This window comes from Duganella sp. GW821-FHT07F09, assembly GCF_059418705.1.
The window spans coordinates 1-57,671 of the sequence record NZ_JBWKQJ010000011.1 but is presented as its reverse complement, the minus strand read 5'-3'; the positions used below and the strand labels follow the sequence as shown (position 1 = coordinate 57,671).

The 57,671-nt window shown below is 64.1% G+C and carries 47 protein-coding genes (1 of these 47 running past the window's edge); 12 read left to right on the top strand and 35 right to left on the bottom strand.

The features are described 5' to 3' along the window. Positions 1 to 458, bottom strand: the start of a protein-coding gene (locus AC07P1_RS25940) for a hybrid sensor histidine kinase/response regulator (RefSeq protein ID WP_494698542.1). It extends 1,552 nt beyond the left edge of the window; only the first 458 of its 2,010 coding nucleotides appear in the window; its start codon is at positions 456 to 458; its stop codon lies off the left edge, out of view. Between the two features lie 261 nt (positions 459 to 719). On the opposite strand from AC07P1_RS25940, the gene AC07P1_RS25935 reads away from it, so the two are divergent. From AC07P1_RS25935 to AC07P1_RS25925, 3 genes are all read left to right on the top strand, one after another. After that, positions 720 to 3,719, top strand: a complete 3,000-nt coding sequence (locus AC07P1_RS25935) for a TonB-dependent receptor (RefSeq protein ID WP_494698541.1) — start codon at positions 720 to 722, stop codon at positions 3,717 to 3,719. Positions 3,720 to 3,990: 271 nt separating this feature from the next. Beyond that, positions 3,991 to 5,019: an alcohol dehydrogenase AdhP gene (gene adhP, locus AC07P1_RS25930; RefSeq protein WP_494698540.1), complete on the top strand. Its 1,029-nt coding sequence runs from the start codon at positions 3,991 to 3,993 to the stop codon at positions 5,017 to 5,019. Between the two features lie 113 nt (positions 5,020 to 5,132). After that, positions 5,133 to 5,900 (top strand): substrate-binding periplasmic protein, encoded by a 768-nt coding sequence (locus AC07P1_RS25925; RefSeq protein ID WP_494698539.1) that lies wholly within the window; start codon positions 5,133 to 5,135, stop codon positions 5,898 to 5,900. A 19-nt stretch (positions 5,901 to 5,919) separates the two neighbouring features. Here the strand turns inward: AC07P1_RS25925 and AC07P1_RS25920 are convergent, their stop codons facing one another. The 30 genes from AC07P1_RS25920 to AC07P1_RS25775 form a co-directional block, all read right to left on the bottom strand. Next, complete coding sequence (locus AC07P1_RS25920) at positions 5,920 to 7,053, bottom strand: zinc-binding metallopeptidase family protein (RefSeq protein ID WP_494698538.1); 1,134 nt, start codon at positions 7,051 to 7,053, stop codon at positions 5,920 to 5,922. 227 nt (positions 7,054 to 7,280) lie between these two features. After that, on the bottom strand, positions 7,281 to 8,252 hold the full coding sequence (locus tag AC07P1_RS25915) for a transglutaminase family protein (RefSeq protein ID WP_494698537.1): 972 nt from the start codon (positions 8,250 to 8,252) through the stop codon (positions 7,281 to 7,283). Next, positions 8,249 to 10,942: a circularly permuted type 2 ATP-grasp protein gene (locus tag AC07P1_RS25910; RefSeq protein ID WP_494698536.1), complete on the bottom strand. Its 2,694-nt coding sequence runs from the start codon at positions 10,940 to 10,942 to the stop codon at positions 8,249 to 8,251. The genes AC07P1_RS25915 and AC07P1_RS25910 overlap by 4 nt, the downstream gene beginning before the upstream one ends. Positions 10,943 to 10,986: 44 nt before the next feature. After that, complete coding sequence (locus tag AC07P1_RS25905) at positions 10,987 to 14,343, bottom strand: transglutaminase family protein (RefSeq protein WP_494698535.1); 3,357 nt, start codon at positions 14,341 to 14,343, stop codon at positions 10,987 to 10,989. Between the two features lie 259 nt (positions 14,344 to 14,602). Continuing rightward, a complete protein-coding gene (locus AC07P1_RS25900; protein WP_494698534.1) occupies positions 14,603 to 16,546 on the bottom strand; it encodes a hypothetical protein in 1,944 nt (647 codons plus the stop codon). Positions 16,547 to 16,708: 162 nt separating this feature from the next. Next, positions 16,709 to 18,334, bottom strand: coding sequence for an alkaline phosphatase D family protein (locus tag AC07P1_RS25895; protein WP_494698533.1), 1,626 nt, complete (start codon positions 18,332 to 18,334; stop codon positions 16,709 to 16,711). 76 nt (positions 18,335 to 18,410) lie between these two features. Then, a complete protein-coding gene (locus AC07P1_RS25890) occupies positions 18,411 to 19,184 on the bottom strand; it encodes an enoyl-CoA hydratase (RefSeq protein ID WP_494698532.1) in 774 nt (257 codons plus the stop codon). Positions 19,185 to 19,259: 75 nt separating this feature from the next. Next, positions 19,260 to 20,456: an acetyl-CoA C-acyltransferase gene (locus AC07P1_RS25885; protein WP_330922344.1), complete on the bottom strand. Its 1,197-nt coding sequence runs from the start codon at positions 20,454 to 20,456 to the stop codon at positions 19,260 to 19,262. A 30-nt stretch (positions 20,457 to 20,486) separates the two neighbouring features. Next, entirely contained in the window at positions 20,487 to 22,886 is a 2,400-nt protein-coding gene (locus tag AC07P1_RS25880) for a 3-hydroxyacyl-CoA dehydrogenase/enoyl-CoA hydratase family protein (RefSeq protein ID WP_494698531.1), read from the bottom strand. 16 nt (positions 22,887 to 22,902) lie between these two features. Beyond that, positions 22,903 to 24,693 (bottom strand): acyl-CoA dehydrogenase C-terminal domain-containing protein, encoded by a 1,791-nt coding sequence (locus AC07P1_RS25875; protein ID WP_494698530.1) that lies wholly within the window; start codon positions 24,691 to 24,693, stop codon positions 22,903 to 22,905. A 47-nt stretch (positions 24,694 to 24,740) separates the two neighbouring features. Further along, complete coding sequence (locus AC07P1_RS25870) at positions 24,741 to 25,343, bottom strand: TetR/AcrR family transcriptional regulator (protein WP_494698529.1); 603 nt, start codon at positions 25,341 to 25,343, stop codon at positions 24,741 to 24,743. A gap of 346 nt (positions 25,344 to 25,689) precedes the next feature. Next, positions 25,690 to 26,064 (bottom strand): RNA-binding S4 domain-containing protein, encoded by a 375-nt coding sequence (locus tag AC07P1_RS25865; protein ID WP_494698528.1) that lies wholly within the window; start codon positions 26,062 to 26,064, stop codon positions 25,690 to 25,692. Then, positions 26,061 to 27,224 (bottom strand): cardiolipin synthase ClsB, encoded by a 1,164-nt coding sequence (gene clsB / locus AC07P1_RS25860; protein ID WP_494698527.1) that lies wholly within the window; start codon positions 27,222 to 27,224, stop codon positions 26,061 to 26,063. Before clsB ends, AC07P1_RS25865 begins: the two co-directional genes overlap by 4 nt. Before the next feature lie 8 nt (positions 27,225 to 27,232). Beyond that, the gene (locus tag AC07P1_RS25855) at positions 27,233 to 28,060 is read right to left on the bottom strand and encodes an endonuclease/exonuclease/phosphatase family protein (RefSeq protein ID WP_494698526.1); all 828 of its coding nucleotides are present in this window, start codon (positions 28,058 to 28,060) and stop codon (positions 27,233 to 27,235) included. A 73-nt stretch (positions 28,061 to 28,133) separates the two neighbouring features. Then, positions 28,134 to 28,403, bottom strand: coding sequence for a DUF2442 domain-containing protein (locus AC07P1_RS25850; protein WP_363510427.1), 270 nt, complete (start codon positions 28,401 to 28,403; stop codon positions 28,134 to 28,136). Then, positions 28,396 to 28,641, bottom strand: coding sequence for a DUF4160 domain-containing protein (locus tag AC07P1_RS25845; RefSeq protein ID WP_494698525.1), 246 nt, complete (start codon positions 28,639 to 28,641; stop codon positions 28,396 to 28,398). Before AC07P1_RS25845 ends, AC07P1_RS25850 begins: the two co-directional genes overlap by 8 nt. Before the next feature lie 75 nt (positions 28,642 to 28,716). Then, positions 28,717 to 28,995, bottom strand: coding sequence for a DUF2442 domain-containing protein (locus tag AC07P1_RS25840; RefSeq protein ID WP_494698524.1), 279 nt, complete (start codon positions 28,993 to 28,995; stop codon positions 28,717 to 28,719). Then, positions 28,973 to 29,212 (bottom strand): DUF4160 domain-containing protein, encoded by a 240-nt coding sequence (locus tag AC07P1_RS25835; protein ID WP_494698523.1) that lies wholly within the window; start codon positions 29,210 to 29,212, stop codon positions 28,973 to 28,975. Before AC07P1_RS25835 ends, AC07P1_RS25840 begins: the two co-directional genes overlap by 23 nt. A 73-nt stretch (positions 29,213 to 29,285) precedes the next feature. Further along, the gene (nudB, locus tag AC07P1_RS25830; RefSeq protein ID WP_494698522.1) at positions 29,286 to 29,747 is read right to left on the bottom strand and encodes a dihydroneopterin triphosphate diphosphatase; all 462 of its coding nucleotides are present in this window, start codon (positions 29,745 to 29,747) and stop codon (positions 29,286 to 29,288) included. Positions 29,748 to 29,812: 65 nt separating this feature from the next. Continuing rightward, positions 29,813 to 31,612: an aspartate--tRNA ligase gene (gene aspS, locus AC07P1_RS25825; protein ID WP_494698722.1), complete on the bottom strand. Its 1,800-nt coding sequence runs from the start codon at positions 31,610 to 31,612 to the stop codon at positions 29,813 to 29,815. Positions 31,613 to 31,671: 59 nt separating this feature from the next. Continuing rightward, positions 31,672 to 32,292 carry a DUF502 domain-containing protein gene (locus AC07P1_RS25820; protein ID WP_494698521.1) on the bottom strand — a complete coding sequence of 207 codons (621 nt, stop codon included), beginning with the start codon at positions 32,290 to 32,292 and terminating at the stop codon, positions 31,672 to 31,674. A 69-nt stretch (positions 32,293 to 32,361) separates the two neighbouring features. Then, positions 32,362 to 32,667 carry an FmdB family zinc ribbon protein gene (locus AC07P1_RS25815; RefSeq protein WP_315215700.1) on the bottom strand — a complete coding sequence of 102 codons (306 nt, stop codon included), beginning with the start codon at positions 32,665 to 32,667 and terminating at the stop codon, positions 32,362 to 32,364. Between the two features lie 222 nt (positions 32,668 to 32,889). Then, on the bottom strand, positions 32,890 to 33,492 hold the full coding sequence (locus tag AC07P1_RS25810; protein WP_494698520.1) for a class I SAM-dependent methyltransferase: 603 nt from the start codon (positions 33,490 to 33,492) through the stop codon (positions 32,890 to 32,892). A 2-nt stretch (positions 33,493 to 33,494) separates the two neighbouring features. Continuing rightward, the gene (ubiB, locus tag AC07P1_RS25805; protein ID WP_494698519.1) at positions 33,495 to 35,063 is read right to left on the bottom strand and encodes a ubiquinone biosynthesis regulatory protein kinase UbiB; all 1,569 of its coding nucleotides are present in this window, start codon (positions 35,061 to 35,063) and stop codon (positions 33,495 to 33,497) included. After that, positions 35,060 to 35,683, bottom strand: a complete 624-nt coding sequence (locus AC07P1_RS25800) for a ubiquinone biosynthesis accessory factor UbiJ (protein ID WP_494698518.1) — start codon at positions 35,681 to 35,683, stop codon at positions 35,060 to 35,062. Before AC07P1_RS25800 ends, ubiB begins: the two co-directional genes overlap by 4 nt. 101 nt (positions 35,684 to 35,784) lie before the next feature. After that, complete coding sequence (locus AC07P1_RS25795) at positions 35,785 to 36,756, bottom strand: Tim44 domain-containing protein (protein ID WP_494698517.1); 972 nt, start codon at positions 36,754 to 36,756, stop codon at positions 35,785 to 35,787. 17 nt (positions 36,757 to 36,773) lie between these two features. Then, positions 36,774 to 37,508 (bottom strand): bifunctional demethylmenaquinone methyltransferase/2-methoxy-6-polyprenyl-1,4-benzoquinol methylase UbiE, encoded by a 735-nt coding sequence (gene ubiE, locus AC07P1_RS25790; protein WP_494698516.1) that lies wholly within the window; start codon positions 37,506 to 37,508, stop codon positions 36,774 to 36,776. Positions 37,509 to 37,582: 74 nt separating this feature from the next. Next, positions 37,583 to 38,875 carry an alpha/beta hydrolase family protein gene (locus AC07P1_RS25785; RefSeq protein ID WP_494698515.1) on the bottom strand — a complete coding sequence of 431 codons (1,293 nt, stop codon included), beginning with the start codon at positions 38,873 to 38,875 and terminating at the stop codon, positions 37,583 to 37,585. Between the two features lie 106 nt (positions 38,876 to 38,981). Further along, complete coding sequence (locus tag AC07P1_RS25780) at positions 38,982 to 40,301, bottom strand: LLM class flavin-dependent oxidoreductase (protein ID WP_494698514.1); 1,320 nt, start codon at positions 40,299 to 40,301, stop codon at positions 38,982 to 38,984. After that, on the bottom strand, positions 40,301 to 42,544 hold the full coding sequence (locus tag AC07P1_RS25775; protein ID WP_494698513.1) for a TonB-dependent receptor: 2,244 nt from the start codon (positions 42,542 to 42,544) through the stop codon (positions 40,301 to 40,303). The genes AC07P1_RS25780 and AC07P1_RS25775 overlap by 1 nt, the downstream gene beginning before the upstream one ends. 210 nt (positions 42,545 to 42,754) lie before the next feature. Between AC07P1_RS25775 and AC07P1_RS25770 the strand changes: the two genes are divergently transcribed. Beyond that, on the top strand, positions 42,755 to 43,810 hold the full coding sequence (locus tag AC07P1_RS25770; protein ID WP_494698512.1) for a LacI family DNA-binding transcriptional regulator: 1,056 nt from the start codon (positions 42,755 to 42,757) through the stop codon (positions 43,808 to 43,810). 8 nt (positions 43,811 to 43,818) lie between these two features. Next, entirely contained in the window at positions 43,819 to 44,748 is a 930-nt protein-coding gene (locus tag AC07P1_RS25765) for a sulfonate ABC transporter substrate-binding protein (protein ID WP_494698511.1), read from the top strand. A gap of 125 nt (positions 44,749 to 44,873) precedes the next feature. Here AC07P1_RS25765 and AC07P1_RS25760 read toward each other — a convergent pair whose 3' ends face one another. The 4 genes from AC07P1_RS25760 to AC07P1_RS25745 all read right to left on the bottom strand — a co-directional run bounded on the left by AC07P1_RS25760 (position 44,874) and on the right by AC07P1_RS25745 (position 50,478). Beyond that, positions 44,874 to 45,299: a gamma-butyrobetaine hydroxylase family protein gene (locus AC07P1_RS25760; protein WP_494698510.1), complete on the bottom strand. Its 426-nt coding sequence runs from the start codon at positions 45,297 to 45,299 to the stop codon at positions 44,874 to 44,876. 20 nt (positions 45,300 to 45,319) lie between these two features. Next, on the bottom strand, positions 45,320 to 45,751 hold the full coding sequence (locus AC07P1_RS25755) for an HIT family protein (RefSeq protein ID WP_494698509.1): 432 nt from the start codon (positions 45,749 to 45,751) through the stop codon (positions 45,320 to 45,322). Next, positions 45,748 to 49,761, bottom strand: coding sequence for a DUF3683 domain-containing protein (locus AC07P1_RS25750; protein ID WP_494698508.1), 4,014 nt, complete (start codon positions 49,759 to 49,761; stop codon positions 45,748 to 45,750). Before AC07P1_RS25750 ends, AC07P1_RS25755 begins: the two co-directional genes overlap by 4 nt. Positions 49,762 to 49,986: 225 nt before the next feature. After that, a complete protein-coding gene (locus AC07P1_RS25745; protein ID WP_494698507.1) occupies positions 49,987 to 50,478 on the bottom strand; it encodes a YqaA family protein in 492 nt (163 codons plus the stop codon). Positions 50,479 to 50,766: 288 nt separating this feature from the next. On the opposite strand from AC07P1_RS25745, the gene ilvA reads away from it, so the two are divergent. From ilvA to AC07P1_RS25710, 7 genes are all read left to right on the top strand, one after another. After that, positions 50,767 to 52,302: a threonine ammonia-lyase, biosynthetic gene (ilvA, locus tag AC07P1_RS25740; RefSeq protein WP_494698721.1), complete on the top strand. Its 1,536-nt coding sequence runs from the start codon at positions 50,767 to 50,769 to the stop codon at positions 52,300 to 52,302. A gap of 195 nt (positions 52,303 to 52,497) precedes the next feature. Continuing rightward, complete coding sequence (gene queF, locus AC07P1_RS25735; protein WP_494698506.1) at positions 52,498 to 53,331, top strand: NADPH-dependent 7-cyano-7-deazaguanine reductase QueF; 834 nt, start codon at positions 52,498 to 52,500, stop codon at positions 53,329 to 53,331. A 306-nt stretch (positions 53,332 to 53,637) separates the two neighbouring features. Beyond that, on the top strand, positions 53,638 to 54,120 hold the full coding sequence (locus AC07P1_RS25730) for a PTS sugar transporter subunit IIA (RefSeq protein ID WP_315223119.1): 483 nt from the start codon (positions 53,638 to 53,640) through the stop codon (positions 54,118 to 54,120). Between the two features lie 90 nt (positions 54,121 to 54,210). Continuing rightward, positions 54,211 to 55,146 (top strand): HPr(Ser) kinase/phosphatase, encoded by a 936-nt coding sequence (hprK, locus tag AC07P1_RS25725; RefSeq protein WP_315223117.1) that lies wholly within the window; start codon positions 54,211 to 54,213, stop codon positions 55,144 to 55,146. 4 nt (positions 55,147 to 55,150) lie between these two features. Then, positions 55,151 to 56,011, top strand: a complete 861-nt coding sequence (gene rapZ, locus AC07P1_RS25720; protein ID WP_494698505.1) for an RNase adapter RapZ — start codon at positions 55,151 to 55,153, stop codon at positions 56,009 to 56,011. A gap of 206 nt (positions 56,012 to 56,217) precedes the next feature. Next, entirely contained in the window at positions 56,218 to 57,453 is a 1,236-nt protein-coding gene (locus AC07P1_RS25715; RefSeq protein ID WP_494698504.1) for a protein-glutamate methylesterase/protein-glutamine glutaminase, read from the top strand. A gap of 35 nt (positions 57,454 to 57,488) precedes the next feature. Then, on the top strand, positions 57,489 to 57,671 hold a 183-nt coding region (locus tag AC07P1_RS25710), incomplete at its 3' end, for a hypothetical protein (RefSeq protein WP_494698503.1).

Sequence of the window (57,671 nt, the reverse complement as noted above, 5' to 3'; positions counted from 1 at the left end):
CCGAACACCGGCGTGTAGGTGTAGCTCCAGTAGACATCCTCGATGCGGCCGTTGCGCCAGATCGGCACCAGGTTGTCGGCGTACCAGCGCGGTTCGCCGCCGTTGCGCACCTCGTCGATCTGCGGCCCGATGATGGGCCAGATCTCGGCCCAGCATGCGCGCCCGCCCTGTCCGAGCGCGGCCGGATGCTTGCCCTCGCCGAAGCACGGCACGTAGGCGTCGTTGTAGACCTGGGTCAGCTCGTCGCCCCACCACAGGAACATCGGATGGACCGAATGCATGACGATGCCCACGCTGGTGCGCAGCGCGGCCGGCCAATCGGCGATGGCGCCCAGCGCCGTGTTTTGCCACGGAAAGTCACGCACCATGTCGCGCATCGGCGTGCCGCCGCCGATAAAGCGGTACGACCGTTCGCCGACGGTGGGAAAGGACAGGGTTGTAACGGAGTGGGCCGCCATGATGATTTTATGTGCCTAAAGCCGAAGTGTAACAAGAGTAGTGTACGGCGGCGCACAATAGGCGCGCCCCGCGCCGGAGCTGGCCCGGCGGCGCGCATTGTAGTTAGCAAGCAACGCCAACGTCCTCAACATCCCTTAATAAATCAACTCACTGATCGTTTCCCCGCCGCCGATTTTTCGCGCGGTGAAGTCGCATATGATCGATTTTCCCAAGCAGGGAGAGACATCCACACAGCAACAAAAAAAACCAAAAGGATACGCATGAAGAACCGGAACGCAAGTCCGCTCAAACCGTCCGTGCTCGCCGTCAGCGGCGTGCTGGCCGCGATGGCCAGCATGGCCACCCCCTCGCAGGCGCAAACCTCCCCCGCCGACTCGCCACCGGCTGCCGCGCAGTCGGCCGACTCAGTGGTGGTGGTCACCGGCTTCCGCGCCAGCCTCAACAGTGCGCTGAACACCAAGCGCGCCAGCGACGGCATCATCGACGTCATCAAGGCCGAGGACATCGCCAAGTTCCCCGACGCCAACCTGGCCGAATCGCTGCAGCGGGTGCCGGGCGTGTCGCTCACGCGCGGCGACGGCGGCGAGGGCAAGCAGATCACCGTGCGCGGCCTCAACGCCGGCTTCACGCGCGTGCGCATCAACGGCATCGAGGGCGTGACGGCCACCGGCGCCTCCGACATCAACGGCAGCACCAACCGCGGGCGCGGCTTCGACTTCTCCGTGTTCGCCTCCGAACTGTTCAACAGCCTGGAGGTGCGCAAGACCTCCGAGGCCAGCGTCGAGGAAGGCTCGCTCGGCGCCACCGTCGACCTGCGCACCGCGCGCCCGTTCGACTTCAAGGGCCGCACCTTCAGCCTGGGCGCGCAGGAGATGCACAATTCGCTGTCGAAAAAATACAGCCCGCGCGTGACCGCGCTGCTGTCGGACCGCTGGAAAACGCCGTACGGCCAGTTCGGCGCGCTGATCTCGGCCGCGTATTCGAAGCGCACCGTGCAGGAGGAAGGCTACGAGGCGGTCGAGCTGCTCAGCGCCAGCAACGACGGCGGCTTTTGCGCGCCGGCCGGCTACGCGCCGCAGAACCCCGCCAACAACGCCGTCAAGGGCATCGACGCGGCCAACTGCGGCTTCGGCGTGCCGCGCACGTCCAACCTGGCCGCCTACAACGACGTCATGTCGCGCACCGACAACTACGGCGGCACGGTCGCCAACCCGCTGGCCGGCTCGGGCGCGTTCGCGCCGCGCATTCCGCGCTACCGCCGTTCGATGACGCAGTACGAGCGCTCCGGCGTGACCGGCTCGCTGCAATGGCGCCCGAGCAGCAGCACCGAGCTCAACCTCGATCTGCTCGGCGGCAAGTTCAACAACAAGCGCTACGACAACTACATCTCGGCCATCTCGTTCGGCCGCAGCCTCGGGCAATCGAACGGCAAGCCGCAGACGTCGATCCTGGAAACCCACTTCAACGACGCCGGCAGCTGGGACTACGGCAAGTTCAACGCGGTCGACATCCGCAGCGAAGGATTGCTCGACGTCTACTCGACCCTGTTCCGCCAGCACGTGTTGTCGGGCCGCCACGATGTCACCGACCGCCTCAAGATCGACTTCCTGACCGGCCAGTCGCGCTCGGACCTGGACGAGCCGCAGCGCACGACGGTGCAGTTCGACTCTCCCAACGCCAACGGCTACTCCTTCGACTTCCGCAACAACCGCAACGTGCCGACGATGAACTTCGGCATCGATGTCACCAATCCGAACAGCTTCAGCTTCGCGCCGCAGGAGGCGGACGGCACCTTCCACGGCCAGTTCGTCGGCCGCTACCTGCACACCCGCAACACGCTCAAGACCAACCAGGTCAACGCCAGCTACGAGCTCAACGACAACCTGACCTTGCGCACCGGCTTCTCCAAGCGCGACAACACCTGGACCAACGTCGAGATCGGCTCCGGCGGCAACGGCCTGACCCTGCCGGCGGGCGTGGGCATGGGCGACATCACGCGCCAGATCGGCGGCTTCGGCAAGGGCCTGGGCGCCGGTGGCGTGCCGAACTCGTGGGCCGCCGTCGACCTCGACAAATTCCTCAAGGTCTACAACATCGAATGCCATTGCACCGAGGTGCCGGGTTCGAGCTACAACTATTTGAACCAGGCCAACCGCGGCGTCGACGAGTCGATCAAGGCGCTGTTCCTGGCGGCCGACTTCAAGTACGACCTGTTCTCGATTCCGCTGCGCGGCAATGTCGGCGTGCGCCACGCCCGCACCGACGTCGACAGCTTCGCCATGCTCAACGCCAACGGCGTGCTGGAGCCGGCGCGCTTTAAAAACAGCTACCGCGACACCCTGCCGGCGCTCAACGTCTCGGCCACCCTGCCGCACGACGTGATGCTGCGCTTCTCGGCCGGCAAAACGCTGGCGCGTCCGGAGTACACCGACCTGGCGCCGTCGACCACGCTCAGCACGCAGGTGCAGACGGTCACGATCGGCAATCCGCGCCTGGCGCCGATCCGCGCCAAGACCTACGACGTGCAGGCCGAGTGGTACTACGCCAAGAACGCGATGGTGTCGGTGGGCGCCTTCCACAAGGACATCGGCACCTTCATCCAGGGCGTGTCGGAGCGCGCGGTGTTCTCGTCGCTGGGCTTGCCGGAGTCGATCCTGCTGGGCGGCGGTTGCAGCATCACCGGCGGCACCCCGGCCTGCGCCACGCTGCCCAACACCACGGTGGTGGTCAACCGCCAGGTCAACACACCGGGCGGCCCGCTGACCGGATATGAGTTCAACCTGCAGGCGCCGTTCAGCTTCCTGCCCGGGATCTGGGCCAATTTCGGCCTGCTGGCCAACTACACGCACGTCGATTCGAAGATCACCTACATCACCCGGGTGGACAATCCGAACACGGCCGCCAACGAGCAGCTGACGCGGCGCGCCAACTTCACCGGCCTGTCGCCGAAGGCGCACAACCTGACGTTGTTCTATGAGGACAAGAAGTTCAGCGCGCGGGTGTCGGCGGCGCACCGCTCGTCGTATCTGCTCAGCGTGCTGGGCGACGTGCAGGGGCACGACTTCACCATTGTCGATGGCTCGACCAATATCGACTTCAGCATGTCGTACAACATCACGCCGCAGTTGCGCGTCAGTCTGGAGGGGCAGAACCTGAACGACACGCCGCTGCGCTATGGGCGCGACAGCCAGCGCAATGACACCTTGTTGTATGTGCATTCGGGACGCACGTTCGTGGTGGGGTTGAACTACAAGTATTAAGGAAAAAGAAGCAACTCCTTCGACAAGAAGTATTACAGCAACCAGCTCGACGTGTTCCAGAACCTGCTGTATGGCGCGCCGCGCAACGTCTCGGGGACGCTGCGCTACGTGTTCTAGGCGCGGCGAGGGGGCCATGCGCGCCGGCCGGCGGCCAGTTCGTGCGGTTCCAGAGTATTTTGATCTGCATCATGGTTTTTGCAAATAGTAAGGGGGAGACTGGCTTGTATCGGCGTCGACGCGTCGTTTCAATCCCCCACTAAGGAGCAGCACCATGCAAAAAACCATGAAGGCGGCGGTCGTCCGCGAGTTCGGCCAGCCGCTGGTCATCGAGGAGGTCGCCGTGCCGCAGGTCGGCCCCGGCCAGATACTGGTCAAGGTGGCCGCCACCGGCGTCTGCCACACCGACTTGCACGCGGCCCAGGGCGACTGGCCGGTCAAGCCGAAGCCGCCGTTCATCCCCGGCCACGAAGGGGTTGGGCATGTGGTCGCCGTCGGCGCCGGCGTGCGCCATGTCAGGGAGGGCGACCGGGTCGGCGTGCCGTGGCTGTACACGGCCTGCGGCCACTGCCCGCATTGCCTCGGCGGCTGGGAGACCCTGTGCGGCGAACAGCAAAACACCGGCTACTCGGTCAACGGCAGCTTCGCCGAATACGTGCTGGCCGATCCGAACTTCGTCGGCCACCTGCCGGCCAACGTCGGTTTCGTCGACATCTCGCCGGTGCTGTGCGCCGGCGTCACCGTCTATAAGGGATTGAAGGTCACCGACACCAAACCGGGTGATTGGGTCACGATCTCCGGCATCGGCGGACTGGGCCACATGGCGGTGCAGTACGCCAAGGCCATGGGGCTCAACGTGGTGGCGGTCGACATCGACGACGGCAAGCTCAAACTGGCCGAACAGCTGGGCGCGACGGTGACGGTCAATGCCCTGCGGACAGATCCGGCCGCCTTCATCCAGAAAGAACTGGGTGGCACGCAAGGGGTGCTGGTCACCGCCGTCTCGCCCAAGGCGTTCCAGCAGGCGCTGGGCATGGTGCGGCGCGGCGGCACCGTCTCGCTCAACGGACTGCCGCCGGGCGACTTCCCGCTGTCGATCTTCGACACCGTCCTCAACGGCATCACCGTGCGCGGCTCGATCGTCGGCACCCGGCTCGACTTGCAGGAAGCACTCGACTTCGCCGCGCGCGGCCAGGTCCGGGCCACCGTCAGCACGGACACGCTGGAGAACATCAACGACGTGTTCACCCGTATGCGGCGGGGCGACATCGAGGGCCGCGTCGTGCTCGACTTCGAGCGCTAGCCGCATTCTCCTCCGGGCAACAAATCTTTGCCGAGGCCGGCAATTTGTGGGAGCATAGGTTTCCACTATTGCGTCGCGGTGAGATCGGGGGCTGCTTGAAGCTGTCACGGCTGTTGAAATTTTGCACAGGTTTGTTGCTGAGCATGCCGGCGCTCGCCGCCGAGCCGCCCGTAATGCGCTTCGCCACCGAGGAATGGCCGCCGTTTTTTAGTCGCGCGCTGCCGGGCAACGGGCTGACCGGCACGCTGATCGGGGCGGTGGTCACGCGCATGGGTTACGCCGCGCGGATCGATTACTTCCCGTGGAAGCGCGCGGTGGAAATCGGCCTGCACGACGGCGCCTACGCCGGCGTGGTGGCGATGGTGCGCAATCCGGAGCGCGAGAAGACGTGCTATTTCTCCAGCGCCGTCGGTAGCCGGCACACGGTGCTGGCCTATCTGAAGGACAAGCCGGTGACGGCCGGCGCGCTAAAGGATCTGGAAACGGTGCGCATCGGCACCGTGGGCGGCTACTCGTACGGCGAGCAATTCGACGGTCTCGTGCGATCGGGCGCGCTAGCGGTCGAACCGGCCATCAGCGATGAAATCAACGTCCGCAAGTTGCTGGCGCGCCGCTTCGCCGCCATCGTCATCGAAAAACGTATGCTGCGCTACCTGCTGGCCGCCGACCGCTACACGCAAGCCGAGCGCGACCGCGTCGAAACAGTCGACCACCTGTTCGCCACGCGCAGCGTGCACGTGTGTTTCCAGCACACGGCCCAGGGATTGGAGCAACAGCGGGCGTTCGACCTGGCCGCCCAGGACGTGGATTTGTCCAGGATAGAGCGCGACTACTGGCGCGACCTGCTGCAGATTCCGGGCGCGCCACCCGCCAAACCGTAAGGCGGTGGTGCTGCGCGCGTCAGGCGGTTGCCACCGCCGGCGCCTTTTTGTCTTGCGCAACGACGGCCTTCGGCGCCGGCTTGGCCTTCTTCTCCACCTGCGCCAACACCACCTTGTGGATGAAATGCAACTTCTCCTGCACCGGCGTCGGCAGCTTGAACGGATACGAGTCCGGCGTGCCGACGCTGCGGTTCAGACTGTTGAGCACATAGGTCAGCGCGAACCAGTCCGAGATGATTTCGTCGAAGGAATCGATCTTCAACGGCGGCGCGGTGATCACCATCTCCGGCTCCTCCTTCTTGCGCGGCTTGAGCGACAGGCCACACGCGTGCGCCGTCTCCAGCGTATCGATCATGTGCAGGTAGTGCGCCCACGTCTCGGCCCAGTCTTCCCACGGGTGCGAGCTGGCGTAGGTGCTGATGAAGTGCTGTTCCCAGTCGGCCGGCGCGCCGTTCTCGTAATGTTTCTTCAGGCTCTCGCTGTAATCCTGGCGCTCGTCGCCGAACAGCTCGCGGTAGCCGTCGATCCACTCGCTGTCGGCGATCAGGCGATCAAAGTAGTAGTGTCCGCTCTCATGGCGGAAATGGCCCAGCAGGGTGCGGTAGTGTTCGTGCATCTGCTCGCGGGTGCGCTCGCGCTGCGCCGGATCGGCCTCGGCGATGTTGAGCGTGATCAGGCCGTTGTCGTGGCCGGTCATCACCTTCTCGTCGTCGCCCGGGCCGTCCTCCAGGAACTGGAAGGCCAGGCCGCTTTCCTCATCCTCCTCTTTGGAGACCGGGGTCAGGTGCAACGAATACAGCGAATACAGCAGGCGCCGTTTGGCCGATTCCAAACGCTGCCAAAACAGATGGTTCTTATCGGTGCTCAGGGTCGGAATGACCACGGTCAGCTGGCAAGAGGCGCACAATTCGTTCGGATCTTCGGCGTCGAGCATCCAATTGCAGACCTGATGGTTGACGTAGTTGCTGCATTGCTTGTAAAGGCGGCCGGCATCCTTCTTGTTCAGGCTGCGCCACGTGCCTTCCTCGGCAGCCTCGAAGCTGCTGACGACGCGTTGGTCCGGCTGGTAGCCGAGCATGCTGTCGCAGTTAAAACACAAGGTGTTCTCAAAGAACACTTGTTGCGCACATTTGTCGCAGTGAAAGGTTTTCATTTTGTCTGGAAGATGAGTGGGTGCGATCGCCGGAAGAGACGCTTGCAGCCATCATAGCCACACATGTCGCGTAGTTCAGTTAGCCACCGCGCATAGGATCGGAACCGCGCGGATTCACAACACCCGCGGGGGTCAGGTCCGACATTCGGACAAACCGGAAAAACGAAGAACCTTTTCGGCGGACTAAAGTTCCCCAATGTCCGAATGTCGGACCTGACCCTCCCGGTTTATACAAGCTCCAGCGGCGTGACCGTGACGTTGACCTGCAACGCCTGCTCGCCGCCGCCGAGCACGATGCCGCGCATCGGCGTGACGTCGCTGAAGTCGCGCCCCCAGCCGGTGACGATGTGCTCGTGCTGCACCAGGCAGCGGTTGGTCGGGTCGAAGTCGATCCAGCCCAGCGCCGGGTCGTACACCGACACCCAGGCGTGCGAGGCGTCGGCGCCGATCATGCGCGGCTGCCCCTCCGGCGGGTGCGTGAGCAAATAGCCGCTCATGTAGCGCGCCGGCAGGCCCAGGCCGCGCAGGCCGCCGATCATCAGTTGCGCGAAGTCCTGGCACACGCCGCGCCGTCCGCTCAGCACCTGCTCGAGCGGCGTCGAGATGTCGGTGGCGGTACTGTCGAACTCGAAGTCGTCGAAAATCCGTTGCGTCAGGTCGAGCGCGGCGTCGAGCAGCGGCCGGCCGGCGCTGAAGCTGTCGCGCGCGTAGTCGGTCAGCTCCCCGCTCAGGCCCACATGCGGCGACGCGTACAGGTATTGGCACGCCTCCAGGGTGGCGTCGCTGCGGTCGGTCAGCATCAGGTCGCGCACCAGTTCCCACGGCGCGCTGTCGGCGATCTGCTCCAGGGTGCGGCGTGGATACAGCGCCAGTGTCGATTCGACGTGCACCAGCAGCGCGCTGTGCGGCGCGGTGATGCTGAAATGGCGCGTCAGGTTGCCGAAGTAGTCGGCGCCGTCGGTGATGTCCTCGGCCGGCGGGTCGGTCACGATCCGGTGCGACTCGGTGCGCTGGTAGTCGAACGAACGCGGCGTCATGTGCAGGTATTGCTGCGACAGCGACACCGCGCTTTGATAGCTATAGCGCGTCTGGTGCACCACCAGGTAGCGCGCGCACGCGGTCGGCGTTTGCGGTGGCGGCGTGTCGCTGGCGGTGTTCGGCAGCGGGCTGGCGGTTTGCTGGGTTTGGGATTGCGTCATCGAGCGTACCCCGGCGCGCACGGCGTTTCGAACTTGTTCTGCAAACTGCCCGTGTAGCTGAAGAACTGCAATCCGATCTGCTCGGCCATCACCTCGCTGGCATTCTGCACGCGCGCCAGCAGGTCGATCAATCGTGGATTGCCGCCGTACAGGTCAGCCTCCGGCGACAGCGACAGCAGTTCGGTCTCCAACGGGGCGAGATTGTGCTCGCCGCACGGACCGTACACCTTGGCGATCTTGCGCAAGCCTTCAAGCACGCCATGCAGTTGATGGCTGATCGAGCGCGGATTGCTATCGTCGAGGATCAGCAGGTCGAGCACCGGCAGCCACTCGGGCTGGGCACGATAACGCGCGCGGTAGGTGACGATGCTGTCGGACAGCTCCAGCACCCAGTCCAGGTTGCCCTCCGGGTCCATGCCCAGCGCCGCCCGCAGCACCATGCTCTGGAATTGCAAGCGCTCCAGGCGCCGCCCCAGCGACAGGAAGCGCCAGCCCATGTCGCGCGTCATGCCGTCCAGGCCGAAACCGGTCAAGGTCATCAACGATGCGGCGGCGTCGTCGAGGATGGTCATCGCCTCCGATTGCGATGGCAACGTGGCGCCGCCGGCGCGTTCGACCAGCCGGTTCAGCGCGCGCCAGTTGTCGACCGACAGCCGCTCGCGCAACTGGCTGGCGGTGTTGTAGAGCTGCTGCTGCTGGCGCGCCAGCCCCGGCACCTCCGGCGAGACCACCGCCATCAACAGCGCCGCTTCGATCTGGGCGTCGTGCGCGATGCGGGCCGGCGCCGGCTCGGGCCCGGGTTCCGGCGCCCCACGTTGGCTTTGGCTTTGGCCCTGGCTCTGACTTTGGCCTTGATCCTGGCTTTGGGTCTGGGTCTGCTGGTCCTGGCTCTGGGTTTGCTGATCCGTGCTCTGGCTCTGCTGGCTCTGCCGCTGCGCAGGCTCCGGTTCAGGCATGGGCGTCAGCTGGAACCACGCGCACAGCGATTCCACGGTCGGCCATTCGGCGCCGGGATAGCCGGCCCGCACGTTGAAGACGATATTCAGCGCCACCCGCAGCAGACGCGCGATATCGTCGCAGCGCTCCGTGTGGCGGCCCAGCCAGAACAGGTTCTCCGCCATGCGGCTCGACAGCTGGGTATCGTCGCGCACCAGGTCTTGCGCGGTCATGCTGCGCGGGACGGGTTGATGATGGCGCGCCTGCGAACTGGCCTGCACCCAGGTGTCCTTGCTGCCGCCGCCATGCTGCATGGTGATCACGCGCGCGTCCGGCCCGGTGGCCACCCGCGTCAACCCGCCCGGCATGACGACGTAGCCCTCAGGCGTGGCGCAGGCGAACACGCGCAGGCCGATCGAGTGCGCGCTCAGGCGTCCGGTTTCCGGCTGGTACACCGGTCCCTGAGACAATCGCACCAGTTCGTGCGCGACGTAGTTGTTCGGGTTGGCGCGCATCTGCGCGATCAACGCGGCGCGGGCGGCGTCCTTCAGGTCGCGTCCGTACACCGGCGCCTGGCGCAGCTGCGGGAAAGCCGGCATGATCACCAGCTGGTCCAGCTTTTCGATCGCCTCCTCCAGCGCGGCCGGTTCGCCGCACCACCAGGTGGCCACCGACGGCATGCGCAGCGGCTGGCCGAGCAAGCGCTCGCTGAGCGCGGGCAGGAAGCCGAGCAAGGCGCCCGATTCGAGCAGGTTCGATCCCAGGCTGTTGGTGACCAATACATTGCCCCGGCGCGCCGCCTCGGTCAGGCCGGCCACGCCCAGCGCGGAGTCGGAGCGCAGCTCCAGCGGATCGCAGAAATCGTCGTCGACGCGGCGCATGATGACGTGCACCCGCCGCAGCCCGGACAGGGTCTTCATGAACACGATGCCGCCGCGCACCGTCAGATCGCCCGCCTCCACCAGCGGCAGGCCGAGATAGCGCGACAGGTAGGCTTGTTCGTAATACGTTTCGTTGTAGGGGCCGGGCGTGAGCAGCACGATCAGCGGCGCCTCGCCGGCGCGCAGCGGATGGGCGTCGCCGTTGGCGGCGCAACGGCGGCCCCAGTGCGCCAGGCTGTCGCGCATGGTGCCGAAGAAGCCTTCGAGCGGGCGCACCTTCATGTCGCGCAGCAGCGCCGGGAAGCTGCGGCCGACGATGGCGCGGTTTTCCAGCGCGTAGCCGGCGCCCGACGGCGACTGCGTGCGGTCGGCGGTGGCCCACCAGCGGCCGTTGGGCGCGCGCGCCAGGTCGACCGCATAGAAATGCAGGGCGATGTCGTCCGGGTGGTGCATGCCGTGGGCGGCGCGCAGGAAGCCGGCGTGGCCGTGGATCAGCGCCGGCGGCAGCAGGCCCTCCTTCAGCATGTTTTGCGGCCCGTAGACGTCGCCCAGCAGGCGATTCAGCAGGGTGGCGCGCTGGATCACGGCCGCCTCGATGCCCTCCCACTCCTGGCGCGGCAGGATCAGCGGCAGCAGGTTCAGGTCCCACGGCCGGTGCGTGCCCTTGGTGTCGCCGTAGACGGTGTAGGTGACGCCGTTCTGGCGCACCTCGCGCTGCACCGTTTCGAGGCGCTGGCGCATCAAATCGGGCGCTTCTGCGCGCAGGCCGTCCAACATGGCGCGCCAATGCGGACGCGGCTCTTTCGAGGCGTCCAGCATTTCGTCGAAACTATCCGGTGCGGCCAGATATTTGGATAGCAGTTGCTTAGGCATCGCGGTCGATCGGTTTTTCTTCTAGTTTTTCTTCTATAGTGCGCTCAATCAGGCTGCCAGCGCAAATCGAGCGTCATCGGCAGGCTCGGATTCAGTGCTTCCTTGTACACATACATCTGCCCCGGCGTGTGGCCGTGCGCCCAGAAACGGGCAAAGCGGCGCGCCTCGGCGGCGTTGGCGTTGATCGGCGAACTGTCCTCGCTGCGCCCGCCCGGGTGCACCACGTGGTAGGTGCAGCCGCCGATGGCGCGCCCGCTCCACGTGTCGACCAGGTCGAACACCAGCGGGGCCTGCACCTTGATGCTCGGGTGCAGCGCCGACCATGGGCTCCACGCGCGGAAGCGCACGCCGGCCACATATTCTCCCGGCACGCCGGTCGGATGCAGCGGCAGCATGCGGCCGTTGCAGGCGACCACGTGGCGCCCGTCCGTCAGGCCGCGCACCAGCAACTGCATGCGCTCGACCGACGAATCGACGTAGCGCGCGGTGCCGCCGCCGGTCATTTCCTCGCCCAGGACGTTCCATGGCTCGATCGCCTGGCGCAGCTCCATCTCCACGCCCTCGTACACCACGGTGCCGAAGCGCGGGAAGCGGAATTCGATGAACGGATCGAACCAATGCTCCTCGAACTGGTAGCCGGCGGCGCGCAAATCGCGCGCGACGTCACGGATATCCTGCGCCACGAAGTGCGGCAGCATCCAGCGGTCGTGCAGCGCCGTGCCCCAGTGGACCAGCTTGGCCTGGTAGGGCTGGCGCCAGAAACGCGCGACCAGGGCCCGCAGCAAGAGCATCTGCAAAAGACTCATCCGCTCGTGCGGCGGCATCTCGAAGGCACGGAATTCTACCAGACCGAGACGGCCGGTCGGCCCGTCGGGGGAATACAGCTTGTCGATCGAGAACTCGGAGCGGTGCGTGTTGCCGGTCAAATCGACCAGCAGGTTGCGCAGCAGGCGGTCGACCATCCACGGTTTGTCGCCCTCGTGCAGGGTCGGCAGCACCTTGTCCATTTGCTGGAAGGCGATGGCCAGTTCGTACAGGTTGTCGTCGCGCGCCTCGTCCACGCGCGGCGCCTGGCTGGTCGGGCCGATGAAGGTGCCGGAGAACAGGTACGACAGCGCCGGGTGGTTTTGCCAGTAGGTGATCAAGCTTTTGAGCAGGTCCGGACGGCGCAGCATCGGGCTGTCGGCGACCGTGGCGCCGCCCAGGGTCGCGTGGTTGCCGCCACCGGTGCCGGTGTGGCGGCCGTCGTTCATGAATTTCTCGGTGCCCAGGCGGGTCTTGCGCGCCTCCTCATACAGGGTGGTCATGTTGTGTACCAGCTCTTTCCAACTGGCCGCCGGCTGCACGTTGACCTCGATGACGCCGGGGTCGGGGGTCACGCTGAGCAGCTTGACGCGGGGATCGCGCGGCGGCTGGTAGCCTTCGAGCCACAGCTTCATGTTCAGGTGGGCGGCGGTGGTTTCGATCGCGGTCACCAGCGCCAGGTAGTCCTCGATGCGTTTGAGCGGCGGCATGAACACGTGCAGGCGGCCGCCGCGCACCTCGACGCACAGCGCGGTGTGGATCACCTCGCGCGGCGCCGGGGCCGGATCGACCTTCTTGGCGGCCGATTTGCGGGCGGCCAGGTCGACCTCCGCGTGGGAAGGCACGCCATCGCCCTTGGCCGCAGGCGCCAGCGGGCCGCGCGGTTCGAACGGATCGCGGTCGAATTCCGGCTCCTCGTCCTCAGGCTGGACCCACGGCAGCGCGTTCAGCGGCAGGCGCAGGCCGAGCGGCGATTCGCCCTCGATCAGGTACAGGTGTTCGCGCTTGAGCGGCCAGGCCGACGTGCGCCAGGTGGTCGGCAAGGCGATCGACAGGCGCGCGCGGGCGTCGTCGGCCAGTTCCTCGGGTTTCAGCGGCACGACATAGCCGGCCACCGCGCCCAAGCCGTTTTCCAGCAGGCGCGCCAGGCGGCGGCGTTCCTCCGGCGCCTTCAGGTCGGCCTTGAGCGGATCGAGGTTGACCGGCAGGTTCTCCTCGCGGCGGGCTTGCAGCAATACGTCCTCGTAGGCCGGAATCGGGCTGTCGGACGGCAGGCCGAGGGTGCTCACCAGCGCCTCGGTGAAGCGCTTGGCGTGGTCGGCGCCGTAGCCGTCGGCCTTTTTCTCGTCGGAGAACAGCGCCTTGTTGCGCCAGATCGGCTGGCCGTCGGTGCGCCAGAAAATGTTCAGCGCCCAGCGCGGCAGCGGCTCGCCCGGATACCATTTACCCTGGCCGTAATGCAGCATGCCGCCGGGGGCGAAGTGGTTTTTCAGGCGCAGCATCAACTCGCCGGCCAGCTCGCGCTTCTTGTCGCCGTGCGCCAAGGTGTTCCATTCGGCGCCGTCCATGTCGTCGATCGAGACGAAGGTCGGCTCGCCGCCCTGGGTCAGGCGCACGTCCATCGCTTGCAGGTCGTAGTCGACCTGCTGGCCAAGGGCGTCGATCTTGTGCCAGTCGGCGTCGGCGTAGGGTTTGGTCACGCGCGGGTCTTCGTGGATGCGCGTCACGGTCATCACGTGGTGGAATTCCACCTCGGCGACGTCGGTGAAGCCGCTGACCGGCGCGGCCGACGACGGGATCGCGGTGCACGCCAGCGGGATGTGGCCCTCGCCGGCCAGCATGCCGGAGGTCGGATCGAGGCCGATCCAGCCGGCGCCGGGGATGTAGACCTCGGCCCACGCGTGCAGGTCGGTGAAGTCGACATCGGTGCCGCTCGGACCGTCGAGCGCCTGCTGGTCGGCCTTCAATTGAATCAGGTAACCGGACACGAAACGCGCGGCCAGCCCCATGCCGCGCAGGATCTGCACCAGCAGCCAGCCGCTGTCGCGGCACGAGCCGGAACGCTTCTCCAGCGTTTCGGCGGGGGTTTGCACGCCAGGCTCCATGCGCACCAGGTAGCCGATGTCGCCCTGCAGGCGCTGGTTGATGGCGACCAGGAAGTCGTTCGTCATCAGGTCTTTTTTGAGGATGTCGCGGCGTGCCGTGGCGATCCACTCGACGACCTCGGGATCTTCCTCGAAGTGCAGATAGCTGCCCAGCTCGATCTTGAGGGCTTCCGGATAGTCGAACGGGAAATGCTGGGCATAGTCCTCGAGGAAGAAGTCGAACGGATTGATGACCGTCATGTCGGCGATCAGGTCGACCGTGAAGTCAAGCTCCTTGGTCGCTTCCGGGAACACCGCGCGGCCGATGTAGTTACCGTATGGATCTTGCTGCCAGTTGAGGAAGTGCTGCGCCGGGGTGATGCTCAGCGAATACGACAGGATAGGCGTGCGCGCGTGCGGCGCCGGGCGCAGGCGCACTTCGTGCGGTGAAAGCGTGACCAAACGGTCGAATTTGTAGCTGGTTTTATGGTGCAGGGCGACGCGGATGGCCATTCGATAGTGCCTTTCGGTAAGTATTGCACGGGGACGAAGGCAGCAACACTGCCGAGGCGCCGGGGATGTTCTATTATCTTGATGATAAAGCAGGATCCGTACCCGCAGCCAAGAGGCCAGCGGGTGTCCCGGAAGATGTCGGCAAGGCGTTCGCTTGCGTAAGCTTAGTCATAGTAGCTGAAAACACCGAAAATCCCGGCACCCCACATCAATCCGCCGTTTACTGAGGGCAACCGGGGACCATGGCGGTGCGGCCGCGCTAGTCCTTGAACTCGATGGCGCGCACAAACAAGCCGAGCTTGCGGGGGTCGTCGCCCAAGCCCAGCTCTTGCGGTGAGCGGGCGTCGGGGATTTCGAAGCGGATGACAGCTTCCCGCGCGGCCTGACCTCCGAGCGGCAGCGACAGCGTCTGCGGGCGCGATCCGCCGACGGTCCATTGCCGCTTCGGCTGCCCCTCCACCCAGACCAGCGCGCGCATGTCGGCGACATCCCCGCGGAAGGCATGGACTTCGACATCAACCCGGTCCGGCGCCCCGCCGCCTTGCGGCAGCGGACAGCGCAGCGTTGCTTCACGCGAATCGGTCCATGAGCCGCCGCCCTCGCGCGCGCTGATCCCGTGCGTGGTGCACAGGAAAATTTTATTGGCGTCCGTCAATTCGATGCGCGCGCTGTCACGGATTTGGCGCAGCAGGCATTCCGCCTTGAGCGCCACCAGAGCGCCCAGCGGGGCGCCTACGCGGCACGCCGGGTACTGGTCGTAGCCGCCGTTTTCCGCCGTGACGATGCGGTCCACGTCCGCCCAGTTATCGATGTCGCGTTGAAACAGCAGGCTGGCGGCGTTCGGATTTTCCAGACGCGCCAGGCGCAACTGGCTGATCGACATCATGTAGTCGATGACCGCGGAACTGTTGTTGACGCCAATCACATAATCGTATTTGCCGGTCTCGGGACGCCCGATACGCTCCCGCAGCGTCTTGACGCCGCTTTCCAGCGCGATCAACTGCTGGGTGGGACGAACGACCGGCCTGGAGGTGATCGTCAGGCACGCAAGCGCCGTCAGTCCCGCCGGCAGCAGGCAATACTGCAACACTGCATACCAACGGGCACCGGCCACTTCCACCTTGCGCGCGAGTAACAGGGCCGGCAGCACCGCCAGCTCGATCAACGCCACCGTATCGAGCGAGAACACATATTTACGCATGGCGTATTCCGAACCGAAGCCGAACGGCCAGGCCAGCCCCTGCGCCAGACACAAGCCTGAAACGGCCAGCCCGTACAAGCCGATGTATTTGAGCGCCAGGAGCGGCGCCTCGCCCTGCCGGCGCGCCCAGCAGAGCACCAGCGTGGCCGACGCGAGCGCGACCGCGCCGCTGTACGACATCAGCGCCACCGTGCTGTCGAGATGGCGCAACGCGATATAGCCGTTCTGCTTGCTGATCTCCCGCATCACCGCAAAGCCGGGATGGCTGGCCAGCGCGCCAAGCGCCGACAGCAGGAGACCGGCCCCGATCGCGCCGGTGGCGGCCAGGCCGGGCTGTCGGCGACGCCACATCACCAGCAGCTCGGTGCAGATCATCAATCCCATCATCGCCAGCAATGTCAGGGCGGGCAGCAAATGTATGCCGGTCAGCAGATAAACCGCAGGAACCAGCAGCCCATAGCGCAGCCACGCGGCCACGGCTTTCTTTTCAAGAAACAGGTTGAGCGGGAGGATGGCGATAAACAGCGTTTGCCCGAGCAATTGCGGGTAAAAGAAGTTCCCGAACAACTCATCGCCCTGCAGCGGCATGCGCAAAGTATAGTGGTTGGCGGCGAACAACGCGGCGAGCGCCAGCGCCGTGACGGCGGCCATGCGTTGCGGCAGGCTGCTGATCAGCCATGCCAGGCCGGCCCAGCCCAGCACCATGCTCAGCACGGCCAGCGTTTGCATGCCCATCAGGGGCGACGACCACAGGCGCCCGACACCGGCCGCCATCTGATGCGCCAGGCGCGGGTAGACATTCATTTCCCCCAGGCTGGTATCGAACGGAAACGGCCCGTTGCCATGTTCCGTCAGCCGCACCACCAGCGCGTAGTGGTGCGCCAGATCGACCGAGTCGGTCCACATGACGCCTGTGAAACTGATGGTGAGGGCAATAACGGCAAGAATCAGCAGAGCGGCGCGGACGAATCCTGGAGCCGGCGAGCGGCGGGGTATGTTCATTGACAATGGAGGAAGAGGAGGCGCCGCATTATAGCAAATAATGCAAGCCCCCTCCCTCCCCCGGGGCCAACCGCCGAAGGAAGGGTTGGTACGCGCCAAATGGTCACCGGAAGGAGGCAACGCCCCTACTTTCCGCCCCCACTTATTGGATTACGGCACTGCCTACGCTACACCCGCCGCTGGTAGCGTCTGCGCAAATTGCGAGACGCCGTCGAGGTTGAACAGCTCGACCTTCATCGCCTTGGTTCGCGGGTCGATATTGACTTCACCGAAGAACTGGTAGCCGGCAAACGGCGAGGAGTTCTGGATCAGCGGGCTTTTCGAGAACACCGCGGTGGGGCCGAAGGTTTTGTCGAGCACGCCCGGGCCGAAGGTGCCGGCATTCATCGGGCCGGCGACGAATTCCCAGAATGGGGAAAAGTTCGTGAACCGGGCCTGGGCGGGATCGTAATAGTGGGCGGCGCAGTAGTGGACGTCGGTGGTGATCCAGACGACGTTGGGGACCGCCTTGATACTGCTGAGCAGGCGGGCCATTTCCAGTTCGCGGCCGAGGGGAAGGCCGTCGTTGCCGTTGGCGAGCGCTTCCCATAACGCTTCACCCTGGGCGTTCTTGCCGTCGCCGACGTTCAGGCCGATGGGCATGTCGGCGGAGATGACTTTCCAGGTTGCGGTCGAGGCTTTCAGGCCGGCGATCAGCCATTCCATCTGCTCACTACCGAGGAATGCCGAACTGGCGTCTTCCCCGGTTTGCAGGTTGGTGCTGTTCGGGCCCCGGTAGCTGCGCATGTCCACGACGAACACGTCCAGCAGCGGGCCGTGCGAGATGGTGCGATAAATGCGCTGCGGTTCGCTTTGCTTGTAATAGCGCATGGGCGCATATTCGAGGAAGGCGCGACGGCCACGGGTGGTGAGGGTCGCAATGCTTTTTTCGGTGTAACGCGCATCGGCCGATAAATCCTTGGCGGCGCTGTAGTTATTCGTCACTTCGTGATCGTCCCATTGCCAGACCTGCGGCACCTGGGCGGCGAACTTGCGGAAGTTCGCATCCATCATATTGTAGGCATGGCGGCCGCGGAATTCCTTCAGCGTCTCCGCGACCTTGCTGACTTCTTCCGTGACCAGATTACGCCAGGCCTGGCCGTTTTCCGCCGTGACCTGGGCCAGGATAGGTCCGTCGGCATAAATCGTGTCGCCGTTGTGGATGAAAAAGTCCGGGTCGCGCAAACGCATCGCTTCATAGATTTTCATGCCGCCAAACTCGGTGTTGATGCCCCAGCCCTGGCCGCACTGGTCGCCGCTCCAGTGAAAACGCACGGCCTTGGCGCCATCGGCAGCAGGCGTGGTCCTGAATTGGCCCGAGATGGTTTCGCTTTCGATTTTCGAATTGTTGGGATCCACATAGCGCACGCGCACGAATACCGTTTGGCCGGCGGGCAAGCCGCCCAGGTCGACACGGGTCGTGAAATCGGTGGCATCGCTGGCAGTGGGGCCAACGATGCGGCTGGCGTTGTTGAAACGGTCGCTGGTGTCGTATTCGACGATCATCTGCGCGTTGCGGTCGCTCCGGCTCCAGATGATCGCCCGATTGTCCGTGATGTCGCCGAACTGTATTCCCGACGGCATCTTGGGCCGTTCATTCTCGCTGACACCGATTGCGATGGGGGCGGTGCCGCCGCCACAGCCCCCAAGCAACAGAGGGCCGCCCAACGCAGAACTGCCCACCAACACCCCACCCTGGGCCAGGAAACTGCGACGCGAAATCGATGAAGTCATGCTTGCTCCAATCATTTGAGAGGGAGCAAGCTTAGGTTTTTAATATGACATGACGATGAAATCGTCAACGGAACGGGCCCGCTGTGCGCAATCAGGAGAACTGGCTGAAATCCGGCTTGCGCTTCTGGAAGAACGCCGTGAACGCCTCCTTCGCCTCCGGCGCCGTCAGCATCGCGCTGAACAGCTTGTTCTCGGCGGTGATGGTTTCGCTGACCAAGGCGTTGCGGCTGGCTTTCATCAACTGCTTGGTGGCGCGGATCGAGCTGGCCGGCAGGGCCACCAGCTTGACAGCCTGCCCTTGCGCGAATGCCAGCAATTCGGCGGCCGGCAACACGCGCGACACCAGCCCCATCTCCAGCGCTTCCTGCGCCAGGAACGCTTCGCCCAGCATCAGCTTTTCGGCGGCGCGCGGGTAGCCGGCGATTTGCGTCAGCAGCACGCTGGAGGCGAATTCCGGGCACAAGCCCAGCTGCGAGAACGGCATCGAGAATTTGGCCGTGTCGGCGGCATAGACCAGGTCGCAGTGCATCAGCAACGTGGTGCCGATGCCGACGGCGGCGCCGGCCACGGCGGCGACCACCGGCTTGCTGATGCCGCTCAAGGCCATCATGAACTTGTAAACCGAACGGTCTTCGATGGCGCCGGTCGATGGCGCGGTCTTCATGAAGTCTTCCAGATCGTTGCCGGCGGTGAAGATCTCCGGCTTGCCGACGATCAGGATGGCGCGCACGGCGCTGTCCTGCTCCGCTTCGTTGATGGCGTCGGCCATGGTCTGGTACATCGCGGCGGTGATCGCGTTCTTGCGTTCCGGACGGTTGAATTCCAGGGTGAGGATGCCGTTTTCCTTGCTGCTCAAAATATCCATGCTAGCTCCATATGACAAGGGCGCCGTGGTTGACCCGCAGCGCCCTCTTTTTGATTACATGCTTATACGCGCGCTTTATACACGTTCAATGATGCCGGCCGCGCCCATGCCGGCGCCGACGCACATCGTCACCATGCCGTACTTCAGGTTGTTACGGCGCAGCGCGTGCACCACGGTCGCGGCGCGGATGGCGCCGGTCGCGCCCAGCGGGTGGCCCAGGGCGATCGCGCCGCCCATCGGGTTCACCTTCGCCGGATCCAGGCCCAGGTCGCCGATGACGGCCAGCGCCTGCGCCGCGAACGCTTCGTTCAGTTCGATCCAGTCCAGCTGGTCCTGGGTGATGCCGGCGGCCTTGCAGGCGTCCGGGATCGCGAACTTCGGACCGATGCCCATGATTTCCGGCGGCACGCCCTTGACGGCGAACGACGAGAACTTGGCCAGCGGCGTCAGGTTGTGCTCGCGCAGGAATTTCTCCGACACGACCAGCAGCGCGCCGGCGCCGTCGGACATCTGCGAGCTGTTGGCGGCCGTGACCGAACCCTTGGCGGCGAAGACCGGCTTCAGCTTGGCCAGCGATTCCATCGTCGAGTCGGCGCGCGCGCCTTCGTCGGTGTCGACGGTGCGGGTCTTGACCTTGATCTCGCCGGTGCTCAGGTCCGGCGTGCGGGTGATGATCTCGACCGGCGTGGTCTCGTCCTTGAAGAAGCCGGCCTGCTGCGCGGCGATGGCGCGGCGGTGCGATTCGACGGCGAACGCGTCCTGCGCTTCGCGCGACACTTTCCACTGCGTGGCAACCTTCTCGGCGGTCAAGCCCATGCCGTAAGCCATGCCGACGTTTTCGTCGGTGAACATGTTCAGGTTCATCGATGGGTGGTGGCCCATCATCGGCACCATCGACATCGATTCGACGCCGCCGGCGATCATGGCGTCGGCTTCACCGACGCGGATGCGGTCGGCGGCCATGGCCAGCGCCGTGATGCCCGAGGCGCAGTAGCGGTTGATGGTGACACCGCCGACGGTCTTCGGCAGGCCGGCCAGCAGCACCGATTGACGGGCGATGTTGAAGCCCTGCTCCGCTTCCGGGAACGAGCAGCCGATGATGGCGTCGGTGATCAGCGCCGGGTCCAGGCCCGGTGCCTGCGCCAGCGCCGATTGCAGCACGCGCACCAGCAGGTCGTCCGGGCGGGTCTTGTTGAACATGCCGCGCGGCGCCTTGCCGATCGGGGTGCGGGTGGCGGAGACGATGTATGCGTCTTGAATTTGTTTGCTCATTATGTTCTTCCTGTTCAGTGTCGGATCGGCTTAGTTGCGGACCGGCTTGCCGGTTTGCATCATGCCCATGATCCGTTCTTGCGTCTTCGGATGGTTCAGCAGTTCCAGGAAGGCTTTACGCTCCATGTCCAGAATCCACTGCTCGCTGACGAACGAACCCTGGTCGATGTCGCCGCCCGAGACGATCTCGGCGATCATGTCGCCCAGCTTGAAGTCGTGCGCGGAGATGAAGCCGCCGTCGCGCATGTTGACCAGTTGCGCCTTGATGGTGCCCCAGCCGTAACGGCCGGTGACCTGAATCGGCGTCTTCAACGGCGGACGATAACCCTTGTCGAACATGGCGCGCGCTTCGACTTTGGCAACGTGCAGCAGCTCGTACGGGTTGAAGACGATGACGTCGTCTTCCTTCAGGTAGCCCATCGCCTGCGCTTCGAGCGCCGACTTCGACACGTTGGCCGTGGCCGCGTTGGTGAAACCGGTTTTCAGGAATTGCAGGATGTCGTTGCCCTTGGCTTCCTTGAAGGCGCGCTGTGCCGCTTCCTTCAGGCCGCCGCCGGCCGGGATCAGGCCCACGCCCACTTCGACCAGGCCGATGTACGACTCGATCGAGGCCACGCGCTTGGAGGCGTGCAGCGCCATTTCGCAGCCGCCGCCCAGCGCCAGCCCGGCCACCGCCGCGACGACCGGCACGTTCGAGTATTTCATCGCCATGAAGGTGTCTTGCAGTTCCTTGATGATCGGGTCGACCGCCTTGGCGCCGCCCTGCATGAACGCAGGCAGTGCCGATTGCAGGTCGGCGCCGGCCGAGAACGCGCCGCCTTCGGCCGCGTCCGAGTTCCAGATGACCAGGCCCTTGAAGTTCTTCTCGGCTTCGGCCAGCGCCTTGCGATAGCCGGCGATGACGCCAGGGCTGATCACGTGCATCTTGGTCTTGAGCGAGATGATCAGCACGTCGTCGCCGGTGTGCCACAGGCGCACGTCGTCGTCCTCGTGCACGGTGGTGCCGGCTTTCTTGCCGTCGATCTCGCCGCTGCCGAACACCGGCGCGCGGAACGCCTGGCGGTCGTAGACCGACAGGGTCGAGCGCGGCACGAACGATTTCGACACGGCCGAGTACGAACCTTCCGGCGTGTGCACGCCGCCTTTTTCGGCGACCGGGCCTTCGAACACCCAGGCCGGCAGCGGTGCGGAGCACAGCGCCTGGCCGGCGTCGATGTCTTCCTTGACCCACTGGGCGACTTGCGTCCAGCCGGCCGCCTGCCAGGTCTCGAACGGACCGGTGGTCCAGCCGAAGCCCCAGCGCATGGCGAAGTCGATGTCGCGGGCGTTGTCGGCGACGGTGTCGAGGTGCACGGCGATGTAGTGGAAGGCGTCGCGGAAGATCGCCCACAGGAACTGGCCCTGTGGATTGGTCGATTCGCGCAGCGCTTTCATTTTCTTGACCGGATCTTTTTCCTTCAGGATGCGGGCGATGATGTCGGCGGCCTTGCCGCCGCCGGCGACGTACTCACCGGTGGCGAAATCCAGCCGCTGGATGTCCTTGCCGACCTTTTTATAGAAACCGGCGCCGGACTTTTGGCCCAGGGCGCCTTTTTCAACCAGTTTCGCCAGTACTTCCGGCGTCTTGTAGACGGCGGCGAAGGGGTCGTTCGGCAGGTTGTCCTGCATCGTTTTGATCACATGGCCCATCGTGTCCAGACCGACCACGTCGGCGGTGCGGAAGGTGCCCGACTTGGCGCGGCCCAGCTTGGCACCGGTCAGGTCGTCGACCACGTCCACGCTCAAACCGAACTTCTCGGCTTCGTGCACGATCGCCAGGATGCCGAACACGCCGACGCGGTTGGCGATGAAGTTAGGCGTGTCCTTGGCGCGCACGACGCCCTTGCCCAGCGTCGTGGTCAGGAAGCCTTCGAGCTGGTCGGCGATTTCCGGCTTGGTCGCCTCGGTCGGGATGATTTCGACCAAGTGCATATAACGCGGCGGGTTGAAGAAGTGCACGCCGCAGTAGCGCGATTTCAGGTCGGCGTCGAAGCCTTCGGACAGCTTGGTGATCGACAGGCCCGAGGTGTTCGAGGCGAAGATGGCGTTGGCGCCGATATGTGGAGCGACCTTCTTGTACAGGTCGTGCTTCCAGTCCATGCGCTCGGCGATCGCTTCGATGATCAGGTCGCACTCGGCAAGCTTGGCCAGGTCGTCCTCGTAGTTGGCCACTTCGATCAGCGCGGCGTGGTCCTTGTTGCCCAGCGGCGCAGGCGACAGTTTCTTCAGGTTCTCGATGGCTTTCAGAACGATACCGTTCTTCGGGCCTTCCTTGGCCGGCAGGTCGAACAGGACGACGGGCACTTTGGCGTTGACGCAGTGGGCGGCGATTTGCGCGCCCATCACGCCGGCGCCCAGCACGGCTACTTTTTTAACGATGAAATTGGTCATGTCGTTTCCTCTAGTCTTAGAACAGGTCGGCGTCGAGTGCCATCAGGTTGGCGGAGCCCGAACGTGCCTGGCGGATCAGGGTTGCGGTTTCAGGCTGCAGGCGGGCGAAGTAGAAGCGCGCGGTAGCCAGCTTGGCCTTGTAGAAATTGTCGCCGCTGTCCTCTTTGGCCAGCGCGATCTTCGCCATCTGCGCGAAGAAATAGCTGTATACCATATGGCCGACAACACGCAGGTACGGTACGCAGGCGGCGCCGACTTCGTCCGGATTCTGGAAGGCTTTCATGCCGATTTCCATGGTCAGCTTGGTGACTTTGTCGCCCAGGTCGCCCAGCGGGGTGACGAATTCGCTCATCGCCTCGTCGGTGCCGTTGTCTTCGACAAACGCCTTGATCTTCTCGCCGAACTTGCGCAGCTTGGCGCCGTTGTCGCCCAGGATCTTACGACCCAGCAGGTCGAGCGACTGGATGGTGTTGGTGCCTTCGTAGATCAGGTTGATGCGGGCGTCGCGCACGTACTGCTCCATGCCCCATTCCGAGATGTAGCCGTGGCCGCCGAACACTTGCATCGCTTCCGAGGTGGCGATCCAGGCGTTGTCGGTGATGAAGGCCTTGACGATAGGCGTCAGCAGCGCGACCTCGTCGGCCGCTTCCTTGCGCACGTCGGCGTCCGGGTGGTGCAGTTCGCGGTCGATCTGCAGCGCCACGTACGAGGTGAAGGCGCGCGCGCCCTCGGCGTAGGCCTTGCCGGTCAGCAGCATGCGGCGCACGTCCGGGTGCACGATGATGCGGTCGGCCGGCAGTTCCGGATTCTTCACGCCCGACAGCGAACGCATCTGCGTGCGGTCCTTGGCGTAGATCAGCGCGTTCTGGTAAGCCACTTCGGTCAGGCCCAGCGACTGCATGCCGACGCCCAGGCGGGCCGCGTTCATGAACACGAACATGGCGTTGAGGCCCTTGTTCGGCTGGCCGATGATCCAGCCCTTGGCGCCGTCCAGGTTCATCTGGCAGGTCGAGTTGCCGTGGATGCCCATTTTTTCTTCGATGGCGCCGCAGGTGATCGGGTTGCGTTCGCCGACCGAGCCGTCTTCCTTCGGCAGGAACTTCGGCACCAGGAACAGCGAGATGCCTTTCGAGCCTTCCGGCGCGTCCGGCACGCGGGCCAGCACCAGGTGCAGGATGTTTTCAGCCATGTCGTGCTCGCCGGCCGAGATGAAGATCTTGTTGCCGGTGATCAGCCACGAGCCATCGGCCTGCGGCAGCGCCTTCGAACGCAGCATGCCCAGGTCGGTGCCGCAGTGCGGCTCGGTCAGGCACATGGTGCCGGTCCACTCGCCCGACACCAGCTTCGGCAGGTAGGTTTTCTTTTGGTCGTCGGTGCCGTGTTCCTTCAGGCACTCGTAGGCGCCGTGCGACAGGCCCGGGTACATGGTCCAGGCCTGGTTGGCCGAGTTCAGCATTTCGTAGAACGAGTTGTTCAGCAGCACCGGCAGGCCCTGGCCGCCGTATTCAGGATCGCACGCCAGCGCGGCCCAGCCGCCGTCGACGTATTGCTTGTACGCTTCCTTGAAGCCTTTCGGCGTCGTCACGGAGTGGGTCGCGGCGTCGTGCTTGCAGCCTTCGCGGTCGCCCGAATGGTTCAGCGGGAACAGCACTTCCGACGTGAACTTGCCACCTTCTTCCAGCACCTGGTTGATGATGTCGGCATCGATTTCGGCGTAGTCCGGCAGTGCCTTCAGTTCTTCTTGCACATTGAGCAGCTCGTGCAGCACGAATTGCATATCCCGGATTGGCGCGACGTATTGACCCATGTTTATTCTCCTGATGACTACTTAAATTAGTTTAAATGCGTTGGTTTTTAATGAGGGACTTCTGCATTACGGTAGGAAACGATCAAGCGTTCGAAGCCGACGCCGGCGCGCTCCAGGCTGCCCGGAATGCGCAGAAAACGCGCATCGTGGTGCAGGGCCAGGATCAGGCCGTACATCTCGTAGACCAGCTGCTGCGGATCGGTGTCCGCTTGCAGGTCGCCGCAGTCGATGGCCTGTTTCACGCAGCGCAGCAACGCGCCCTGCCAGGCGCCGACCATCGCCATCAACTCCTCGCGGATCGGACCCGGACGGTCGTCGTACTCCACGGCGCCGCTGATGTAGATGCAGCCCGAGGCCACTTCCACACTGACACGCTTGACCCAGCGCGCGAACATCGAGCGGAGACGCTGCAAACCGCGCGGTTCCTTAACGCTGGGGAAAAACACTTCCTGCTCAAAACGGTGGTGATACAGCTTCAGCACTTCCAACTGCAAATCTTCACGCGATCCGAAGTGCGCGAACACGCCGGATTTGCTCATGTTCATCTTATCTGCGAGCAATCCAATGGTCAGGCCTTCGAGGCCGTCCCGGCTGGCCAGGTCCAGCGCCACATCCAGGATCGCCGCGCGAGTCAGCTCGCCCTTGCGCATAAATTTAGTTGAGGTATTAATAACTTGCATCCCAAGGTGTAGTTACATGGAGAAAAGAACATTTTGCTCCACTTCGTTTACTCCGTGTGAAAAAATTGCGAACGCTCGTACTATTATCCACTGGGGGATAAAAGTCAAACAGTACCTTTAGAGGTGGGGGTCTATTGCTGCGACGCAGCAATTTGGCGGGGTTCGATTCGCATAGGAGTCACGTAGGGCGGATTAGCGCAGCGTAATCGGCCATGCATGCGCCGCCGACGGCTCATTGATGGCCGATTACGGCGTTCCGCCTAATCCGCCCTACGTGTCTCTAGAAATTTCCATGGGCGGTGGCCGCCGCGCGGTATTACGACAACTTGCCCATCTGCCGGCGGTCGCGCTTGGTGGGACGGCCTTTGAAATCGGCGCTGGGCTCGCGGAACATCTTGCGGTTCTCGGCCACGTTGGCGCGCCGCTCGACGCTTTCGTCGGTTTCTTCATACAAATTACGGGCGATCGGCGCGGCCTGCCGCACGTCCGACAGATTCATCACGTCGATCTCCCAGCGGTCGGAGCCGTTGTCGATGTCCAGCTTGTCGCCGATGCGCACGGTGCGCGCCGGCTTGACCTTGTCGCCGTTGACCTTGACCTTGCCCGCATCCACCGCGTCCGTGGCCAGCGAGCGCGTCTTGAAAAAGCGCGCCGCCCACAGCCATTTATCCAGTCTGACACTCTCGCTCAAGCGTATTTCCCCACGGAGAACAACCGCATCACGGTCCGGTAAAACACGAACGCGATCTCGTAACCGATGCGGCGGAAGCGGCCGACGTGCTCGAAGTCGGCATAGCTGATGACCACGCCGTCGGCGACGGCCGCCTCGATGTGCTGGCGCAGGTTCTGCGCGAAGGCCGCATCCTTGATGATCACGTTCGCTTCCTGATTCAAAAACAGGCTCAAGCCGTCGACATTGCTCGAACCCACGGTCGCCCAGTCGTCGTCGATGACGGCCACCTTGGCGTGCAACTGGGTTTTGTGATATTCCACCACTTTGACGCCGGCCGCAAGCAGCTTCGGATAGAACGAGTGCGCCACCGCGTCCTGCAGCCAGATCTCGCCCACGCCGATCAGCAACACCACCTCGACGCCGCGCTCGGCGGCGGCGGCCAGCGCGTGGCGGAACTTGCGCCCCGGCGCGAAATACGGATTGGCCAACAGCACGGTCTTGCGCGCGCGCCCCAGCGCCTGCAGGTAGGCGCGCTGTATGGTGCGGCGGTTACGCAGGTTGTCGCGCACCACGAAGCCGGCATGCACCATGTTGGCGGCGGCGGTCTTGTTGACCTTGCGCGCGTCGCGGTACAGGCTGATACGCTTCATCAGGCCCATCTTGCCCAGGCGTTGCCATTGCGTCTGCGCCTCCAGATGGATGGACGCCACCAGCGGCCCGCGCACCTGCACGGCGAAATCCCAGCGCGGCGCCGACAGGCTAATCGCATGGTTGTAGTCGCAGAACATGTCGTCGTTGATGTTGATGCCGCCGACCAGGGCGACCTCGCGGTCGACCACGCAGATCTTGCGGTGGGTGCGGGTGATGCCGCGCTTGAACCATGGATTAAAGATGCGGTGGTGGACGCCGGCGGCCTCGAGCTTCTCGTGCATGCAGTTGACCTTGCGGCGGCCCGTGCCCCACCAGTCGGTGATCATGCGCACGTCGACGCCGCGTTTGGCGGCGGCGGACAAGGCGTCCATGACTTTCTGGCCGGTCTCGTCATCGGCAAAGATGTAGGTCTCGAAATAGACTTCGTACTGGGCCGCGTTGATCGCGCCGATCAGCGCCGGGAAATACTCGGTGCCGGTGTACAGCAGCGTGACTTCGTTATCGGCCAGCAGTTTGACGGAGCCCATGGCGTCCCCTACCCCAGCGACAGCGACGCCACGATGGGCGCGTGGTCGGACAGCTTGGCCCACAGGCTGCCATGCATGACCTCGGCGGAGTCGACCTTGAAGCCGCGCACATAAATGCGGTCGAGCCGGAAGAACGGCAGCGCCGACGGGAAGGTGCGCGCCGGGTTGATGGTCGCCTTCAGGCTGGCCTTGCGGCGCAGGGTGCGCATGATGCCGTCCAGCGACGCGTTCGTGCCCAGCTCGTCGAACGCCTCGACCACGCCCAGCGCGTTGCGCAGCTCGCCGCTGAGGGTGTTGCGCCAGTCGTTGAAATCGCCGGCGATGATGACCGGTTCGCCGTCCGGCGCCGACTCGCGCACGGCCGATATCAACGCCTGCGTCTGCCGGCGGCGGCCCGCCTCGAACAGGCCCAGGTGGACGACGTAGCAATGCACCAGGCCGTGCTCGGTGTTGAGCACGCAGTGCAGGATGCCGCGCTGTTCGTAGGCGTGGTCGGAGACGTCGTGGTTGGCCATGTTGGCGATGGGGAAAGCGCTCAGCAAGGCGTTGCCGTGGTGGCCGTGGTCGTACACCGCGTTCATGCCGTAGGCGGCGTGCAGGTGGCGCGACTCGCCGGCGAAATATTCATGCTGCGCCGCAGCGGGCCAATGCTTCTGGCCCAGTTGTTCGGCGCCGTACTTGGCCGCCTTGAGGTCGTGCTTGCCTTGTACCTCTTGCAAAAAAACCACATCGGCATTGAACAGGCCGATCGCCTGTTTTAGCGCCAGCACACGCGGCTCGGCGCGGATGGAGGACACTCCCTTGTGAATATTGTAGGTGGCAACTCGGATTTTCATACAGAACATTCTAACCCCGAGTGCGCCTCCGCGTGTGTTCGCCTACGCACACAGCGATTCGAGCAAGAGGCGGTCAACCAAACTTGGTGTTAGATGTCGGTCGACGAATCGTGGTGTCGCCATGTCCCTTCAACAAATGCTCAACGCTGATATCTTCGTCGAGCGCTTCCCAGTGCAGACCTTGTCCACCACCGCTCAATACATAATCTTCGCGTTGTACCGGAGTGGCTTGAGAAAGTCGCGGAAAAAAGTTGAGCGGCACGCCCAACGTACGACCGTCGACTAGGTGCACCCACATATTATCCTGATCAAAAGACAGTTTTTTTGCACGCGCTTCAATCATCAAAATACTCCTTCCAGATATCGATGAAATAGTCTCGATGTTCAGCCACGAAACGCACGAGTTCACGCAAGGTCTTGGCGGGAATCCCAGAGGAGTGGGCGGCCATCACCTCCGGTTCGATCCAAATCTTGGCGAGGCCTCCTTGTCCTTGCACGTGGACGTGAACAGGCTCGCGGGGCAATCCTTCGTTCGAGAAAAAGAAGAACTTATACCCTTTGTAGCGCAAGATGGCAGGCATGGCAAGCGGCAGGTGGATAGCGATCCATGATACTAGAACGGGATCGCAGGCCTACGCTTGAGCCGACACAAAACCTCAATAGGTATCGGCTTCCGGAGATGATGGAGCTGCTGAAGAGAAGCCGCGCAACATCGCGCTGACGCTGAGATCCTCATCGAGCTGCGCCCAGTGCAGCGCGTCGCCGGCGCCGATGATTTCCCACTCGCCCAGCTGCGCGGAGGTGGCGCCCGCCAAGCGTGGATACCATGCCAACGGCGTGCTGATGCGCCGGCCGTCCATCAAGCCGATCACCAGTGAGTGGTCCTCGAACACCACGGTCTTGATACGCTCGTCAGGCGTCTTCGAAGTAGTCATTCCAAATCCTTAGAAAATCCAGCCGGTACTCGACGATGATGCGGGTGATCTCGCGCACTTCAAGCGGGCTGAAGCCCACGTTGCGCACCACCGTCGTGCTCTCGATCCAGAACTTGGAGGACTTGCGGTCCTTGTCCACATGCAGGTGCGGCGGCTCGCCCGTGACCTGGCTGTGAAAATAAAAACGATAACCTCTAAGCCGCAACAGCGTCGCCACAACATCCCCCGGAACTTGCTCCGAATTCCAAAGTATGCGCGGCACAGTCCGCCGCTATTTGATGCGGCACAATCTAGTTAAGTTGCTTCAGAAGCTGCTGGGGAAGTTGCAGAATCGCTTCCGCGTTGGAGAAAGAAAAACATTTATCGGCCGCTTCCAGGTGCGGCATCCACGCGTGGTTCAGATGCTCGCGCGGGCTGAGCGTGATGGCGATATCGCGCGGCACCTCGACGCTGAAGACGTGCTCGGTGTTTTCCGTCACGCCCGGCGCGTAGCGGTGGCGCCAGACCGGGTAGATCGTGTAGATGTTGGACAGGTGCCAATCGCGCAGCACGATGCGCTCGCCGTCGGCGACGATGCCGGTTTCCTCGAACAGTTCGCGCGCGGCCGTCTCCAGCAAGGGCTCGTCGACGGCGTCGAGCGAACCGGTCACCGATTGCCAGTAGCCGGGTTTGTCGGCGCGTTCGATCAACAGCACGTGCAGGTCGGCGGTGTGAATCACCACCAGCACGGATTCGGGTATCTTGTATGGCATAAGTTTCAGGCAAAAGAAAAGGCGCCACGCGTGAACGTTGGCGCCTTTTCATTATGCCAGACTAATTAACTGGCGACCTTCGGCTCGACGGCGCGCAGGCGGATATGCAGTTCCTTCAACTGCTTCTCGTCCACTTCCGACGGCGCCTGGGTCAGCAGATCCTGCGCGCGCTGGGTTTTCGGGAAGGCGATCACGTCGCGGATCGAATCGGACTTGGTCATCAAGGTCACGATACGGTCCAGGCCGAAGGCCAGGCCACCGTGCGGCGGCGCGCCGTATTGCAGCGCGTCGAGCAGGAAGCCGAACTTCAGGCGCGCTTCGTCGGCGTCGATCTTCAACGCGCGGAACACTTTCGACTGCACTTCCTCGCGGTGGATACGGATCGAACCGCCACCCAGTTCCCAACCGTTCAAGACCATGTCGTAGGCCTTGGCGATGCAGGCGCCCGGATTGGTTTCCAGCATGTCCTCGTGGCCGTCCTTCGGCGCGGTGAACGGATGGTGGGTCGCGGTCCAGCGGTCGTTTTCCTCGTCGTGTTCGAACATCGGGAAGTCCACCACCCACAGCGGCGACCAGACGTCGTCGAACAGGCCGGCGTTCTTGCCGAACTCGCTGTGGCCGATCTTCACGCGCAGCGCGCCGATGGCGTCGTTGACGGCCTTGGCCTTGTCGGCGCCGAAGAAGATCAGGTCGCCGTCTTCGGCGCCGGTCAGCTCGATCACTTTGGCCAGGGCGGCGTCGTGCAGGTTCTTGACGATCGGCGATTGCAGGCCGTCGCGGCCCTTGGCCTTCTCGTTGACCTTGATGTACGCCAGGCCGCGCGCGCCGTAGATGGCGACGAACTGGGTGTAGGCATCGATTTCCGAACGCGGCATCTCGGCGCCCTTCGGCACGCGCAGGCCGACCACGCGGCCGTTAGGCATGTTGGCCGCGCCCGAGAAGACCTTGAAGTCGACGTCCTTCATCACGTCGGTCAGGTCGGTGAACGCCAGCTTGACGCGCATGTCCGGCTTGTCCGAACCGTACTTGCCCATCGCTTCCGAGAAGTCCATGACCGGGAACGGGTTCGGCAGGTCGACGTCCATGGTGTTCTTGAAGACGATGCGGATCATTTCCTCGAACAGGTCGCGGATTTCCTGTTCGGTCAGGAACGAGGTTTCGCAGTCGATCTGGGTGAATTCAGGCTGGCGGTCGGCGCGCAGGTCTTCGTCGCGGAAGCACTTGGTGATCTGGTAGTAACGGTCGAAGTTGGCCACCATCAGCAATTGCTTGAACAGCTGCGGCGACTGCGGCAGCGCGAAGAAGCTGCCGGCGTTGACGCGCGACGGCACCAGGTAGTCGCGCGCGCCTTCCGGGGTCGACTTGGTCAGCATCGGCGTTTCGATATCGATGAAGCCCAGGTTGTCCAGGTACTTGCGCACTTCCATCGTCACCTTGTAGCGCAGGCGCAGGTTGTTCTGCATTTGCGGACGGCGCAGGTCCAGCACGCGGTGGGTCAGGCGGGTGGTTTCGGACAGGTTGTCGTCGTCCAGCTGGAACGGCACGGCAACGGAAGGGTTCAGCACTTCCAGCTGCGAGCACACGACTTCGATCTTGCCCGACTTCAGGTTGGTGTTGACGGTGCCGGCCAGACGGTCCTTGACCACGCCGGTCACGCGCAGGCAGAACTCGTTACGCACGGCTTCGGCGGCCTTGAAGACTTCGGCCTGTTCCGGATTGCAAACGATCTGCACCAGGCCTTCGCGGTCGCGCAGGTCGATGAAGATCACGCCGCCGTGGTCGCGGCGACGATGTACCCAGCCGCACAGGCTGACAGTTTGGCCAAGCAGCGCTTCAGTGGTGAGGCCGCAGTAGTGAGTACGCATTGAGGACATGTTATTTCTCGGTTCAGGTTAGATTGCTCGTGAATTCGGTGTGATTGTTTTTACTTGCTGACGACTTCGATGGCTTGGGGCACACTTTCCGGCGCCACCACGCCCATCGAGACGATGTACTTCAGGGCCGCGTCGACCGTCATGTCGAGTTCGACCACATCCTTGCGCGCCAGCATCAGGAAAAAGCCAGACGTCGGATTCGGCGTGGTCGGCACGTAGACGCTGACGTAGTCGCCGACCAGATGGTTCTTGACGTCGCCGCCGGGCGTGCCGGTCAGGAAGGCGATGGTGTACGAGTTCTGGTGCGGATACGGAATCAGCACGGCTTTGCGGAAGGCGTTGCCGGACGACGAGAACAGGGTGTCCGACACTTGCTTGACGCTCGAATAGAGCGAGTTCACCAGCGGAATGCGCTTGAGCAGCTTTTCCCACATGCGCACCACGTAGTTGCCGACCAGGTTGTTGGTCAGCAAGCCGGTCAGGAACACGATCACGATCGTCAGCAGGGTGCCCAGGCCGGGGATGTCGAAGCCGATCAGCGTATGCGGCTGCCAGCGCTCCGGCACGAACAGCAGCGACTGGTCCATCGTGTTGATGACCAGGCTCAGCACCCAGGCGGTAATCGCCAGCGGCACCAGGATCAGCAAACCGGTAATGAAATATTTACGCATCGAAGACTCTTATATGGGTGCTCATGTGGGTGGAATGACGGACGGCAGCGACCGGGCCGCTGCCGTCGTTCAGGCCGTTCCCGTGCCGCTCGCCGGCTTGGCGGGCGTGCTGGCAGCCGCGTCCGCCTTGGGCGCGTCGGCCTTGGCCGCGCCGTCCACCGGACCGGTGGATACGCCCGTCGCCGGCGGCGTGCCGCCACGGAAATCGGTCGCGTACCAGCCGGTACCCTTCAGCTGGAAGCCAGCGGCGGTCAATTGTTTCTTAAACGACTCCTTGCCGCACGACAGGCAAACAGTCAGCTGCGGGTCGGAAATCTTCTGCAAGACATCCTTGGCAAAACCACATGCCTCGCAGCGGTAAGCGTAGATCGGCATCTATTACTCCGCAAAAATCATCAAAACCCTGAATTATAAAGCTTTTTACTTGCCGCCAGACTGTTTCCTGTCGCCAACGACCAGAACGGGAGTGACCAGCCCTTCTAAAACACGTAGGGCGGATTAGGCGGAACGCCGTAATCCGCCATTTATGGGCCGCTGGCGACGCATGCATGGCGGATTACGCTGCGCTAATCCGCCCTACGTGTATCCGAGGCATTTTTAGTCGTGCGGCCGCCGGCGCCAGATCATCCAGCGTTCCTTGCCTTCGAAGACAGGGATGGAATCGCTGACCGCCTCGTCGGCGATGCATTCAAAATCTTGCCGTAACAATGCATCCAGCTGCTCGCGGGCGATGCCGAACGGCGGCCCCTTGGGTGCATCATCAAAGAAGAAGTAGCCGGCCAGCAGCGCTCCCGCAGGCAACAGCTCCGCCCAGCGCGCCGCCACCTTGGGCCACATCGCGCGCGGCATGGCGCACAGGAAGGCTCGTTCATAAATCAGTTGCAGCGGCCGCGCCGGCTGCCAGGCGAAGAAGTCCGCCTCGACCACGCGATCCGCGTACCCGCCAGCGGCAAGCTTGCCGGCTTGCACCGCCTGCGGCGAAAAATCGATCGCCGTCGCATCCCACCCCGTCCCGGCCAAAAACGCCAGCTCGTAGGCCGAGCCGCAGCCGGGTATCAAGGTCACCATCGGCGCGTTGGCGGCGACAAAGTCGCGCAGCGCCAACGGCACGCCGCCCCGGTCCCACGGCGTGAAGCTGCGCGCGAAGCGTTCATCCCAGAACGCCGGCGACATCGGATCGCGCTGCTGGAAGTCGGCCATGATCAGAGCAGGTGGTGCCAGCGCAAATACAACTGGAAGCCGGCCACGCCCAGCCCGAACGCGCCGGCGAAATAGATCACCAGGCTGAGCAGGCGGTTGGTGCGCTGCTGTTCGTGGATCAACACCTTGATCAACTCGCCGTTGTCGGCCGGCTTCTCACCCTGCTGCTCCAGTGCCCGGTACACCAGGCGCGGCAGCTGTGGCAGGATTTGCGTGTAGCGCGGCGCCTCGTCTTTCAAACGCTGCAACAGGCCCTGCCAGCCCACCTGCTCGGCCATCCAGTTTTCCAGGTACGGCTTGGCGGTCTTCCACAAGTCCAGGTCGGGATCGAGCTGGCGACCCAGGCCTTCGATGTTGAGCAAGGTCTTTTGCAGCAGCACCAGTTGCGGCTGCACTTCCACATTGAAGCGGCGCGAAGTCTGGAACAGCCGCAGCAGGATCTGACCGAAGGAAATATCCTTCAGCGGCCGGTCGAAGATCGGCTCGCAACAGGCGCGCACGGCCGATTCGAGCTCGTCGACGCGGGTTTCCTTCGGCGCCCAGCCCGATTCGATGTGCGCTTCGGCCACGCGCTTGTAGTCGCGGCGGAAGAAGGCCAGGAAGTTCTGCGACAGGTAATCCTTGTCGTAGTCGTTGAGCGTGCCGACGATGCCGAAGTCGAGCGCGATGTAACGGCCCAAGGTTTCCGGCTCGATCGACACCAGGATATTCCCCGGGTGCATATCGGCGTGGAAAAAGCCGTCACGGAACACTTGCGTGAAGAAAATCTCGACGCCGTCGCTGGACAGTTTTTTCAGGTCCACGCCGGCCGCTTCGAGCTTGTCGATCTGCGACACCGGCAGGCCGTGCATGCGCTCCATGACGATCACGCTGTTGGAACAATAGTCCCAGTACATCTCCGGCACCATCAGCAGCCTGGAGTCGGCGAAGTTGCGGCGCAGCTGGCTGGCGTTGGCCGCCTCGCGCATCAGGTCCAATTCGTCGTGCAGGTATTTGTCGAACTCGGCGACGACTTCCTTCGGCTTCAGGCGCTTGCTGTCGGCCCACACGCGGCCGACCCACTCGGCGGCGATGTGCATCAGCGCGACGTCCTCGTCGATGGATTTCTTCATGCCCGGACGCAGCACCTTGACCGCGACCTGCTTGCCGTCCTTCAAGGTGGCAAAGTGCACCTGCGCGATCGACGCCGACGCCACCGGGGTGCGCTCGAACGAGGCGAACAGCTGGTCCGGGTGGGCGCCCAGCGATTTGCGGATCTGCGCGATGGCCAGGTCGGAATCGAACGGCGGCACCCGGTCCTGCAGGCGCGACAGCTCGACCACCAGATCGGCCGGTATCAGGTCGCTGCGGGTCGACAGCACCTGGCCGAACTTGACGAAGATCGGCCCCAGGTCCTCCAGCGCCATGCGCAGGCGCACGCCGCGCGGGGCGGAGATGTCGCGCCAAAAAATGACCGTGTCGATGAGTTTGGCGGTGCGCGGCACTTTGAGGCCGGAGATGGCGATTTCGTCGAGACCATAACGAATGGCGACCCGCAGGATCTTCAGCAGGCGTAAAAATTTCAAAATCATTGGGTTCCCAGTTTCTGTTCCAGTTTGGCCAGGCGCTTGGCGGCCCGTTCCACGTCATCGCGCAGGCGCACCACATCGGCCGAAAATTCCTCCACCGCCTGCGGGCGTACCAGCACCTGTTTTTCATCGAGCAGGAACTCGGCGACGTTTTCGGCCAGCTTCTGGTGGCCCGTCTTGACCGCCTCGAAGGCGGCCTTGGCGCCCGACACCATGCGCACCGCCGCCACCGGGCCGACAATTTTTTCCAGGTCCGCCTCCGCTTCCCAGCGCAGCGACGTGCTCAGGCTGGAGATGGCGTTGGCGAAATCGGCGTCGCCCTCGATGCGCACGTACGAAAACGCGCGCTCACGGTTTTGCGCGATCAGCGGCAGATCCGACAATTTGACCTTGATGGTAACCCGGGCAGGCTCGTCCGCCGGTGCGGGTTCGAACATACCGTCGGCCGTCACGCGCAGGCGTAGCGCGACGGTGCCGGCGTCGATGCAGGCGACCTTGCCGGCGTGGCGCCGCAACTGCTCGCGCGCCCACGGCTCCTGCGCCAGCAGATGGTTGACGGCCGCGCTGGCCGGCGCGGCGGCGGATAACAGGGCGGATAAGTGACTGAAATTCGGTGGGGTCATCGGTAGGTCGTCGCTCAAACAAGTTCTTTACGCCGGAAAAACAAAACCGCCCGGAAAGCGGGCGGTCTTGATCTTACCAGTTCGCCGGGATTTCCCGGTGATTACGCCAACTGTTGAATACCAGCAAGCAACCAGCCCGAAGCGCCGGATACGGGCTTGGTCAGGTTCCACACCTCGTTGAACGGCTCGGCCAGCGCGTCCGGCGCGGGCTTGATCATGCCGGTGAACTTGACGCTGGCTAGGTACTCGGTCTCGGTGGTCTCGATGCCCAGCAGCTCGGCGTCGATGCTGACGACGTCGGTGTAGTCCTTCTGTGCGCCACGCTCGTTGATCTGCATTTTCATCTCAGCAAACACTTCAGGCGTGGTGAACTCGCGGATGTCGGCCGTGTCGCCCTTGTCCCAGGCCGCTTGCAGGCGGATGAAGTTGCTCTTGGCAACGCGCAGGAACGATACGGCGTCGAAATCGCCCGGCACGCCCCAAGGGGTGTGCGGCACCGGCGCGGCTTGCGCCGGCTGGTATTGCTGTTCAGGCAGGCGCGAACCGATTTCCGGCGTGCCGCCGCCCGATTGCGGAGCGTAGGCCTTGTTGTAACCGCTGTCGTTGTTGTAGGCGTTGTTGCTGCCGTTGAAGTTACCGCCGAAATTGCCACCTGCCGGCGCCACGGTCGGCTGCGACTTGCGGCGGAACATGCGGAAGATGAAGTACGCGGCGCCGGCCAGCAACGCCAGCATCAGCATCGTGCTCAGAATGCTGGCCATCGCGCCGCCGATACCCAGGTGCGAGAACAGGGCGCCCAGGCCCAGGCCCAGCAGCGCGCCGCCGAGGATACCTTTCCACATGCCGGGGCGCTTGGCCGGCATGGCGTTCGCGTTTTGTGCGTTTGGCGCCGGCGCGGGGGCGGCCTGGCGCGGCGCCGGCGTCGGCGCGGCGGCCGGCGGCATGCGGTTGACGTTTTGCGACTGGCGGCCGATCGAACGGTTGCCGCCGGCGGGACGCGCGGTCGCCTCGGCCAGCATCGTGAAGGCGGACAGCGCGACAACCGCGCTGATCATCAGTTTTTTCATGTTCATGGTCATTCCTACAGTATTTACAGTTTGATACCAGTGTGTAAAGCGGCCACACCTGCCGTCAAGTTGTAATACGTTACCCGCTCCAGACCCGCCTCTTCCATCATGGTTTTGAGCGTGTCCTGGTCCGGGTGCATGCGAATCGACTCGGCCAGATAGCGATAGCTCTCGGCGTCGCCGGCGATCTTCTGGCCCATCCAGGGCAGCACCTTGAACGAATAAATATCGTAAGGCTTCTGCAGCGGCGTCGCCACTTTCGAGAACTCCAGCACCAGCAACTTGCCGCCTGGCTTCAATACGCGGCGCATTTCCGCCAGCGCCTGATCCTTGTGGGTCATGTTGCGCAGCCCGAAAGCGACGCTGACGCGGTCGAAATAGTTGTCCGGGAAGGGCAATTTTTCCGCGTCACACAGTAAGGTGGGGGTCAACAGGCCGCGATTCAAGAGGCGGTCGCGGCCAACGCGCAACATCGACTCGTTGATGTCGGTCAGCCAGACCTCGCCGGTCGGGCCGGCCTGCTTGGCAAACACCTTGGCCAGATCGCCCGTGCCGCCGGCGATGTCGAGGCACTTGAAACCGGGGCGCACGGCCGCGTGGGCGATGGTGAACGTCTTCCACAGACGATGCAGGCCACCCGACATGACGTCGTTCATGACGTCGTACTTGGCGGCGACGGAATGGAAAACCTTGGCAACTTCGCGGACTTTGTCGTCTTCCGCGACGGTTTTGTAACCGAAATGGGTGGTATTTGTCATGGTGGCAGGCCTGTTAGTTTGCCTGCATTATACAAGCGCGCAGGTATTTTTCCCTCCCGCGCGCCCTTGGACGCCTATTGTGCCGATTGTGCGGGCAGGTGACGCCACTCCAGCCCGAGCGCGGTGCGCTTGCGGAAGCCCTTCCACAGGCCCGGATCGGGCTTGATGGTGCCGTCGGCGGCCAGCGGCGGTAGTTCCAGATACGGTTGCAACGGCTGCGCCTTGAGGTGGATGCCGAGGAAGGCCGTCACGAAATGCTGGTTGATGTTGTTGATGCGGCGGCTGTCCCACACCGGCTCGGCATAGGACATGAAGTCGTCAAAGCTGGACCACATCGCCGGCGACGGCGGGTTCGGCGCCGAGTTGTGGCGGCCGCCCTGGTAGGTCAACAGGTAGCGGTCGGCATTGACGGCGCCTTCGAAGATGCGCACCACGCCATCCTTGTAGCCGGCCACGTCGTCCTGGTCGCCGGTGATGAACAAGGTCGGCGTGCGCACGCCGGCCAGTCCCTCGGCGTCCCACACCTTGTGCGCGCCGCCCCATGGCGCGAACGCCACCACCGCCTTGATGCGGGCGTCGCGGCGCGATTCGTAGTCCGCGTTGCCGTGCTGGTTCACGGCCAGCTTGCCGCCAGGGACGTATGCGGCGGCGGCCGCGCTCACGCCCGCGCCGACGGTGTTCAACGCGCCATAGGCGCCCATCGAATAGCCGATCAAGGCGGTGTTGCCGGCGTCGGCCACGCCGGCGAGGAAGTTGCCGCTGCCCGGCTTGGCCCAGGCCGCGACGCTGTCGAGCACGAACAGGTCGTCCAGGCGGCGGTTCAGCAGGGTGCTGGCGAAGCCGGCCTTGTCCGCGCGCGTCGATTCGGGATGGTCGATCGCCACGACGACGTAGCCCTTCGACGCCAGGTTCTCGGTCAGGTAACTCATTTGCAGGCGCGAGCCTGGATAGCCGTGCGAGACGATCACCAGCGGATGGCGGCCGGTCGCAGGCGCCGCGTCGCGCGCCGCGCGGCCGTTGAACTGGAATGGCGTGTTGGGGCGGGCGGGATCGTTGGGGCCGGAACCGAGAACGTCGGTGTAAACCGTATGTTCCTTTTGTCCCGCCGCGAGGGTGGCCGGATACCAGACTTCCAGCGTGAGCTTGCGGGTGTAGCGGGGGTTTTGATACGCTTCGCTGTAACGCAGCACGTCTGGTTGGTCCGCGTGCTCGGCGACCAGCGTGCGCACGCCGACCGGCAGCAACCCGCGCGCGGCAAGTTCGGGCGCGTCGGGACGGAGGTCGCCGAAGTACTCTTGCGCGTGCAATGGCGCGATCAACGCCGATACGGCCAACGCCGCGATCAATATCCTGCCAGCCACCTTCATGCTCACATCCTATTCTAAACAAAGCTTAACCACGGAGACACGTAGGGCGGACTAGCGAAGCGTAATCCGCCAATGCTTGCGTTTCGACGGCGCATGCATTGGCGGATTACGGCGTTCCGCCTAATCCGCCCTGCGTGTTACCAGAATTATCCGAGGCACTCAGCCCCAGATGCTCCCGCAACGTCGTGCCTTTGTACTCGGTGCGGAACAAGCCGCGCCGCTGCAATTCCGGCACCACCAGCGACAGGAAATCATCCAACCCGCCCGGCAGCGCCGGCGCCATGAAATTGAAGCCGTCCGCCGCCTCCTGCTCGAACCACGCCTGCATCTGATCGGCCACCACCTGCGCCGTGCCGACAACAGTAAAGTGTCCGCGCCCGCCGGCGATGCGCTCGTACAGCTGGCGTATCGTCAAATTCTCGCCCTGCGCCAGATCGGTCAACAACTGCTGGCGGCTGCGCTGGCCATCCTGCGTCTGCGGCAGGTCCGGCAACGGGCCGTCCAGCGGATAGCCCGACAAATCGAAGTTGCCGATCATGCGGCCCAGCAGCGCCAGCCCAGCCTTCGGCTCGATCAAGCGCTGCAACTCGCCGAACTTGTCGTCCGCCTCGCCCTGCGAACTCCCCACCACGGCGAACAAACCGGGCATGACCTTCAACGACTCCGGCGAACGGCCATGCGCCACCACCCGCCGCTTCATGTCGCGGTAAAAATCCTGGGCCTTCGCCAGCGACGGCTGCGCCGTGAACACCACCTCCGCCGTGGCGGCGGCCAGATCGCGCCCCGCCTCCGAACCGCCGGCCTGCACCACCACCGGCCGCCCCTGCGGGCTGCGCGACACGTTCAGCGGCCCGGCGACGGCGAAATGCGGGCCGCGATGATTCAGCTTGCGCAGCCTGGCGGGATCGATCAACCGGCCGCCATCCTTGTCGTTAATAAGCGCGCCATCTTCCCAACTATCCCACAATCCCGTGACAACCTGATGAAATTCGCGCGCCCGTTCATAACGCGCCGCGTGCGCCACATGCTGGTCGCGGCCGAAATTGGCCGCCTCCGCCGCGTTATCGGACGTGACCAGGTTCCAGCCCGCCCTGCCCTCCGATATTTGATCGAGCGACGCGAACTGGCGCGCCACCGTGTACGGTTCGTTGTAGGTGGTGGTGGCGGTGCCGACCAAACCGATCTTTTCGGTCGACGCGGCCAGCGCGGACAACAACGTCAACGGTTCAAGAGCCGGCACGCCGCCGGTCAGCGCCAGGCTGTCGGCGAAGAAGACCGCATCCAGGCAGGCCCGCTCCGCGCTTTGCACCTGCTGCCGAAATACCTTGAACGGATTCGACTCCAGGTCCGTCTGCGGATGCCGCCACGCGGCCACGTGGTGGCCGTGCCGCATCATGAAGGCGGCGATGCTAAGTTGGCGCGTCATCAAAATTCCTTACGCGCGGTAATGCCGAAATAGCGTTCGTCGTCGCGTGGCACGGCGCGCGTGACGTAGCCGGTCGAGGTGACCAGATTGGTGGCGTAGGACTTGTTGGCCAGGTTCTTGCCCACCAGCGCGATGCGCCAACCGCCCGGCGTCGACGACAAGGCGACGCCGGCGTTGACGACACCATACGCGCCCTGGATCGCATCCGGCGACTGGAACAGGTCGAACTGCGTCTTCGCCTGATACGAATAGTCGGCCGAGAAGTCGACGATCAAACCGTTTTGCAGCGGCAGTGCGTAGTTGGCGCGGGTGAACGACTTCCACTTCGGCGAGAACGGCAATGGCCGGCCATTCAGGTTGCACGAGGCGGTGGCCGCCGGCGGGCAGTTGAAGCTGTCGATACTCGCATCGGTGTAGGCCAGCGACGCGGACAACGTCAGCTGGCGGGTGGGACGCGCGTTGATATCCAGCTCGACGCCCTTGGTCGACACGTCGCCCGCGTTGATCAGTCGCGTGATGACCGTGCCGGCGACGGTGTCGAAGAAGTTGGCCTGATAGTTGGAGTATTTGGTGTTGAACACGGCGACATTGGCCGTCAGGCGCCGGTCGAAGGCGCTGGCCTTCAATCCCAGCTCGAACGAATCGGAGGTCTCAGGTTTGAGCGCCAGGGTGTCGCGGCCAAGCATGTTGAAGAAGACGTTATAGGCCGGTCCCTTGTAGCCGCGCGAGTACGTCGCGTAAGCGTTCACGTCGCGCGACAACTGGTACTGCAGGCCGACTCGCCCGGAGTAGCCGTCTTCGCTGGTCGAGCCGCTATTGCTAACGCCTGGCTGCACGCCTGGGAAGGCGGCGGTCGAAGTCGAGGCGCGGACATGGTCGTAGGACAGTTCATCCTTGGTCCAGCGGGCGCCAGCGATGGCGCGCCATTCCGGTGTCAGATTAAGCGTGCTTTCACCGAACAACGAGTAGCTGTCGTTCTCGACGCCATAGTCGGCGCGGCCGGAATTGGGCGCCGTGGTGGTGGCGACGATGCGCTGATAGGTTTCGCGGTCCTTGCCGTGCAGGTAAAAGGCGCCGACGACGTATTCGAGGAACTGGTCCTTGGGCGAAGCAAGCCGCAGCTCCTGCGACACCTGGCGGAAATCGACGGTGCCTATGTCGCGCGTGGCTGGATACGCGGCGCTGATGCGCGCCGCCTCCGCCGCGTTGCCGATGGCCGAGGTGCTGGTGTACTGCTCGTTCGCCCAGTCGCGCACCGCCGTGATCGATGTCAGCGTGTAGCCGCCGTTGCGCCAATCCACCTGCGCCGACAGTCCCTTGTTGGTGTCGCGGATATCGCTTGGAATGTCGGTGTTGATGCTGCGATTCTCGGTCGACGCGACCACCGGCGCGATCGCCTGCGAGAACGGCGCGCTGGTGGATTTATAGGCGACGAAGGATGGCGAGGCGTTCGAGCGTAGGTAGTCGGCGATCAGGCTCACGTCCAGATCCTTGTTCGGCGTGATGTCGACGCGGGCGCGCACGCCTTTGCGGTCGTAGCCATTGACCTTGCCGCCGCCGGCGTGGATGTTGTCGACATTACCGTCGTAGTCCGCGTACAGCGCGGTGACGGCGGCGGTGACCACGCCCGGCTGGATCGTGCCGGACAGGCCGGCGCGCGCGCGTTTCTCGTTGCCCTCGTACCAGGAGGCGTCGACAAAGCCGCTGGTCTGTTCCGACGGTTTTCGGCCGATCACATTCAGTACGCCGGACGACGCGTTCTTGCCGAACAGCGTGCCTTGCGGGCCGCGCAGAATCTCGATGTGTTCAATGTCCAGCAAATCCAGCGTGGCTTGGCCCGGACGCGCGTACACCACGCCGTCGATCACCGTCGAGACAGTCGGTTCCACGCCGGGAGAGGTCGAGATGGTACCGATACCGCGCACGAAGATCGTCGAGTCCTTATTGCCGCCCTGCTGGCGGAACGTCACGCTCGGAACCTCCTGCACGATGGTGTCGATGCTGGTGCGGTTGGCCTGCGCCAGGTCGTCGCCGTTAAGCACCGACACGGCCACCGGCACCGATTGCAGCGAAGCGTTGCGGCGCGTCGCGCTAACCGTAACGCTGGGAACGGCCGCGCTGTCGGCGCGGTCCAGAATGGACGCGCTGGCTGCGTCCGCCGCATCCACATCACCGGCCCACGCCGAGCTGACAAGCAAAGCGCCCAACGTCAGCGCACCGATTTTTTTACTGTTGTTCTTCATTGCCGATCCCTTGATTTGAAAGCGCCCTTTGCGCCATATGCGGAAAATCCACTTTCATCATCGAAGAACCAACTTAGTTCCCCGCCTGACGTTTGCTAGACTTTGAATGGTACCGATACCCTTTTTTTAGTGTCGGCGCGGGCCGATTTGAAGTCAAAGAATTAAAAAACTCATCGATATGTCTTTTCTAAATATGCGCGAACCAAGCAAATGAGCGAACCGGAAAGCACACGCAAACGCCGTGGCTCCGGCCGCGCCACCATCCACGACGTGGCGCGGCTGGCGGAAGTCGGCTCGATCACAGTGTCGCGCTACTTCACAGAGCCGGGCCGTGTCGCGGCCACGCGCAGCGCGCGCATCGCCGCCGCCGTCAAGCAGTTGGGCTATGTGCCGAACCTGATGGCGGGTAGCCTGGCGTCGTCGCACAGCCGCATCATCGGCATGGTGATCCCCAACATCTCCGGGCCGATCTTCGCCAGCACCATCCAAAGCTTCAGCGACACGCTGAGCCGCCATGGCTACCAGCTGCTGCTGGCGTCGAGCTATTTCTCCGCCAAGCAGGAGGAGAGCGCGGTGCGCGCCTTCCTCGGTTGGAAGCCGGCGGCGCTGGTGGTGACGGGACGCTTTCACAACCGCGCCACGGAGAAGCTGATCGCCGGCGCCGGCATTCCGGTGGTCGAGACCTGGGACTACGAGCCGCGCCGCAAGCCGATACAGGTCGGCTATTCGAACACCGCCGTCGGCGAGCAGGCGGCGCGCTATTTGTATGGCAAAGGCTATCGCCGCATCGCCTTCGTGCAAAACAGCCTGGCGGGCGACTTAAGCGCGGTGGACCGCAGCGACGGCTACGCGGCGGTGCTGCGCGAGCATGGGCTGCAACCGAACATCTATGTGCCGACGGCGGAGGCGCCGTTCGACGCCGGCAAACAGGCGATCGAGGCGCTCGCCCTGAAGCCTGCACGGCGCGGCGGCCAGCGCGCCGAGGCGATCATCTTCGCCAACGACAATCTGGCGGCGGGCGCCTTGCTGGCGGGCCAGCGCGCGGGGCTGGAGATACCGAAACAATGCGCCATCGTCGGCTTTGGCGACTATCCGTTCTCGCCGCTGCTGCTTCCCAGTCTGACCACCATCCGGCCGCCGGGCCGCGAGATCGGCGAGATCGCCGCGCTGCGCATCCTGGAGCAGTTGGGCGTGCTGCCTGCTTCCGGGCAGGACTCGCGCCTCAACCTGCTGGCCTGCGAACTTATCGAGCGCGAAAGCGCATAAAGGAAACCATGAAAAACATCGTCGCCGGCTTGCTGCTGGCCCTCCCCCTGCTGGCGCACGGCGCGCCGGCCATCACCATCGGCTTCCAGAAAAGCAGCGGGCTGCTGGGTATCTTGAAGAACCAGGGCACGCTGGAGAAGGCCTTCGCCGGGCAGCAGATCAAGTGGATCGAATTCCCGGCCGGCCCGCAGATGCTGGAGGCGCTCAACGCCGGCAGCATCGATTTCGGCAGCACAGGCGCGCCGCCGCCGGTGTTCGGCCAGGCGGCCGGCATCGACCTGCTGTACGTCGCGGCGGAGCCGGCGCCGGTCAACAGCGAGGCGATCTTCGTGCCCAAGGATTCGACCGCGCGCTCGGTGGCGGATTTGAAGGGTAAGAAGGTGGCGTTCCAGAAGGGATCGGGCTCGCACTTCCTGCTGGCGTCTGCGTTGCAGAAGGCGGGTTTGAAGCTGAGCGACATCAAGCCGGTGTACCTGTCGCCATCGGATGCGCGGGCGGCCTTTGTCAGCGGCGGCATCGATGCGTGGGTGGTATGGGACCCGTATTTCGCGTCGGCGCAGAAATCGTATCAGGTGCGGGTGCTGAGCGATTACACCGGCCTGCCGCAGGCGAATGGCTTCTATCTGGCGTCGCGCAAGTTCGCGGCGCAGTCGCCGAAGGTGTTGTCGGCGCTATTGGAACAGGTGGCGCTGACCGGCCAGTGGGCCAACGCGCATACGAAGGAAGTGAGCGCGATGCTGGCGCCGCAAATGGGACTGCCGGTGGATATCGTGGAGACCTGGCAGCGCCGCACGCGATACGGCGCGGTACCGGTCAGCGCCGCCATCGCCGCCAACCAGCAGCGCGTGGCCGACGTGTTCTATCAACAGAAATTGATACCGAAGGCGATCAATGTGGGAGGAAGCATTTGGACATGGCAGCCGGCCAGCGCCAGATGAAATCCAGCGGAGACACGTAGGGCGGATTAGGCGGAACGCCGTAATCCGCCATCTTTGAGCCGCCGACGGAGCATGCATTGGCGGATTACGCTTCGCTAATCCGCCCTACGTGTTTCCTCGTGGCGCTAGTGTTTGTGGCCGCAGGATGGGCCGTGCACGTGCGGCGCCGGCGCCGGGGTGTTGGCGGGATCGCGGCCGCTGTCGCCTTCCAGGCCCGAAGCATGCAGGCGGTCCATGTAATCCTGCCACAGCTTGTCCTTCTCGTTACCGAGCTTGTACAGGTAATCCCACGTGAACAGCCCAGTGTTGTGGCCGTCGGTAAAGGTCGGCTGCACCGCGTAGTTGCCGACCGGATCCATTGCGGCGATGCCCACTTCGCGCTTGCCGACTTGCAGCACTTCCTGGCCGGGGCCGTGACCCATGACCTCGGCCGACGGCGAGTACACGCGCATCAGCTCGAACGGAATCGTGAACGAGGCGCCGTCGTCGAAGGCGATGTCGAGCACCTTGGACTTGTTGTGGACGGTGATGGCGGTCGGATTCTTGGTCATAGGTGAACTTTCAATCAGGCTTACAAACGTTCGATAATCGCGGCGTGCAACGCCGGCACCAGCGCGCGGCGCGCGGCCAGCACGTCCGGCGCGCCGGAACGCGCAGCCGTGGCAAAGCTCGAGTTGGGAAAATGCGCATCGTCCAGATAACGCGGAATCACGTGCCAGTGCACGTGCGGCGTCATGTTGCCGAAGCTGGCCAGGTTGATCTTCTCCGGCGCCATCACGGCGCGCTGCGCCGACTCCACCGCGAATACAACCTCCATCACATAGCCGCGCTCGGCCGCGCCGAGATCCGTCATCTCCTTGACGTGCGCGTTCCACACCACGCGCGTAAAGCCCGGATACTCGGCATCGTCGACGGCGATCACCGACAGCCGATCGTCGCTCCAGATGACGACGCCTTCGGCGGGCGCCGCCAGCAGCCGGCAAAGATCACAGCCCGCCGTCACACCAGCACCCGCTCGATGCCGCCGTCGTTGGCGCGCTTGACGTAGTCGGCCATCCAGTTCTCGCCCAGCAGATGCTTGGCGATCTCGACGACGATGTAGTCGGCCGTCGTGCCGGCGTCCTCGCCGTAGCGCGACACGCCGCCCAGGCAAGCCGGGCAGCTGGTGAGGATCTTGACCTCGCCCTCGAAGCCGTCGGCGCGCAGCTTGTCGGCGCCCTTGATGACCTCCTCTTCCTTGCGGAAGCGCACCTGCGTCGAAATGTCCGGACGGGCGATCATCAACGTGCCCGAGTCGCCGCAGCAGCGGTCGTTCTTCTCGATCTTGACGTTGTCGTGGGTGGCGATCAGACCGTTGACGGTCTTGGTCGCTTCCTGCAGCTTCATCGGCGTGTGGCACGGCTCGTGGTACATATAGCGGGTGCCGGTCACGCCTTCCAGACGCACCTGCTTCTCCAGCAAATACTCGTGGATGTCCATGATGCGGCAGCCCGGGAAGATCTTCTCGAACTCGTAGGTCGCCAGCTGGTCGTAGCAGGTGCCGCACGACACCAGCACCGTCTTGATGTCCAGATAGTTGAGCGTGTTGGCCATGCGATGGAACAGCACGCGGTTATCGGTCATCATCTTCTCGGCCTTGTCGTACTCGCCGGAGCCGCGCTGCGGATAGCCGCAGCACAGGTAACCCGGCGGCAGCACCGTCTGCACGCCCACTTCCCACAGCATCGCCTGGGTCGCCAGGCCGACTTGCGAGAACAGCCGCTCCGAGCCGCAACCCGGGAAGTAGAACACCGCCTCGGTATCGGCCGTGGTCTTCTTCGGATTGCGGATGATCGGGATGACCTTGTCGTCCTCGATGTCGAGCAGGGCGCGCGCGGTTTTCTTCGGCAGTCCGCCCGGCATCTTCTTGTTGATGAAGTGGATCACCTGCTCGCGCACTTTCGGCTTGCCGACGGTCGGCGGCGGCGCCTTGGTCTGCTTCTTGGCGAATTTCTTCAGCAAGTCGTTGCCCAGGCGCTGGGCCTTGTAGCCGATGCCGACCATCGCCGCGCGGGTGGCGTTGATGGTGGCCGGATCGGTGGCGTTGAGGAAGAACATCGCCGCCGATTTGCCCGGATTGAACGACTTCTTGTCCATCTTGCGCAACAAATTACGCATGTTCATCGACACGTCGCCGAAGTCGATATCGACCGGGCAAGGCGTCACACACTTGTGGCAAATGGTGCAATGGTCGGCCACATCCTCGAACTCTTCCCAATGCTTGATCGAGATGCCGCGGCGGGTTTGCTCCTCGTACAGGAAAGCCTCGATCAGCGACGACGTCGCCAGGATCTTGTCGCGCGGCGAGTACAGCAGGTTGGCGCGCGGCACGTGGGTCGAGCACACCGGCTTGCATTTGCCGCAGCGTAGGCAATCCTTGATGCTGTTGGCGATCTCGCCGATATCGCTTTGCTGCATGATCAGCGATTCGTGGCCCATCAGACCGAACGACGGCGTGTAGGCGTTGGACAGGTCGGCGTCCATCCCCGGCAGGTTCAGCAGCTTACCTTTGTTGAAGCGGCCTTCCGGATCGACGCGCAGCTTGTAGTCGCGGAACGGGCCGATTTCCTCCTCGGTCAGGAACTCCAGCTTGGTGATGCCGATGCCGTGCTCGCCCGAGATAACGCCGTTGAGCGAACGGGCCAGCACCATGATGCGGGCGACGGCGGCGTGCGCCAGTTGCAGCATCTCGTAGTGGTCCGAATTGACCGGCAGGTTGGTGTGGACGTTGCCGTCGCCGGCGTGCATGTGCAGCGCCACGAACACGCGGCCGCGCAGCACGCGCTTGTGGATGGCGGTCGCCTCGTCGAGGATCAGCTTGTAGGCGGCGCCGCTGAAGATCTGGCGCAGCTGGGCGCGGATCTCCTGCTTCCACGTGATGCGGATGGTGCGGTCCTGGACGATGTCGAACAGGGTCGCGTCCGGCTGTATCTTCAGGCGTTCGTCGAACACGGCCAGCAGGCGCTCCATGCCCAGCGCGGCCAGCTCGCCGGTGACGGTGCTCAGCGGCTTGTCGAGCTCGGCCAGCAGGAAGGTCCAGCGATCGCGCACTTGCGACAGCAAGGCTTCGGCCTGCTGCACGCGGTCGCCCAGCATTTCCTCGTCGCCCACGCCGTCGTCGGCGTCGTCGCTCTTGCCGATCGGCAGATTGCCGGCGGCGAAGAAGTCGCGCAACTCGTCGACCAGTTGCAGCTTGTTCTTGATCGACAGCTCGATGTTGATGCGCTCGATGCCGTCGGTGTACTCGCCCATGCGGTTGAGTGGAATCACGACGTCTTCATTGATCTTGAAGGCGTTGGTGTGCTTGGCGATGGCGGCCGTGCGGGCGCGGTCGAGCCAGAACTTCTTGCGCGCCTCGGGGCTGACGGCGACAAAGCCTTCACCCACGCGGGTATTGGCGATGCGCACCACTTCCGACGCGGCCATGGCCACGGCGTTCTCGTCGTCGCCGACGATGTCGCCGAACAGCGCCATCTTCGGCAGCACGCCGCGTTTCGACTTGGTGGCGTAGCCGACCGCGCGCAAGTAGCGCTCGTCCAGATGCTCCAGGCCGGCCAGGCGCAAGGTGGCGAACTGCTCGCCCTTGGCCGGCAGGCCGTCGAGGTAATCCTTGATTTCAACGATGGACGGGATCGCGTCGCGCGCCTGGCCGAAGAACTCAAGGCAGACGGTGCGGGCGAATTTCGGCATCTTGTGCAGGATCCAGCGGCCCGACGTGATCAGGCCGTCGGTGCCCTCCTTCTGGATGCCCGGCAGGCCGGACAGGAACTTGTCCGTCACGTCCTTGCCCAGGCCTTCCTTGCGGAAGGTGCGGCCGGCGATCTCCAGGATCTCGGTCTTGAACGGCGCGCCTTTCGACTCGCCGCGCGCGGTCGGATGGGTCCACTCCAGCTTGAAGCGGGCCAAGGGCGTGTCGTGGATCTTCGACAGGTTGTGGTCCAGGCGCGTGACTTCGAGCCAGTCGCCGTTCGGATCGACCATGCGCCACGAGGCCAGGTTGTCGAGCGCGGTGCCCCACAGCACGGCCTTCTTGCCTCCCGCGTTCATGGCGATATTGCCGCCGATGCACGAGGCGTGCGCCGAGGTCGGATCGACCGCGAACACGAAGCCGGCCTTCTCGGCCGCCTCGGACACCTTGTTGGTGATCACGCCGGCGCCGGTGTAGATGGTGGCGTATTCCTTGTCCAGGCCGGGCAGCACCTTCATCTCGACCGGCCCCATATTGAGCAGCTTCTCGGTGTTGATGACGGCCGACATCGGCGTCAGCGGAATGGCGCCGCCGGTGTAGCCGGTGCCGCCGCCGCGCGGGATGATGGTCAGGCCCAGCTCGATACAGCCCTTGACCAGGCCGGCCATTTCCTCCTCGCTGTCGGGCGTGAGCACGACGAACGGATACTCGACGCGCCAGTCGGTGGCGTCGGTCACGTGCGAGATGCGCTTCATGCCGTCGAAGCAGATGTTGTGCTTGTCGGTGTAGCGGCCCAGCACCTTGTTGGTGCGCTTGCGCAGGTCGTAGACCTGCTTGAATTCCTCGCCGAAGTCGGCCACGGCCTTGCCGGCGGCGCGCAGCAGCTTGATGACGTTGACGCTGCGCTGCCTGGACGCTTCCGATTCGCTGCCGTCGTCGTCGATGGTCAGGCGGCGCTTGTCGACCTCGGCCAGACGGTGGTGCAGCGCGTTGATCAGCTCCTGGCGGCGCTTCGGATTGTCGAGCATGTCGTCCTGCAGGTACGGATTGCGGCGCACGGCCCAGATATCGCCGAGCACCTCGTACAGCATGCGGGCCGAACGGCCGGTCTGGCGGGCGCCGCGCAGCGCGTCGAGCAAGCTCCACGATTCCTCGCCCAGCAGCCGGATGACGATCTCGCGATCGGAAAACGACGTGTAGTTGTAAGGAATTTCGCGGAGACGCTGGGTCTCCGGTCCGTGGGGCGTTTCCGCCAGCAGAGCTTGGATTTGTGCAGGGGCATTCATTATGCGATTGGACTTGTAAACTGGAACCCGGGAGGGTCATTCTAGCGTATTGCGACGCACCATGTCGGAACAGCCTTAGATGGCGGTGGGGTTCTCGGGTTCATCGCCACGCGCTATAAATTTGCGGATGAGCGCGATTACTGGCAATAAAATTCAACTTTCGCCGCGAAAACTGAACGAAATTCCGAATCCTGCGCATCCGACAATACGATCAATTGCACCAGATTAGCCCAGCAGTTGCCCGATCCGGTGCCAGACGCCGTCCGGCACATACAACAGCAAGGTGGTCATGGTCAGATAACGCAACAGTTTGCCGACGGCCATGTAGGCCAGGCTGGGCCAGAAAGGCAGCTTGAGCCAGCCGCCCAGCGTGCACAGCGGATCGCCGATGCCGGGCAGCCAGGCCAGCAGCATGGTCTTGGCGCCGTAGCGCTCCAGCCAATGGAACCAGCGGCTCTTGCGCTCCTTGGCAAAGGTGGTCTTGGCCTGGTAGCCGATCCAGTAATCGACCGCCCCGCCCAGCGTATTGCCGACGGTGGCCACGCCGATGGCGCTCCAGAACAGCTCCGGGTTGGCCTTAATGACGGCAAACACCGCCGGTTCCGAGCCCAGCGGCACCAGGGTGGCGGAGACGAAACTGATGATGAACACTGATGTCAGGCCCACTTCCGGCGCCGCGAGCACATTGAGCAGCCAGGCGATTGCAGATTCGATCATCGGTTTCTTTAGCGGGACGAAAGGTGTCCATTATAATGATCCGCACACCGCACGATTGAACAGCCCGGTCCTTGCCCACCGGCATCCGACCCGCGCCCCTGCCCGACCCGGTCACCCGCCGGATAGTTAGCATCGAACAACTGCGGAGCCCCCCCAGCGGGGTCAGTGCCGACATTCGGACACGAGCTGTGCCGTAACAGCGGCTACGGCACAGCTCGTGTCCGAATGTCGGCACTGACCCCCGAGGGTTTTTTGGCTCCGGCCCTCTGGAATCACTGTTTGCAGACCATGACTATCGACTATCTGAAGAAAATCCTGACCGCGCGCGTCTATGACGTCGCTGATGAAACCCCGCTGGAACTCGCGCCGACCCTGTCGCAACGTTACGAGAACCGAATTTATTTCAAGCGCGAGGACATGCAGAGCGTGTTCAGCTTCAAGATTCGCGGCGCCTACAACAAAATGGCCCACCTGAGCGACGCCCAGCGCAAGCGCGGCGTCATCTGCGCCTCGGCCGGCAACCACGCTCAGGGCGTGGCGCTGTCGGCGGCCAAGCTGGGCTGCCGCGCGCTGATCGTCATGCCGACCACCACCCCGCAAGTGAAGATCGACGCCGTCAAGGCGCGCGGCGGCGCCGACGTCGAAGTGGTGCTGCACGGCGAGTCCTATACCGACGCCTACAACCACGCGCTGACACTGGAACAGGAACAGAAGCTGACCTTCGTCCATCCGTTCGACGATCCGGACGTCATCGCCGGCCAGGGCACCATCGGCATGGAGATCCTGCGCCAGCATTCCGGCCCGATCCACGCCATCTTCGTGGCCATCGGCGGCGGCGGCCTGATCGCTGGCGTGGCCTCGTACGTCAAGGCGATCCGCCCGGACATCAAGATCATCGGCGTGCAGACCATCGATTCGGACGCCATGGCGCGCAGCATCAAGGCCGGCGAGCGCGTCACCCTGGCCGACGTCGGCCTGTTCTCCGACGGCACCGCCGTGCGCCTGGTCGGCGAGGAAACCTTCCGCATCGCCCGCGAGCTGGTCGACGACATCATCATCGTCGACACCGACGCCATCAGCGCCGCCATCAAGGATGTGTTCACCGACACCCGCAGCATCCTCGAGCCGGCCGGCGCGCTGGCCATCGCCGGCGCCAAGGCCTACATCGAGCGCGCGGCCATGACCAAGGACCCGGTCAAGAACGAGACCCTGATCACCATCGCCTGCGGCGCCAACATGAACTTCGACCGCCTGCGCTTCGTCGCCGAGCGCGCCGAACTGGGCGAGGCGCGCGAGGCGGTGTTCGCCGTCACCCTGCCCGAGCAGCGCGGCAGCTTCAAGCGCTTTTGCTCGCTGGTGGGGCCGCGCAATGTGACCGAGTTCAACTACCGCATCAGCGACAAGGACGAGGCGCACGTGTTCGTCGGCGTGCAGATCGCCGACCGCGGCGAATCGGGCGCGCTGGCGCGCAAGTTCGAGGAGCACGATTTCAAGACCCTGGACCTGACCCACGACGAGCTGGCCAAGGCCCACATCCGCCACCTGGTCGGCGGCAAGAGCGGGCTGGCCAAGGACGAGCTGCTGTACCGCTTCGAGTTCCCGGAACGCCCGGGCGCGCTGATGCGCTTCCTCGACAGCATGGCGCCGAACTGGAACATCTCGCTGTGCCATTACCGCAGCCAGGGCGGCGACGTCGGCCGCATCCTGATCGGCTTGCAGGTGCCGGCCGAGGAGATGGGCGCGTTCGCGCAGTTCCTCACCACGCTCGGTTACCGTTACTGGGACGAGAGCGCCAATCCCGTCTACAAGCTGTTCCTGGGCTGAAGAGTAAGTCTTCTGAACCACGTAGGGCGGATTAGCGCAGCGTAATCGGCCATGTTTGCGTTTCGACAGCGCACGCATTGGCCGATTACGGCGTGCCGCCTAATCCGCCCTACGTGATCAGCCGGAATCATCGAGGCCGAGACACTTTGCGGTGAAGTACGCTACCATTTCACCTTTACCGTTTCGCACAACGCCATGACCAACTCCGTCGACCTGTCCCCGCTGGGAAAAACCTCCGCCTATCGCACCGATTACGCGCCGGAGCTGCTGTTCCCGATCCCGCGCCAGGGCAAGCGCGACGAGCTGGGCCTGAACGGCACCCTGCCCTTCTTCGGCGTCGACATCTGGAACGCCTACGAGATCTCCTGGCTCAACCAGCGCGGCAAGCCGCAGGTGGCGATCGCCCGCGTGACCTTTCCGGCCGATTCGCCCAACATCATCGAGTCGAAATCGTTCAAGCTCTACCTGAACTCGTTCAACCAGACCCGCCTCGAGAACGTGGTGGCGCTCAAGTCGCTGCTGCAACAGGACCTGACCGAGGCGGCCGGCGCCAACGTGCACATCACCATCACCCAGCCGGAGGAATTCGGCATGATCTCGATGGGCGAACTCGACGGCCTGCTGCTGGACCGCCTCGACATCGAGGTCGACAACTACAGCCCGTCGCCGGAGATCCTCAAGGCCGCGCACGACGAGGAACCGGTCGAGGAGAAACTGGTGTCCCACCTGCTCAAATCGAATTGCCTGGTCACCGGCCAGCCCGACTGGGCCAGCGTGCAGATCCACTACGCCGGCCCGCAAATCGACCAGGAAAGTTTATTGAAATACCTGATCGGTTTCCGCGAACACAACGAGTTCCACGAACAATGCGTCGAACGCATCTTCGTCGACATCCTGCGCCAGTGCGCGCCGCAGCAATTGGCGGTGTACGCGCGCTACACCCGCCGGGGCGGGCTCGACATCAATCCATGGCGCAGCAATTTCAGCACGGCACAGAAACCGCCGAACCTGCGCGGCGCACGTCAATAGCAAAAATCAGGCGTATGATGTGCGCTATGATGCGATTTTCACAAGAAACGAGCCCATCTATTGAAAAACGCGAAAAATCGGAAAAGCCCCTCGATTTGCGGCGAAAAACCGGCGTTTTCGCGCTTTTTTGCGCATAAATAGCAAATGCTTTCTGCGGTGCATTTTCAATAACACCCGTGGCGGCCCGGCGCGCCGACCGCCTGACACCAAAGCAACGCCGGCGCGAGCGAATTCATGTTACATGGCGCACAAACAAGCCTATAATTCGGCGGCACGCCTTGTGCGTCGTAACATTCTTATCGTCTTATGAATAACCTGAGCAAAATACTCTCACTCGACAATGTCCTGCTTGACCTGGAAGTCTCCAGCAAGAAGCGGGCATTCGAGCAAGCTGGTCTGATCTTCGAAAACAACTGCGGCATCGCCCGCTCCACCGTCTCGGACAACCTGTTCGCGCGCGAGCGCCTCGGTTCCACCGGGCTCGGTCATGGCGTGGCGGTGCCGCACGGCCGCATCAAGGGCATGAAGAGCCTGAAGTCGCCGCTGGCGGCGTTCGTCCGCCTGGCCGAGCCGATTCCGTTCGAGTCGCCCGACGGCAAGCCGGTCAACCTGCTGTTCTTCCTGTTGATCCCGGACCACGTCACCCAGCAGCACCTGGAAATCCTGTCGGAGATCGCCGAGATGTTCTCCGACGACGCCTTCCGCACCGCGCTCTCCACCGACCCGGACCCGAAATCGGTGCATTCGCGTATCATCAACTGGATGCCGAGCCTGCAGGCGGCCGGCTGACAAGTGGCTTGCAAGCATGAGGTGCCGGACAATAGGTTAAACTAAGGGCGTAGCGCCATACTTAGTCCAACCTTGAGATAAAGACGCCCCATGCTGCAAACGCCGCTGACGATACAAAGGCTTTACGACGACAATCGCGAGAGTTTGCAGCTCGGCTGGTTCGCCGGCTTTCCCGGCGGCGAGCGCCTGATCTCCGGCGACGTCGCCTCCGCCGCCGACCAGGTCGGCCACCTGAACACCATCCACCCGGGCCGCATCCAGGTCTTCGGACACCAGGAAATCAATTACTACCAGCGCTTGAAGGCGCTCACGCGCGCCCACGTCATCGGCGAGCTGATCGCTGGCGGCCCGCCGGCGCTGATCATCGCGCAGGGGCTGGAAACGCCGCCCGACATCCTCGCCATCTGCGACGAAAAAAACATCCCGCTGTTCTCCACTCCGTTACCTGCCGCACAGGTGATCGACTTCCTGCGCGTGTATCTTTCCAAGAAGCTGGCGCAACGCATCATCATGCACGGCGTCTTCATGGACGTGCTGGGCGTGGGCGTGCTGATCACCGGCGACTCCGGCCTGGGCAAGAGCGAGCTGGGCCTGGAACTGATTTCGCGCTCGCACGGCCTGGTGGCCGACGACGCGGTCGAGTTTTCGCGCATCGCGCCCAACATGATCGAGGGCCGCTGTCCGGCCCTGCTGCAGAATCTGCTGGAAGTGCGCGGGCTGGGCCTGCTGGACATCAAGGCGATCTTCGGCGAGACGGCGGTGCGCCGCAAGATGCGCCTGAAGCTGATCGTGCACCTGGTGCGCCGCGGCGCGGCGGAAGAGGAAGTGGAGCGGCTGCCGTTCCAGTTCCCGACCGAGGACGTGCTGGGCCTGCCGATCCGCAAGGTCGTGATCCCGGTGGCGGCCGGCCGCAACATCGCGGTGCTGCTCGAGGCCGCCGTCCGCAACACGATACTGCAATTGCGCGGCATCGACACCTTACAGGAGTTCATGGAGCGGCAACGCCAAGCCATGAGCGGAGATTAAAGCCATGCGCATCGTCCTCATCACCGGCATCTCCGGCTCCGGCAAATCGGTGGCCCTGAACGTGCTGGAAGACACCGGCCACTACTGTGTCGACAACCTGCCGCCGGCATTGCTGTCGAACCTGGTTTCCACGCTGGCCGCGGAAGGCCTGCAGGCGCTGGCGGTGGCCGTCGACGCCCGCAGCGCCGAATCGCTGGCCTCGCTGCCGGCCGACGTCAAGCGCCTGCGCGAAGAGGGACACGACGTCAAGGTCATGTTCCTGACCGCCAACACGCACTCGCTGGTGGCGCGCTTCTCGGAGACGCGCCGCAGCCACCCGCTGTCGCACGAGCTGCGTCCGGGCCAGAATCCGGCCGCGCGCCGCACCCTGATCGAATGCATCATGGAGGAGCGCGAGCGGCTGTCGGCCATCGAGCAGTTGGGCCACGTGGTCGACACGTCGGAACTGAGCGCCAACAAGCTGCGCGCCTGGGTCAAGGACCTGGTCGCCAGCGAGGGCGCGCCGCTGACCTTGTTCTTCGAGTCGTTCGCCTTCAAGCTGGGCGTGCCGATGGACGCGGACTTCGTGTTCGACGTGCGGGCGCTGCCGAACCCGTATTACGACCTGACGCTGCGCCCGCTGACCGGCCGCGACGCGCCGGTGATCGATTTCCTCGACGCCCAGCCGAGCGCGATCGAGATGATGGGCGACATCCGCGCCTTCATCGAGAAATGGCTGCCGTTCTTCAAGACCGACAACCGCAGCTACCTGACGGTGGCGCTGGGCTGCACCGGCGGCCAGCACCGCTCGGTCTACATGGCCGAAAAACTGGCCGCCTATTTCCACCCCAACGAACGCGTGGTCCTGCGCCACCGCGAGCAATAACCCCATAAGCCGGCATCCCGCCGGGCATGGCCGGCGGCCCTCCCCGGGCCGCGCCTAAGGAATTCCCTACTCGGCAACTTCCATCATCCCGACGGAAGAACCGTCCCCGCCCTATGGGCGCGGAGGAAGAGTGCTGCGATGATTTCAACATCGCAACACTAATTCCCAAAAGACAAATGTCCGGCTGCCACTGCTCCGCAACCCCCATGCCTGAGCGCCCCGCGATCAAGGTGATGATCGTTGACGATTCGGCGCCGGTGCGCCGGACGCTCGCTGCGCTGCTGGCCGGCGACACCGCCGTCGCCGTCATCGGCACCGCCGGCGATCCGCTGTGCGCCATGGAGCACATGGCAGGCGACTGGCCGGACGTGATCCTGCTGGACGTGGAGACGCCGCGCATCGACGGCATGGGCTTCCTGCGGCGCTTGATGCGCGAGCGGCCGACGCCGGTGGTGATCTGTTCCACGCTCACCGAGCGCGGCATCGAGACCACGCGGATGGCACTGGCGGCCGGCGCGGTCGCCGTGGCCGCCAAGCCCCGCCCCGGGCTCGAGCAGGTCTCGTTCGCCCGGGCCCTGGATCTGCTGCGTGTCGTCAAGGCGGCCGCGCGCTACGACCTGACGGGTTTGGCGCCGGGCGCGGCGGGCGCGCCGCCGGCCCCCGCCCCCGCCCCGCTTCCCCCCCCCCCCGTCCGCCACGCGGCCGCCACCGACACGATCGTGGCCATCGGCGCTTCCCTTGGCGGCACCCGCGCGCTGGAACGGGTGCTTGCCGCCCTGCCGGTCAGTTGTCCCGGCATCGTCGTTGTCCAGCACATGCCGGAAAAATTCACCGACGCCTTCGCCCGTGGCCTCGACCGCATATGCCGGATCGGGGTGCGCGAGGCGCGGCACGGCGACCGCGTCCTGCCGGGCACGGCCCTGATCGCCCCGGGCGGGCGCCATATGCGGGTCCGGCGCAGCGGCACCGGATACTTCGTCGAGATCACGGACGACCCGCACGTCAACCGCCACCGGCCGGCGGTCGATGTCCTGTATCACTCGCTCGCGCGGTGCGCCGGCCCCAACGCGCTGGGCGTGATCATGACCGGCATGGGGGACGACGGCGCGCGCGGCCTGCGCGCGATGCGCGACGCCGGCGCCCACACCATCGCCCAGGACGAGGCCAGCTGCGTGGTGTACGGAATGCCGAAGCAAGCGGTCAAGATGGAGGCCGCGTGCGCCGTGCTGCCGCTGGGCGGGATCGCGGCGGCGATCGAGGCGGAGGGCCGGCTGGGGCAGGCGGCGCGGCGGGTGGGCGTGCCCGCCGCCGGAGCGGATGGCGACGGCGGGGACGGCCCGCCCCCCGGGCCGACCGTAGGGAATTCCCTATCGGCAACATCCCCCATCCCGACGGCAGAACCGTCCCATCCCTATGGGCGCGAGTCGCGCATCCTGCCATGATTGCAACAACGCAATACTAATTTCCTAAAATAAAAATGAGACACCATTTCGAGACGTCAGCCGGCACCGGCCCGCGGCGCGCGACATCCGCCACGGCGGCCACGGCCGCCGCGGTGCTGGCGCCGGCGCTGCTGGCCGGCGTGGCGGCCGCGCTGCCGGCGGCCGGCTGGCCGTGGCCGGCGCACGCCGCCGTCCTCGTGCTGGCGGCCGCCGGCGCC

Excerpts from the sequence above, each read along its gene's own strand:
- AC07P1_RS25935 (WP_494698541.1), top strand. The coding sequence starts at position 720 with ATGAAGAACCGGAACGCAAGTCCGCTCAAACCGTCCGTGCTCGCCGTC.
- adhP (WP_494698540.1), top strand. The coding sequence starts at position 3,991 with ATGCAAAAAACCATGAAGGCGGCGGTCGTCCGCGAGTTCGGCCAGCCG.
- AC07P1_RS25920 (WP_494698538.1), bottom strand. The coding sequence starts at position 7,053 with ATGAAAACCTTTCACTGCGACAAATGTGCGCAACAAGTGTTCTTTGAG.
- AC07P1_RS25915 (WP_494698537.1), bottom strand. The coding sequence starts at position 8,252 with ATGACGCAATCCCAAACCCAGCAAACCGCCAGCCCGCTGCCGAACACC.
- AC07P1_RS25910 (WP_494698536.1), bottom strand. The coding sequence starts at position 10,942 with ATGCCTAAGCAACTGCTATCCAAATATCTGGCCGCACCGGATAGTTTC.
- AC07P1_RS25905 (WP_494698535.1), bottom strand. The coding sequence starts at position 14,343 with ATGGCCATCCGCGTCGCCCTGCACCATAAAACCAGCTACAAATTCGAC.
- AC07P1_RS25900 (WP_494698534.1), bottom strand. The coding sequence starts at position 16,546 with ATGAACATACCCCGCCGCTCGCCGGCTCCAGGATTCGTCCGCGCCGCT.
- AC07P1_RS25895 (WP_494698533.1), bottom strand. The coding sequence starts at position 18,334 with ATGATTGGAGCAAGCATGACTTCATCGATTTCGCGTCGCAGTTTCCTG.
- AC07P1_RS25890 (WP_494698532.1), bottom strand. The coding sequence starts at position 19,184 with ATGGATATTTTGAGCAGCAAGGAAAACGGCATCCTCACCCTGGAATTC.
- AC07P1_RS25885 (WP_330922344.1), bottom strand. The coding sequence starts at position 20,456 with ATGAGCAAACAAATTCAAGACGCATACATCGTCTCCGCCACCCGCACC.
- AC07P1_RS25880 (WP_494698531.1), bottom strand. The coding sequence starts at position 22,886 with ATGACCAATTTCATCGTTAAAAAAGTAGCCGTGCTGGGCGCCGGCGTG.
- AC07P1_RS25875 (WP_494698530.1), bottom strand. The coding sequence starts at position 24,693 with ATGGGTCAATACGTCGCGCCAATCCGGGATATGCAATTCGTGCTGCAC.
- AC07P1_RS25870 (WP_494698529.1), bottom strand. The coding sequence starts at position 25,343 with ATGCGCAAGGGCGAGCTGACTCGCGCGGCGATCCTGGATGTGGCGCTG.
- clsB (WP_494698527.1), bottom strand. The coding sequence starts at position 27,224 with ATGGGCTCCGTCAAACTGCTGGCCGATAACGAAGTCACGCTGCTGTAC.
- AC07P1_RS25855 (WP_494698526.1), bottom strand. The coding sequence starts at position 28,060 with ATGAAAATCCGAGTTGCCACCTACAATATTCACAAGGGAGTGTCCTCC.
- AC07P1_RS25850 (WP_363510427.1), bottom strand. The coding sequence starts at position 28,403 with ATGATTGAAGCGCGTGCAAAAAAACTGTCTTTTGATCAGGATAATATG.
- AC07P1_RS25845 (WP_494698525.1), bottom strand. The coding sequence starts at position 28,641 with ATGCCTGCCATCTTGCGCTACAAAGGGTATAAGTTCTTCTTTTTCTCG.
- AC07P1_RS25840 (WP_494698524.1), bottom strand. The coding sequence starts at position 28,995 with ATGACTACTTCGAAGACGCCTGACGAGCGTATCAAGACCGTGGTGTTC.
- nudB (WP_494698522.1), bottom strand. The coding sequence starts at position 29,747 with ATGCCATACAAGATACCCGAATCCGTGCTGGTGGTGATTCACACCGCC.
- aspS (WP_494698722.1), bottom strand. The coding sequence starts at position 31,612 with ATGCGTACTCACTACTGCGGCCTCACCACTGAAGCGCTGCTTGGCCAA.
- AC07P1_RS25820 (WP_494698521.1), bottom strand. The coding sequence starts at position 32,292 with ATGCGTAAATATTTCATTACCGGTTTGCTGATCCTGGTGCCGCTGGCG.
- AC07P1_RS25815 (WP_315215700.1), bottom strand. The coding sequence starts at position 32,667 with ATGCCGATCTACGCTTACCGCTGCGAGGCATGTGGTTTTGCCAAGGAT.
- AC07P1_RS25810 (WP_494698520.1), bottom strand. The coding sequence starts at position 33,492 with ATGGCCGACTTCCAGCAGCGCGATCCGATGTCGCCGGCGTTCTGGGAT.
- ubiB (WP_494698519.1), bottom strand. The coding sequence starts at position 35,063 with ATGATTTTGAAATTTTTACGCCTGCTGAAGATCCTGCGGGTCGCCATT.
- AC07P1_RS25800 (WP_494698518.1), bottom strand. The coding sequence starts at position 35,683 with ATGACCCCACCGAATTTCAGTCACTTATCCGCCCTGTTATCCGCCGCC.
- AC07P1_RS25795 (WP_494698517.1), bottom strand. The coding sequence starts at position 36,756 with ATGAACATGAAAAAACTGATGATCAGCGCGGTTGTCGCGCTGTCCGCC.
- ubiE (WP_494698516.1), bottom strand. The coding sequence starts at position 37,508 with ATGACAAATACCACCCATTTCGGTTACAAAACCGTCGCGGAAGACGAC.
- AC07P1_RS25785 (WP_494698515.1), bottom strand. The coding sequence starts at position 38,875 with ATGAAGGTGGCTGGCAGGATATTGATCGCGGCGTTGGCCGTATCGGCG.
- AC07P1_RS25780 (WP_494698514.1), bottom strand. The coding sequence starts at position 40,301 with ATGACGCGCCAACTTAGCATCGCCGCCTTCATGATGCGGCACGGCCAC.
- AC07P1_RS25775 (WP_494698513.1), bottom strand. The coding sequence starts at position 42,544 with ATGAAGAACAACAGTAAAAAAATCGGTGCGCTGACGTTGGGCGCTTTG.
- AC07P1_RS25770 (WP_494698512.1), top strand. The coding sequence starts at position 42,755 with ATGAGCGAACCGGAAAGCACACGCAAACGCCGTGGCTCCGGCCGCGCC.
- AC07P1_RS25765 (WP_494698511.1), top strand. The coding sequence starts at position 43,819 with ATGAAAAACATCGTCGCCGGCTTGCTGCTGGCCCTCCCCCTGCTGGCG.
- AC07P1_RS25760 (WP_494698510.1), bottom strand. The coding sequence starts at position 45,299 with ATGACCAAGAATCCGACCGCCATCACCGTCCACAACAAGTCCAAGGTG.
- AC07P1_RS25750 (WP_494698508.1), bottom strand. The coding sequence starts at position 49,761 with ATGAATGCCCCTGCACAAATCCAAGCTCTGCTGGCGGAAACGCCCCAC.
- AC07P1_RS25745 (WP_494698507.1), bottom strand. The coding sequence starts at position 50,478 with ATGATCGAATCTGCAATCGCCTGGCTGCTCAATGTGCTCGCGGCGCCG.
- ilvA (WP_494698721.1), top strand. The coding sequence starts at position 50,767 with ATGACTATCGACTATCTGAAGAAAATCCTGACCGCGCGCGTCTATGAC.
- queF (WP_494698506.1), top strand. The coding sequence starts at position 52,498 with ATGACCAACTCCGTCGACCTGTCCCCGCTGGGAAAAACCTCCGCCTAT.
- AC07P1_RS25730 (WP_315223119.1), top strand. The coding sequence starts at position 53,638 with ATGAATAACCTGAGCAAAATACTCTCACTCGACAATGTCCTGCTTGAC.
- hprK (WP_315223117.1), top strand. The coding sequence starts at position 54,211 with ATGCTGCAAACGCCGCTGACGATACAAAGGCTTTACGACGACAATCGC.
- rapZ (WP_494698505.1), top strand. The coding sequence starts at position 55,151 with ATGCGCATCGTCCTCATCACCGGCATCTCCGGCTCCGGCAAATCGGTG.
- AC07P1_RS25715 (WP_494698504.1), top strand. The coding sequence starts at position 56,218 with ATGCCTGAGCGCCCCGCGATCAAGGTGATGATCGTTGACGATTCGGCG.